The organism is Streptosporangium sp. H13245 (assembly GCF_055690525.1).
On record NZ_JBSZKT010000016.1, the window covers coordinates 1 to 57,671 of the forward strand.

The following is a 57,671-nucleotide window of genomic DNA, read 5'->3' on the forward strand; positions in this document are numbered from 1 at the left end:
TGACACCGGTGGAGCTGGTCCCCCTCGACCGCCACGAGATGACCGACTACCTGGCCGCGCTCGGCGGTACCGACGCCGGTGTGATGCGGAAGGTCATCGACCGGGCCGAGGGCAACCCGTTCTACGCCCAGGAGCTGCTGGACGCCGCCGCCGGGGGCTCATCGGTGCCCGACGGCCTGGCCAGCCTGCTGCTCTCCCGGGCGGAGCTGCTCTCCGACCCCGCGCAGCGGGTGCTCGGCGGCGCGGCCGTCGCGGGCCGCCGGGCCGACCACGACCTGCTCCAGCAGGCCTCCGGTCTCGACGACCTCGCCTTCGAGGAGGGCATGCGGGAGATCGTCTCGCGTGGCCTGCTCCGGCCCGACGGGGAGTACGGCTACGCCTTCCGGCATGCGCTCCTCCAGGAGGTCGTCTACAACGACCTGCTGCCCGGCGAGCGGACCAGGATGCATGCCGAGTTCGCCCGCCTGCTGACCATCCGAGGGGGGTCGGCGGCCGAGCTCGCCCACCACTACCTGGCGGGCCACGACCTGCCCGGGGCGCTGGCCGCGTCCGTGGAGGCCGGGCGGAGGGCCGAGCGGCTCGGGGCCCCCGCCGAGGCGCACCGCCACTTCGACCGGGCGCTCGGGCTCTGGGACCGCGTTCCCGACGCCGAGCGGCTGGCCGGGATCGGCCACGTCGCCCTCGCCGGGCGCAGCGCCGTCGCGGCGGCCGACAGCGGCGACAACCACCGGGCGATCTCCCAGCTGCGGAGCCTCCCGCCCTCCGCCGAGATCAACGAGCGGCTGTCGTACTACCTGATCGACGCCGAGGACGTCGAGGGCTCGATCGCCGCCGCGTACGCGGCCGTCGAGGCGGCGCCGGAGGGGCCGGTGCTCGCCCGCGCGCTCGCGACCTACGCCCGCTCGCTCTACTGGACCGAGCGGCACGACGAGGTCGAGGCCCTGGCCCGCCGCGCCCTGGAGACGGCCCGCGCGAGCGGCGCCGCCGACGCGGAGACCAGCGCGCTGATCACCCTCGCCGCCCTCGCCGCGCTCGCCGACGACATCTCCGGGGCCAAGGAGCTGCTCGCCTGCGCGAACTCCGAGAGCTCGGGCAACCTCGCCGTCGACCTGCGGGCCATCTTCACCTACGCTCGCGTCCAGTACGAGAGCGGCGACCTCGCCGAGGCGGCGGCCACCACCGACCGGGGGCTGCGGCTGGCGCACGAGAGCGGCCTCAACTGGAGCACCTACGGCACCGACCTGCGCTTCCTGCGCCTCCTGATCCACTACGTCGCGGGGGAGTGGGACCTGGCGGAGAAGGTCGCCGCCGGGTTCGCCGTCCGCGTCGGCACCCCGCCGGAGGCGGTCCTGTCGTCCTTCGCGCTCTTCGTCGAGGTGGCCAGGGGGCTGCCCGTCGTCGAGGACCGCCTGTCCTGGCTGAAGTCCTTCTGGAACGCCGACAGCACGATCATCGCCATGAGCCGAGGCCTGGCCGCCGAGCACGCCCTGTGGCACGGCGACCCCGAGACCGCGCTCGAACACGCCCGCGAGGGGCTCGACGCCCTGCCTCCCAACGACCCCGCCGCGATCCGGATCAGTACCACCGCCCTGTGGGCGCTGACGGACCTGGGACGCGCCGCAGAGGCCGACGCGTACCTGGAGCGGGCCAGGGTGCCCGCCACCGTCGGCCCCGGCTCCGTCCGGCGCGGCCCGCTCGGTCCCGAGGGGCTGGCCTGGCTCGCCAGGGCCGAGGCCGAATGGCACCGCGCGCACGGCCGCCTCGACGTCGCGGCGTGGCGAGCGGTGGTCGCGGCCTTCGACTTCGGATTCGTCTACGAGGTCGCGCGCTCGCGGTGGCGGCTGGCCGAGGCGCTGCTCGCCGAGGGCGACCGTGCCGACGCCCTGAAGGAGTGGAAGCTCGCCGTCGAGGCCGCCGAGTCACTGGGCGCCCGGCCGCTCGGCACGGCCCTGGCGGAGCTGGGGCGCAGGGCGCGCTTCACCTCCGCGCCGTCGGCCGTGCCCACCTCCGAGCCGTCGCCCGCCCTCACCGCCCGTGAGCAGGAGGTGCTCGCCCTGGTGGCCGAGGGCCTGCCCAACCGGGAGATCGGCGAGCGGCTGTTCATCGCGCAGAAGACGGTGAGCGTGCACGTCTCCAACATCCTGGGCAAACTAGGCGTCTCCTCCCGCACCCAGGCCGCCGCCGTAGCCCACCGGGACGGGCTGCTCTGAGCCGCTCCGGGGCGGCCTGCACTGGGACGCTTTGGGGCGGCTTGCACTGGGACACTCCGGGAGGGCCGCTCTGAGTTGCCTTGGGGTGTTGCACTAAGACGCTCGGGGACGGCCTGTACTGGGACGCTCGGGATGATCTGCTCTGAGCTGATTTGGGGCGGCTTGCACCGGAACGATTTGCACTGATGCACCCCGGGACGACCTGCTCTGAGCTGCTTTGGGGCGACTTGCTTCGGGACACTTTGGGACGGCCTGCACGGGGATGCCCTGAGAGGGCCTGCTCTGAGCCGCTCCGGGGCGGCCTGCACTGGGACGCTTGGCCGCACGGCCTCGTTGGAGCCTCTGATCCCCGCGAGAGTCACGGTTGACGATGTGGCCCGCCCCGACGGCAGGCTCCGATCGCCTCGTGGTCAGGCCTGGCTCCGGCCGCTGCGCGCGGTCAGGGCCAGCTCCCGGACGACCTGGATCAGCTCGGCCGGATCGAAGGGTTTCGTGAGATAGGCGTCGACCCCGATCCCCAGGCCCCGCCGCTTGTCGTCCTCCTGCGCCCGCGCGGTGATCAGGACCACCTTGATGTGGCTGGTCCCTTCGTCGTTGCGCAGCCTGGTGGCCGTCATCCAGCCGTCCAGCCGGGGCATCATGACGTCCAGCGTGATGACGTCGGGCATCACGTCCAGCACCCGGTCCAGGCAGTCCTGCCCGTCGGAGGCCGTATCCACCTGGAACCCCTCCAGGGTCAGGTTGACCGCGATGAGCTGCCGGATGACGTCGTCGTCATCCACTACCAACACCCTGCCCAGAACCTCTCCCACGGCGTGAGGCTAACTCCTCTCCCCCGCCCCCGCGCGGGTTTTCGAGGATGTGTACGCACAGCTATCCGGGGGCGACAGATGTTTCCCCGCTTACGCCCGGAATCCCGGGGCTCCGTGGACACGCCGCCGGACAGACGGGAAACAGCTGCCGAGCCTCTTACCGAGTGTGAGTACTCACGGTTGCCCCCAGGCTGGTGTCACCCGCCGTCCCCGGGATGATGCCATCCACTGTCCCCAGAGCGGTGTCACCTGCTGTCCCCCGGGGGCAGCCACTGTCCACAAGGCGGTGTCGTCCACGGAGTTATTCACAGAATCCGGTTCGGCTTGTTGGTGATCACCTCATCCCGCTGATCCTGGGGCCTCGATCCTTTATCGAGCCCAAGGAGGGCGTGCGTGATCACGACACTCGTCACCGTCACCATCCTCTCGGCGGCCCTCGCGGGAAGCTCCCCGTTCCCCGCGCCCCGCCTCTCCCCGGAAGCTTGCGACGCCTGGGCCCGCCTTCTCTCCCCCTCCCCGGCCGCCCCGCCGGACGAGACCCCTCACTGGCTGCCGAGGGAGATTCGCGCGGCCCTCGCCACCGCCTGCGAGCCGTGGTCCCTGTTCTCTCCGGACGCGGGCGGCGGCCGATCGACGTCCTCGCGGGACTCCTTCCCGTTCTCGGCTTCGCTCCCGGAGCCGATCCCGATCACCGAGCCGGTCCCGGAGCTGGTCGGCGAATGGCCGCCGGGGTTCCCGGAAGCGGGCGTTGGGCGGGAGTTCGACCCCTCCGGCCCGGAGGCGGGAAGGCCGGTGGATCCCTCGAACGCCCCGGATGTGTGGTTCAGCTCGCCCTCCACGGCGGAGCGGGGAGATCCCCGATCCTCCTCCGGGCCGAAGTCCTCGCGGGTGGGTGCCAATCGGTCGCAGCGCCCCTCCGAGGGGCGGAAAGCGCCCCTCAGCCCAAGGGCGGCGCCCTCCCGAGGGAAGGCCCCCTCCGGCGGGCGAGGGGCATCCTCACGGGGGAAGGCGGCGTCCTCGCGCGAAGGCCTCCTGGCCCTGCGGGGCCGGATCGCGGCCGCCACGGCACTCCGCCAGGTCGGCAGGCCGTACGTATGGGGTGGCGGTTCGAGTGCGGGCCCGACCGGCGGGGGCTTCGACTGCTCGGGGCTCGCCCTGCACGCCTGGGCCAAGGCCGGGACCAGCCTCACCCACTACACCGGCACCCAGTTCAGGCAGGGCCGGAGGGTGCCCTTCTCCCAACTTCGTCCGGGAGACCTGGTCTTCTTCGGCGGAAGCACCGGAGACCCCACCCACGTGGGCGTCTACGTCAAAGACGGTGTCATGGTCCACGCTCCCAAAACCGGCGACGTCGTCAGGACGACCGACTTCGCCACCTCGCCCTACTACCTCTCCCGCTACCGAGGCGCCGTCCGCCCCACCCCGCGCTGACTCGCCCCACTCCGTGGCTGACTCGCCCTACCCCCGCTGACCTGCCCCACTTCTCACCCCCCGCTAACCTGCTTCGCCCTCCCGGCTAAACCACCCCTCCCGGCTAAACCACCCCTCCCGGCTAAACCACCCCTCCCCGCTAAACCACCCCACCCCGCCTTAACTCGCCCGGCCCTCTGCCTCTGCTGATCTGCCCTACTCCACGCTGACTCGCCCTGAGGCCGCTAACCCACTCCACCCCGCTTTGGCTCGCCCGGTCCCCAGCTCCTGCTGACCTGTCCCCACCTCGCGCTGACTCGCGCTGCCCCGCTGCCCCACCCCGTCCCGCCTTGACCCGCTCTTGCACTTGTCCCTAGCCCTCGCTGGACTGCCCCATCCCGTCCCGTCTGGCCCTACCTCGTGCGGAGCCGCTCTACCCGCTGCCGTTTTGGTCACGTCCGGTGGCGTTTCGTCCCGCGCGGCGTGAGCCCGTGTGCCCCGCCAATGCCCGGCCGTCCCAACGGCCCCTTACCCTCGGCTTCCCCGCTGCCCTCGCCCCTGCTCTGGAGATCACTCGCTTCCCTAACCGAGTGTCGGTTTCCCTCAGGATGCTGGTAATGTAATCACGCGTTGGCCCCCTTAGCTCAGGGGATAGAGCACCGGCCTCCGGAGCCGGGAGCGCAAGTTCGAATCTTGCAGGGGGCACACTCGATCAGCATCGCAGGATGCGCTGGGACCCGCGGAAACGCGGGTCCTTCCGCGTTCCGGGCGTGCCACGCCACTCCGTGCGATCCCTGGTAGCCACGCCACCCCGTTCCGTCCTTGGTAAGGGTGTGTCTTCGCGCCACGGCATCCGACAACTCGTCGTTTCCCTCGGTGTGCTGGTAGCCGCCGCGTTCCTGTCTCTCCGGGGGTCTCCAAAACATTCTCGGGCAGTTCAGGATGCGCGGGGTCTCAGGGGCGACCGCAGGTGGTGAGGCAGAATTTGATCTCGGGATAGCGTGACGACGGCTTGTCCAGGAGGGGTTGTCGCCGTGACTTCAGGTGCTGGTCGAGGAAGGCCGCCACGTAGGTGCGGGTGAGCTCCGCGCCACGGGCCGCGGGCAGCATGCCGGGCAGCGGTTCGAGGCCGATGGCGTCCGCCACCAGCGGGATGTCGGTGAAGGATTGGTGTTCGGCGCCCGACAGCACGATCCAGCGCTTCCACCCGGTCAGCAGTTTCCAGTCGCGGTCCCACGAATTGTCGGGGCCGCCCGGGACGTGCTCTTGCGAACCCAGGAACATGAACGGCCGGGAGAGGCCGCTCTTGGGGATGCGGGCGTAGCCGGTGCCGTCCATGTCGACTCCGGCGCGGATGCGCGGGTCCCTGACCATGGCCGCTACGGCGGCGGCCCCGCCGATCGACTGGCCTACCATCGCGATCCTTTCGCGGTCGATCAGGGAGGAACGCTTCCATTCTGAGGTCAGCCGGTCGAGGACGAAGGAGACGTCGGCCGCCCGGCCCTGAACCAGCCCGGCGCCGAAACCGGGGTCGGTGTTGCTGTCGCAGGCGAGGCATTCGGCGATCCGGCCGTCGGCCAGGGTGGTGGCGTAGCTTTCGTGGGGGTGGTCGATTCCGGCCACGACGTAGCCTCGGCTGGCCAGGTCCTCGGCCAGGGAGGTGAGGGTGCTCATCGGCTTGGTGAAGCCGGGGGAGAGCACCACCAGCGGAAGCTTGCGCCCGGTGGGGTCGGCGTCCTCGACGGCGTTGGTTCGTGTCCTGCTCAGCGTGTCGTACGGCGCGGTCGAGATCCCGGAGCCTCTCAAGAGGAGTTCCGCTTCCTTGGCCGTCATGTAGGGCGCCCGCTGCCCGTCGCGCCGTTCGGTGGGATACCACAGGGTGACCTTGAGTTCTCTGGCGTCGATGTCGGGGTCCCAGGGATCGGGGCGGGAGGTGTCGGTCAGGTGCAGGGTGGTGGTGCCGACCGGGTGGGGGCCGGTGGGGGCGGGCAGGGTGATGGGGCCGGGCGTTTTGGCCCGCGGGGCGTCGGCTCTGGGGGGCTCGGGCGCGGAGCAGGCGGACGTGGCCAGGACGGCCATTCCCACAACGAGGATCAGAAGTCTTCTCATGGAGGTCCCTTCACCTGTGCAGCAAGGTCAGGGCCTTGGCCAGCGCGGGGTCGTGTCCGGTGGCCGCGTCCTCGGGGGTGAGGGGGACGTGGTGGTCGGGTGGTACGCCGATCTTGTCGATCACTTCCCGGCCGGGCCCCAGGTGGTGTTTGTCGGGGAAGCTCAGGAGGGTGTTGTTGGCGAGCAGGTAGGAGCCGGCCGGGCCGGAGATGATCCCGGCGGTTCTGGTGCCGACCAGCTGTCCGGCGTTCAGGTCTTTGATCGCGGAGCTGAAGTGCTCACACGCTGAGGCGCAGCCTCGGTCGGTGAGCACCATCAGCGGCAGGCTGACCAGTTCGACGGTGTCGTCGGTTCGCATGCTCTGGCAGGTGCCGTCGACGGTGCACTGGTAGGCGGTGTTCTTGCCGTGGACGAAGGCGCTCAGCAGCCGGATCGCCTCGGTGGGGCTGCCGCCGCCGTTGCCGCGCAGGTCCAGGACGACGCCAGACAGGGTTCGGCCCTTTCGTAGCCGGGTGATCGCTCGCAGGACTCGGTTGGCGGAGTCAGGGGCGAATTCGGCCATCCGCACATAGGCGACGTCGTCGTCCAGCAGCTCCGACCGCACCACCCGCAGGGAGGTCAGGTCGCGTTGGAACAGGCCGGGGGTGAGAGTGAGGCTCCAGGTGCGGCCGGTGGCCTGTCGCAGCAGCCGCAGCCGTACCGGGCGCGCGTCGGGATACTGCGGGTAGAGGGCGGCGATCGCGGGGGTGGGTTTTCCGTCGATGAAGGGCGCTGATCCGTTGACCGCTTCGATGACGTCACCGGGGCGTAGGCGGGCGGCCTCGGCGGCGCCGCCCTGGACGGTGGTGATGAACAGCGGGGGCAGGGCGGTACCGGGGTTGGTGTCGGCCTGCGGGCCGGTGACGTTCGCGGTCAGGCCCAGGCCGTAGCCGTCGCCGTCGTAGTGGTCGGGGTGGCGTTCGACGTTGTGCGTCCAGCGGGCGTGGTTGTCTTCGAGGGCGGCCACGATGGCTTCGAGGGTGACGGTGGCCAGCCGGTCGCGCAGGCCGGGGACCTGGTCGGTGACTTTCTCGTAGGTGGTTTCGAAGGCGTTCCAGTCGGTGGTGCGGTTGCCGGTCAGGGCGGGCATGGCCGCCTCGGGCAGGTCGTGGCCGTTGCGGTTGAGTTCTTGGGTCAGGGCGACGAATCCGGCGTGCAGCAGTGAACGGGCGTCCAGGGTGGCGCCGCTGTAGTAGGTACCCAGGATGCAGAGGTAGGCCTGTTCGATGACGTCGATCGTGGTGGCCGTCTCGGCCGCGGGTGGTCCTTGGGGGCGGGCGCAGACTGTCGCGTCGGCGGTGCCTGCCTGGATGCGTGGTGGTGTGGGCGCGGTGCAGGCCGTCGCCAGCAGGAGGGCGAGCCCGGCGGCGATGGCCTTGGTGGCGGTCATAACAGGGGTTGTCGGGGTGGAGCTGGTTCGGCCGGTCGTCGAGGACGGCGTCTTGGTAGCGGTCATAACAGGAGTTGTCGGAGACTTGGCCGCTGTCATGACAGGCGCCTTCGGACCCACCAGAAGCAGAACCAGGTGAGGGCGGCGGTGAGCAGGGCGTAGATGCCGGTCTCGATCCACTGGAAGGGCCAGAAGCGTTCCAGGGGCTGGTAGGTCGCCTGCTGCCGGTAACCGAGCCGGTTGACCTCGGCCATGCACCCTCCCGCGGGGAGTCCCTGCGGTGAGCAGGGGCCCGACGTCGTGGAGACCGGGACGGCCCGCACGATCGTCGACGACGGGCCCGAGCTTCCGTCTCCGCCGGAGAGCGTACGGCCGGACAGATCGACCAGCCTGCTGGACAGGACCCAGGCGCCCGGGTGGCCGGGAACGGCCGACGTCCTCAGGAAGATCTGCAGGGATCCGCCTCCCGGCGCGCCGAAGCCGTCGATGTTCTCCCGGCCGAGCTCGAAGGTCCCGGCGACCGGGGGCATCAGGTGGGGCCGGACGAGCAGCGGCATGGCGAGCTGGATCGCGACGAAGACGGCCAGGGTGAGGGCCATGGCGGCCAGGGTGCGGCGTACCAGCATGCCCACGGTCACCCCGAGGACGAAGGCGAAGGCCGCGTACCCCATGGGGGCGATGCCGCGCGCGCCGAACACCACGGGAGCCATCTGCGCCATTTCCGGTACGGCCGACCTGTCCAGGGGGTCGGACCACCAGGTCACCGCGAGTCCGCACACGCAGGCCGCGGCCACTGCCGCCAGGCCGGTGAGCCCCAGTTTGACCGCCAGCCAGCGGCCACGGGTGATGCTCTGGTTCCACACCAGCAGGTGCGTGCCCGCCTCCAGCTCCCGGGTGATCAGCGGCGCCCCCCAGAAGAGCCCGACCAGCGCCGGCAGGAGCAGCACGACGAGCGTGAGGGCCAGGAAGGGGATGTCGTACTCGCCGAAGAACCGGTCGAAGAAGTCGAGGCAGGTGTCGTCCGGGGTGCAGTCGGCGATTCCGGCGGCGTAGTCGGAGGCCAGATCCGGGCCGGTCAGGGCCAGGACGGTGGTGAGGACCACGAGGACGGCGGCCATCATCGCGGCCGAGCCGCGGAACTGGCGCCAGGTGAGCCAGATCATCGCCGCACCTCCACGGCGGCCTGCCGGTTCTCCGCGGGGCGGCTGTCCATGTAGGCCAGGACGAGGTCCTCCAGGCTGAGACGGCCGGCCGTCCAGCCGGGGGCGTGGATCGGGGCGTCGGTGCGGACCACGTACGTGCTCTGCCGGTCGGTGTGGCGGGCGGAGACGACGTGCTGGTCGGCGGGGAGGTGGCCGGGGTCATGGCGCGGGCCGGTGAGCCGGTGGTGGCCGGCCAGTAAGCGGTCGACCTTCCCGGCCGTCCGGACGCGGGAGTCGACGAGGACGATCAGGTAGTCGCAGACCTTTTCCAGGTCGGAGACCAGGTGGGAGGAGAGCACCACGCTCAGCCGATGCTCGTCGGCGGCCTCCGTCAGCCCCTGCAGGAAGTCGCGGCGGGCCAGCGGGTCGAGTGCGGCGACGGGCTCGTCCAGGATCAGCAGTTCGGGTCGTTTGGCCAGGCCCAGGGTGAGGGCGAGCTGGGCGCGCTGGCCGCCCGACAGCTTGCCCGCCCGCTGGGCGGGGTCGAGGCCGAGCCGTGCGACGCGTTCCCGTGCCATGGCGGCGTCCCAGCGCGGGTTGAGCCGGGCGCCCAGTCGCAGGTGCTCGGCGACGGTCAGCCCCGCGTAGACGGGGGTGTCCTGGGCGACGAACCCGACCTTGGCCAGCTGCGCGGGCGTGCCCCCGGGCCGCCCGCCCAGTACGGTGATGCCGCCCGCCGAGGGCTCCAGCTGGCCGCCGGCCAGTTTCAGCAGCGTGGTCTTGCCGGCCCCGTTGGGGCCCACCAGTCCCACGACGTGGCCCGCCGGGATGTCGACGGTGCATTCGCGCAGCGCCCAGCGCCTGCCGTACTTCCTGCCCAGTGCCCGGGCTTCCAGGACAGCGGTCACGCTATGTCCTCCTGAGGAGTGATCCGAAGGGTGGTCATGAACGGCGCCCCGACGCTTTGTCGAAGCCGAAGCCGAAGCCGAAGCCGAAGCCGAAGCCGAAGCCGAAGCCGAAGCCGAAGCCGAAGCTGAAGTCGAGGCGAGGGTCGAGGCGCCGGAGCGGGGTGATGGCGGGAACGAAACTAGGCACTGCCCCTGCCGGTGCGCGTCGGCCGTCCTGCCGAGATCGCGTACCTCCTGAGAACGAAGGGCCGCCACGTCATCCCCGCGATGTAGTCCCCGGGACCGTGAGCCCCCGTCACAACGGCCGATGCGGGACGGACGGGCAGGCGTGACAATGTGCCGGTGGAAACCGGTGAACGACCGCCGTGGTGGCGGCATGTGCTCGACCTGGTCAGCCGGTCGGATGAGGACCACCTGGACCGGCGCGGTGCCGGGAACACGCCGGGGCCGGGGAGCGACGGGCCCCCGAGGCCGTCTCGTGGAGCACTCGCCGCCGACGCGGTGATCGCGCTGGTCCTGACGGTCATCGCGGTGACCGTCTCGGTGAGGTATCCGGTGACCGGTCCTCTCATGGATCAGCCCGAGGTGATCGAGTACCTGCGGCTCCGGCCTGCCGACTCGTCTCTGCCGTCGATGCCGGACCTCCCTGATCGCCCGGACCTTCCGGATATGCCTGATCTCCCGGACAAGCCGGATTCCTCGCTCGGCCATCCACCTTCCGGTGCCCTGATCAACGGCCCGTTCCCGTCCTCCGGCACCCCGTCGGGCAACCTGCCGGGCAACCCCGCAGGCAATCCGTCCGCTTTCCTCGTGGCGCTGACGACGTTGCCGCTGGCGGTGCGGCGCCGGTACCCCCTCGTCACCTTCTGGGTGGTGCTGCTGGCGGCGCGGGCCACCCACGACGGTGCGACCTGGATCACCGTGCTGGCCTGCGCTGTCGCCGCGTACGGTGCCGTCGTCCACAGCCGTCACCGAATCCTGGCGATGGGGGGTCTCGTGTTCGCGGCCGGGCTCGCCGGTGGCGCCTTCCGGGACGTCGCGCCCGCGCCGCCGAACTGGATGGGGCCGTTCGTCGTCCTGCTGAGCGTCGGCGTCTTCGGGAGCTTCGTCCGTTTCTGGCGGCGACAGCTGGGAGCCAGCCGGCACCGGCTCGCCGAGCTGCAACAGGCGCAGGAGAACGCCATGCGCAGGGCCGTCGCGGAGGAACGCTCCCGGATCGCGGCCGAGCTCCACGACGTGGTGACCCACAATGTCAGCGTGATGGTGATTCAGGCCGGCGCGGCCCGCAAGGTCATGGACGCGGAGCCGGAGCAGTCGAAACAGGCCCTGCTCGCGATCGAGTCCGGCGGCCGGGCCGCCATGGCCGAACTGCGCAACGTCATGGGCCTGCTCGCCGGTCCGGGCGGCGAGCGTCTCGACGGGCCCTCCGACGGGCTGGAACCCCAACCCGGGCTCGACCAGCTCGACGCCCTGGTGGAACGGGTCCGCGCCGCCGGAGTGCCGGTGAGCGCCGAGGTGTCGCCGCCGGGGCCGCTGTCTCCCGGGGTCGACCTCGCCGCCTACCGCGTCGTGCAGGAGGCGCTCACCAACACGATCAAGCACGCGGCCGGGGCCGCCGCGTCCGTGACGATCGGTCATGACGGCGACTGGCTGGAGATCGAGGTGACCGACACCGGCGGGGCGCGGAGCGCCGGGCCGCGGACCGGCGACGGCAGGGGGCTGATCGGGTTGCGCGAGCGGCTCGCCGTCTACGGCGGGACCCTGGACGCCGGGCGGACGGCCGGGGGCGGATTCCGGATCGAGGCCCGCGTCCCGTGGAGGACGACATGACCGAGCGGTTGCGCGCCGTCATCGCCGACGACCAGGCACTGGTACGCACGGGATTCCGCATGATCCTCGCCGCCGACGGCATCGAGGTGGCGGCCGAGGCCGCCGACGGGGAGGAGGCCGTCGCGGCGGTCCGCCGCACGAGGCCCGACGTCGTGCTCATGGACATCCGGATGCCTCGGATGGACGGCCTCGAAGCCACCCGGCGGATCCTCGCGGGCGACGCCGGGCACACCCGCGTACTGATCCTGACCACCTACGACCTCGACCACTACGTGTACGCCGCGCTCGCCGCGGGGGCGAGCGGGTTCCTGCTCAAGGACGTCACCCCCGAGCACCTGGTGGCCGCGGTACGCCTGGTGCGCTCCGGCGACGCCCTGCTCGCGCCCACCATCACCCGTCGCCTGGTCGAACGTTTCGCCCGCCGCGACACCGTGAAGCCCGCCCTCCACCGTGATCTGTCCCAGCTGACACCCCGCGAACTGGACGTGCTGCGCCTGCTCGCCGCCGGACTGAGCAACGCCGAACTCGCCGACCGGCTGACCCTCAGCGTGGCCACGGTGAAGACCCACGTCGCGCGCATCCTGTCCAAGCTCGGCCTGCGCGACCGTGCCCAGGCCGTGGTGGTCGCCTACGAGACCGGCCTGATCTCTCCCGGCGGCACCGGCTGACGGAACGTCCTTCGGGCCGTCGCGTGACAGGCCGGACAGGTGGATACGGTTCCACCGGAACGGTATCGGGGACCGGTTCGTTACAGGGGGACCGGGCATCGGGCCGACGGGGCGGAGCGCGACGGGAGACGGGCGGGGTCTCGGCGGGATGACGGTGGGGGCGGTCGTCGCCCGGGGTGCGGTTCGCCTCGGTAGCGGTGAAACAGTGGTGCGGAGTTCCGGAAAGGTTGCTCGATGCGTGCTACCACGGACGCCGACGTGCGGCGGGTGTTCGACCGGATGGCTGATCGGTACGACGACCAGATGCGGATCTGGGAGCGGCGCCTGTTCCCGGGGAGCCGGGAGTGGGCCGTCGGGCAGGCGCGCGGCCGTACGGTGGAGATCGCGGTCGGTACCGGGCTCAACCTGCCGCTGTACGACGCCGACGTCGAGGTGATCGGGATCGAGCTGTCCGAGCGGATGCTGGAGCTGGCGCGGCGGCGGGTGGCGCGGGACGGCCTGGGGGAGCGGGTGGAGCTGCGGCAGGGCGATGTGCAGCGCCTGGAGCTGCCCGACGGCCTCGCGGACACCGTGCTGTCCACGTTCACGATGTGCACCATCCCGGACCCGGTGGCCGCGGCGCGCGAGGCGTACCGCGTGCTCAAGCCGGGCGGGCGGTTCGTGCTGGCCGAGCACGGGCCGTCGAGCAACCCGATCATCCGGGCCGGGATGCGGCTGGTGGAACCGGTGTTCGTGCGGTTCGAAGCCGACTATCTCACTCGCGACCCCCGGCCGTTCCTAGAGCAGGCCGGTTTCCGGATCGAGTCGGTGTCCCGGATGACGCGCGGTGTCAGCTTCCGGGTGCTGGCCGTCCGGCCGTGACCTGCCGCCGTCCATCCGTGGGCCGCGTACCGGAAGACCGTTCGGGGTTCGTGCCCGTCATGGATCGGGGGCCATGAGCCGGACATGCTCAAATATGGGATGTTACGAGGATAAACAGGCATTTATGGGAGGTGTGTGTGACGTACGTCCTGCGGGAGATCGCCAGCCAGCCCGCGTGCTGGCGGCAGGCGCTGGAGATCGGCGCGGCGAACCCGGCGGGCCTGCCGGAGGCGGGTGAGCGCGTCGCCGTGATCGGCTGCGGCACCTCGCTGTACATGGCGCAGGCGTACGCGGTCCTGCGTGAGCGGTCGGGGCAGGGGGAGACCGACGCGTTTCCCGCCTCCGAGCTGCCCGCGCGCCGCTACGACCGGCTGGTGGCGATCACCAGGTCCGGGACCACGACGGAGGTGCTGCGCGCCCTCGACGCGGCAGGTGACGTCCCGACGGTCGCCATCACCGCCGACCCCGCGACCCCGGTGACCGGCCTGGCCGGGACGGTGGTCGCGCTGGAGTTCGCCGACGAGCGCTCCGTGGTGCAGACCCGGTTCGCCACCAGCGGGCTCGCCCTGCTCCGCGCGCACCTCGGGGAGGCCCCCGCCGACCTGGCGGCCCAGGCCGAGACCGCGCTCACCACACCGCTCCCCGAAGGGGCGATCTCGCGGCGGCAGTTCACGTTCCTCGGTGACGGCTGGACCAACGGCCTGGCCCAGGAGGCGGCGCTGAAGCTCAGGGAGGCCGCGCTGGCCTGGTCGGAGGCGTACCCCGCGATGGAGTACCGGCACGGGCCGATCAGCATCGCCGACGAGAACAGCCTGGTGTGGTTCTTCGGCGGCCAGGAGGGACTGCTCGACGACGTCGCCCGCACCGGAGCCCTGACCACGGCCACCACCCTCGACCCGCTGGCCGACCTGATCCGGGCCCAGCGGCTCGCGGTGGAGCTGGCACGGTCGCGCGGCCTCGACCCGGACAGCCCGCGCAACCTGACCCGCTCGGTGATCCTCCAGTAGTCATGGCCGCCGCCGGCCCGCCGGACGCCCCGTTCGGTGCCGGTCAGTCGGGCGCGGTGTTCGGCGTCCGCCGGGCGTGGCGCTCGGTGGCCTGCCGGAACCCGTGGTCAGCGTCGCCGGACGGTGTTCAGGAGCCAGCGGCGGACCACGGCCAGCGCCAGCGGTACCGGCACCGTGCCCGCCCCGAGTCCCACGTCGACCAGCAGGTCGAACACCTCCTTACGGCGGGCGGCGGTGTCGATCGCGGCGTCGATGAAGCCGGGTGACTGGGAGGCGAGGGCGAGCACGTCGGTGGTACGCAGGTGCCGCCCGAGGGCCCTTCTCAGCCCGCGCCGGTACGCGGGCAGCGGGTCGCCCGCCGCCTGGACGGCCGCCTCCCCGGCGAGCCTGCCGGAGACCAGCGCGTAGAAGATGCCCTCGCCGGTGAGCGGGTTGATGAGACCGGCGGCGTCACCGGCGAGCATCACCCGCCCGGAACCCGGCCCCGGACGGCCGGGGGACAGGGGCAGGTGGTGGGCGCGCAGGTCGCGGGCGCTCACGTGGGGCAGCAGCTCGGCGAGCCGTCCGTGCAGCACCTCCTTTCCCGGCAGGCCGGTGGCGTGCAGCCGGGGCAGGAGCATGCCGTAGCCGACGTTGGCGGTACCGTCGCCGATCGGGAACGACCACGCGTACGCGGGCCACCCGTCCCGCTGCATGAAGATGGACTGGACGTCGTCGTCGGCGGGTACGTCGGCGTAGCCGCGCACGGCGATCGCGGTGTGCCTCTCGGGGGAGGGGGGGACGCCGATGAGGCGCCGCACGGTCGAGTTGGCCCCGTCCGCGGCGACCACGGCGCGGGCGGTGACGGTGCCGTCGAGGACCACGTGATCGTCGCGGACGGCGAGCGCGCGGACCTGGTGGCGGCGGACCTCGACGCCTCGGGCACGGGCGGCGTCGACGAGGCGGGCGTCGAAGACCCTGCGGGGGACGACGTGGTTGGGCCTGGCGGAGGTGGCGGAGACGCGCGCGCCACCGGGGGAGACCACCGCCAGGCGCTGCGTCGGCCGGTAGTCGGCGATGAGGTCGGGAACGCCCAGCAGGGCGAGCTCGTCGCGCCCGTGGGCGGCGATGCCGTCGCCACAGGCCTTGTCACGGGGAAAGTCGGCCCTGTCGAGCAGCAGGACCCGCGCCTCGGGCCTGAGCTGTCTCGCGCGCAGGGCAGCCGCCGCCCCCGCGGGCCCGCCGCCGACGACCACCAGATCCCACACGTCATCCACCCCGGTGAGCCTTCCCCGTACGCCCGGAGGGAACCGCTCGGTCGTATGCCCGGGGGGAACCGCCCGACCTCCCTGGCCGTCCCGGCCAGGGGTTGGCTTTCCCCGTACGCCAGGGGGAACCGTCGTGGTGGATCTCGTGGGTGCTGGGGGTTTACGGGCTGTTTTTTTGTTGGTTCTTTTATGAATCGCCTGTCTTCGATGACGCGGCACCCGCTTTTCGCGGGGCGTTCTTCTTTGGTGTGCCCTCCCCGCCCGGACCGTGGGGGTGTTCGGGGGTGGCGGAGGTGAGCGGGACCGCGGGGCCGCGGACCACGTCCAGCTGGACGGTCTGGCGGGGCACCAGGAGGTCCAGCAACCAGCTTCCGGCGATGCGCGCCCGGTTGCGCGGGATGGCGAACAGGTGGTAACCCCGGGTGACCGCCTTGGCGAGCAGGCCCGACAGCGGCACGCCCAGCGGGTCCGCGGCGGCGTCGGTCCCGCCCAGGTCGACGACGAACCCCAGGTCGTGGTGCCTGTACGGCTGGAGCTCCCCGTGGCCGTAGGAGGCGGCGATGTTGCGGGCGGCCCGCTTGCCCTGGCGTCCGGCGTGCTGGGCGGTCATCGCGGTGTACTCGCCCGGCCGGGTGAGGTCGGGGACGGCGGCCGCGTCGCCGCAGGAGAAGATCTCCGGGTGGCCGGGCACCCTCAGGTACTCGTCGACGAGCAGGCGTCCCTTCACGGTCGGCAGCCCCAGGGACTCCACCATCGGGTCGGGGCGCACGCCGACGCACCAGATCAGCGACCTGGTCGCCACGAACTCCCCGTCGGAGAGCTTGACCCCCTCCGCCGTCGCCTCGGCCACGCTCGTACCGGTGCGGATCTCCATGCCCCGTTCGGACAGCGTCCGGTGCGCGATCCGGGACAGGCGCTCGTCCAGCTCGGGAAGGATGCGCGGGGCGACGTCGGCGAGGATCCAGCGCATCGGCTGGTCGCGCAGCCCCGGCCGGTGTTTGCGGATGGCGAGCGTGAGCAGCTGGCCCTGCGCCGCCACCTCGGTCCCGGTGTATCCGGCGCCCACGACCACGAACGTGCACCTGGCCCGGCGCTCCTCGGGGTCGTCGGACGCGTCGGCGAGCTCGACCTGGCGGATCAGGTGGTCGCGCAGGTAGAGGGCCTCGGCGATGCTGCGGAAGCCGTGGGCGTACTCGGCGACCCCGGGGACGGGAAGCAGCTTGTTGACGCTGCCGACCGCGACCACCAGGCGGTCGTAGCCCAGCTCGCGGTGGTTGCCGTCGGCGTCGGTGCACTTCACGCGGCGCGCCTCGACGTCGACGGTGTCCACCGTGGCGAGCAGGTGCCGTACCCCGGGGTAGTCGCCCGCCAGCGAGACCGCCACCTTGCGCGGGTCGAGGATGCCCGCCGCGACCTCCGGCAGCAGCGGCAGGTAGAGGAAGTAGTCGGTCGGATTGATCAGGACGATCTCGACCGCGCCCTTCGCGATCCGGGAGAGGGTGCGGACCACGGTGAAACCCGCGAACCCTCCTCCGATCACGACGACTCGTTGTCGCTGGACCATGACGTCGCTCCTTTCGACACTCCGTTTCCGGACTTCGTCTCCAGCGGCGTGCCCTGTCTGCCCCCGGGTCAAGCGCGACGGGCCGTTCCAGGTTTGCCCGTACGGGCGCGTACGGGCCGTGATCCCGGGCGGTGTGGCGCGGGGTGGGAAGGCGGATAAGGGGGATTAATCGCCAGGTCATCGCGCGGACAAGATGGCGGGGCGGGCGAGTGGGAGCCGCTTTCCGGGGGGATGGCCGGGGGAAGGCGGTGGAATCCGGATGCCGCGCCGGTTCGGTTCGGTTCGAAAAGGATCCGGTTCGAAAAGGATCCGGTTCGAGGATGACTCGGTTGGTTCGAGGACGATTCGGTCCGTTTGAGGATCGGCCGGTTTCCGGAGCAGGCCGGTCCGGGAACGGGCCGGTTTCGGGGATGGGCCGGTTCGAGGGGGGTGGGTCGTGACGACCTTCGAGCAGTCACGCGAGGAGCCGCTGACCTCACCGCTGGCACCGCGCGGCAGGAAGCCGGGCTCGATCGTCGTACGCTGGCTCACGAGCACGGACCACAAGGTCATCGGCTACCTGTACCTGATGACCTCGTTCGTCTTCTTCCTGCTCGCCGGGCTGATGGCCATGATCATCAGGGCGGAGCTCTCCTATCCGGGGATGCAGGTGGTGAGCCAGGAGCAGTACAACCAGCTGTTCACCATGCACGGCACCCTCATGCTGCTGCTGTTCGCCACGCCGCTGTTCGCCGGGTTCGCCAACGTGGTCATGCCGCTGCAGATCGGGGCGCCCGACGTGGCGTTCCCCCGGCTCAACATGGTCAGCTACTGGCTCTTCCTGTTCGGCGGGATGATCGTGTTCTTCGGCTTCATCACCGAGGGGGGCGCCGCCGACTTCGGCTGGACGGGATACTCGCCGCTCTCCAGCGCGACCCACTCCCCGCAGCTCGGCGGCGACCTGTGGGTCGTGGGCCTGGTGATGTCCGGGCTCGGCACGATCCTCGGCTCGGTGAACTTCATCACCACGATCATCTGCATGCGGGCCCCGGGGATGACGATGTTCCGCATGCCGATCTTCACCTGGAACACGCTGCTGACCGGCGTCCTGGTGCTGATGGCCTTCCCGGTGCTGGCCGCCGCGCTGCTCGTCCTGCTGGCCGACCGCAGGTTCGGCGCCCACGTCTACGACCCGCTGAACGGGGGGCCGATCCTGTGGCAGCACCTGTTCTGGTTCTTCGGCCACCCGGAGGTCTACATCATCGCGCTGCCGTTCTTCGGCATCATCACCGAGGTGATCCCCGTCTTCAGCCGCAAGCCGGTCTTCGGCTACATCGGCCTGGTCGGCGCGACGATCGCCATCGCGGGCCTGTCGATGACGGTGTGGGCGCACCACATGTTCGCCACGGGCCGGGTGCTGCTGCCGTTCTTCTCGTTCATGTCGTTCCTGATCGCGATCCCGACCGGGGTGAAGTTCTTCAACTGGGTCGGCACCATGTGGCGGGGGCACATATCGCTCGCCACGCCGATGCTGTTCGCCGTGGGGTTCCTGGTGACGTTCCTGCTCGGCGGGCTGACCGGGGTCATCATGGCCTCTCCGCCGCTGGACTTCCACGTGACCGACTCGTACTTCGTGGTCGCGCACTTCCACTACGTGGTCTTCGGCACCGTGGTGTTCGCGATGTTCGCGGGCTTCTACTTCTGGTGGCCGAAGATGACCGGCAAGATGCTGAACGAGAAACTGGGCAAACTGCACTTCTGGACGCTGTTCATCGGCTTCCACGTCACCTTCTTCGTCCAGCATCTGCTGGGCGCGATGGGCATGCCGCGCCGCTACGCCGACTACAGCGAACTCGACGGGTTCACCGACTTCAACCTGCTCTCCTCGGCCGGCGCCTTCCTGCTCGGCGTCTCCACGCTGCCGTTCCTGTACAACCTCTGGCACACCGCGCGGCACGCTCCGCGCGTGACGGTGGACGACCCGTGGGGCTTCGGCAACTCGCTGGAGTGGGCCACCTCCTGCCCCCCGCCCCGGCACAACTTCACCTCGCTCCCGGCCATCCGCTCGGAGCGACCGGCCTTCGACCTGCACCACCCGAGGACGGCGATGCAGCCGCGCCAGCTCGACCCGGCGAACGGGCTCAACGAGGAGATCTGACCCCCGGACCGTACGAGAGCGGGATCAGCCGAAGAGGCCGGTCTCGCGGCCGTCCTCGCCGGGCGGGCCGGGCTCTCCCGCCAGCAGCGTGTAGTACTCCACGCCCAGCGCGGGCTGTCCCACGTGGTCGGAGAGCGCGAAGAACGAGCCGTCCACGCTCAGCTGGGTGCGGTGCGCGCGCAGCGCGGTGATCTTGGCGCCCAGGTGCGCCCTCGCGTCGATCCGGGTCGTCACCCGCTCGCCGGGGACGCCGAAGCCGAACTCCTCGACGGAGCCGACCCGCTTGAACGGCCCGGTGCCCACCGCGCGTTCCAGCTCGTCCAGCGGCATGGCGGTGACGTAGAACCGGGAGGGCCGCCACGGCTCGCCCGCGCCGAAGGACGGGTCGGACGCCTTCTCGAACGCCCGCCACGCCACCCGGTGGGCCTGGATGTGGTCGGGATGGCCGTAGTAGCCGTTGTCGTCGTAGGTGACGACGACCTGGGGCCTGACCTCCCTGATGATCCGGACCAGCTCCGTGGCGGCCTCGTCGAGGTCGGCGCGGAAGAAGCAGCCGGGGTGGTCGTTGGACGGCGAGCCCATCATGCCGGAGTCGCGCCAGCGTCCGGGCCCGCCGAGGAAGCGGTGGTCGGCCACGCCGAGGGCCGCGCACGCCACCGCCAGCTCGCCCTCGCGGTACGGGCCCAGCCGGTTCTCCCGTCCGGCGGCGAGGTGGCCCAGCTCGGGAGGGACCACGTCGCCCTCCTCGCCCAGGGTGCACGTCACCAGGCAGACGTACGCGCCCTCGGCGACGTACCTCGCCATCGTGGCGCCCGTCCCGATGGACTCGTCGTCGGGGTGGGCGTGGACGAGGAGAATGCGACGGTCGTACGGCATGGCTCCGCTCGGCCCTCTTTCTGTTTCCGTGGTCCTCCCGCCGGGGCTCCCGGTGACGGGAGCCCCGGCGGGGGTCACCGCGCGTCGACGTATCCGCTGGCGGCGGCCCGGATCCCGGCCTGGAACCGGCTCACCGCGCTCAGGTTCTGCAGCAGCGCGCCGATGTGGCGGCGGCAGGTGCGCACGGACATCCCCAGCCTGCGGGCGACGGCCTCGTCGGTGAAGCCCTCGGCCAGCAGGGTGACGATGGCGTGCTGTATCTCGTCCGTCGCGCCCTGGTAGCCCAGGTCGGAGGCGGAGTAGGGGATCGCGGAGTTCCACAGGTGCTCGAAGACCTCCGACAGGAACCCGACCACGGACAGGTCGCGTGCGGCGACCGCCCCCGGCGCCGCACCCGCCTCGCCCGGCCGGGACATGAAGGCGATCTCCCCATCGAAGATCACGAGATGGTTCGGGAGCTGTGGCGTGGTACGCACGCTGGCACCGGCCGCGATGAGCTTCTTGATGTGCCCCCTGGTGGGAAGGTCGGCGCGGGCGCTGTGCTGGTAGAGCATCCGCATCCGCACCCCCCGCTCCAGCATGGCGAGGTTGCGGGTCAGCGTGTCGTCGAGGTCGGCCCAGGAGGGCGCGTTCGGCTCGATGCTCAGCATCTCGCGCTCGCACGCCTCCGCCGCCATGTGCAGCGATCCGCGCACGGCCGCGCCGTCGGGCAGCGTCTCCACCGGGTTCGCCGGTTTCCTGGTGCGCTGCACCTCGTCGTATCCGTGCATCAGGGAGTGCATCTGCGTACGGATTCCGGTGATCAGGTCGCGCCGGTGGTGGATCTCCGTCTCCATCGGCGATATCAGCGAGGCGGCGGCGATCTCCGGGTTCACCGGTACGAGGTTGGTCAGATGTCCCGGCTCCGGGCGGAGCAGGTGCAGGCGGGTCAGCCGTTCTATCGCGTCCTCGACGGTGCGGGGGTCGAGGTCGAGCTCTTCGGCGACGTCGCGGGCCGTGCCGATGTGGCCCCTGTGAAGTGCCCTGAAGTAGACGGAGGCGGTGTCCTCGTCCAGGGCACGTAGTTGGTCAGATAGTCCACCCACAAGCCTTATCCCCCTTGCGGCTATTCTTGCCAGAGTGTGCCAGAAAATTGCACAACATTGCTAGATAGTTGTGAAGAACTGTCTGGATCGCTTTCCTTATCGGTATCAAAGGGGCTGGAGAGCTTGTGGAGGGCCTGTGGAGACGCCGGGCCTCTCCCGGGGGGCGCGAACGTAACCGCACACCAGGGCGCTGGCACCATCGGGGTGGCCAATTGTTGCCAATGTCCTGTGCCGTGACGCCCGCGTCAACCGGTTGACGACGCCGCGGGCGAGAGTGTCTGATCATTCACAGCTCGCGACCGGCGTGTCCCGCCGGATCGCGACGACCACCCCGGCCTCACGTGATCCCACGACGGCCGGGCACGACTTCCGGATTCCGTCCCGGGAGAACGGCGGGGGCGCCGCGTGCGGCGGCCGTGTCTCGCCGGGCTTCTCCACGCCCCCGCCGGGATCCTGTGACGGCGCGGTCGCCCGGGAGGCGGGACGGCTCGCGCCGCGCCGCCCGCGAATCCGGCACCGGTGCCGGGGTTCCGGTCACCGGAGATTCCCAGCCGCGGGAGCGGAGAACGACGCGTCCCGGGCGAATGCTCAAGCGGAGGTGAATGCCTGTGCCGCGACGCCTTCCCCCTCCCCGGAGGATTGCGACCGTCAGCGTCCTTACTTCCCCGTTCGCCCAGCCGGGCGGGGGCGACGCGGGGGGACTCAACGTCTACATCGTCGAGGTCGCCCGGCGGATGGCGGCGCTGGGCGTCGAGGTGGACATCTTCACGCGCGCCACCGCTCCCGGCGCGCCGCCGCTGGCCGAGCTCGCCCCCGGCGTGCTGGTCAGGCACCTGGCCGCGGGACCGCCCAGGGAACTCGACAAGAACGACCTGCCGGACACGCTCGGCCCGTTCACCGCCGAGATGCTGCGCGTGGCGGGCCGGTACGACCTCGTCCACGCCCACCACTGGCTGGCCGGGCGGGTGGGAGCGGTCGTCAAGGAGCGCTGGGGCGTTCCCCTGGTGCAGTCCATGCACTCGCTCGGCGCGGTCAAGAACGCGTCGCTCGCGGCGGGCGACGAGCCCGAGCCCGCCGGGCGCATCGCGGGGGAGACGGAGGTGGTGGCCGCCGCCGACCGGCTCGTCGCCAACACCGTGCAGGAGGCCGACCAACTGGTCACGCTGTACGGGGCCGACCCGGCCAGGGTGCGGACGGTCAATCCCGGCGTCGACCTGTCCCTGTTCCGCCCCGGCTCGCGGGCCATGGCCCGGCGCGCGCTCGGGCTTCCCCCGGACGCCGTCGTGCTGCTGTTCGCCGGGAGGGTGCAGCCGCTCAAGGCGCCGGACGTGCTGCTGCGGGCCGCGGCCAGGATGATCCGCCACGACCCGGGCCTCGCCGGGCGCCTGGTCGTGGCGGTCGTGGGCGGGCCCAGCGGAGCCGGTTGGGGCCGCCCCGACCACCTGGGCAAGCTCGCCGCCGCGCTCGGGGTCACCGGCCAGGTACGGCTGGAGCCGCCCTGCCCGCAGCCCAGGCTCGCCGACTGGTACCGGGCGGCGACCGTCGTCGTGGTGCCCTCCCACGCCGAGACGTTCGGCCTGGTGGCCGTCGAGGCCCAGGCGTGCGGTACCCCCGTGGTCGCCGCGGCCGTCGGCGGCCTCCGCACCGCGGTGCGGGACGGGATCTCCGGCGTGCTCGTGGACGGGCACGACCCGGCCGCGTACGCCCGCGTGCTCGGCGACCTCGTGGCCGCGCCCGGGCTGCTGCGGGCGCTCGGCGAGGGCGCGATCGCGCACGCGTCCCGGTTCGGCTGGGACCAGGCCGTCGGCAGGCTGACGGAGGTGTACGCCGACGCCGTCCAGGCTGCGGAACCGAGGGGCGGTGGCTCGCGGGTGGGCGGGTCAGCGGGCAGTTCGCCGGTGGTGGCGCCGCTCGGGTAGCGGGGACGGCGGATGGCGCCGTTCGGGGGATGGTCGCGCCGCTCAGGCGGTGGGGTCGACGAGGCGGGCGCGGGCGGCGGCCAGGTCGTCGTCGCCGAGCCCGGCCCCGCGAAGGTAGGACTCGACGTCGAGCGACTCCACCGTGGCCGTGATGACCTCGCGGGCCGTGGTGTTCGCGCGGGCGAGCGTCGCCCGGATCCTGGGGTCCTCGTCGGCCTCGCCGAGCTTGACGAAGAGAGGCCGCAGCCGCTCGGTGCTCAGCTCGTAGTCGGCGGCGATGTCGGCGGCCGACACACCCGCGAGGGCGAGCATCAGCAGGGTGACGAGCCCGGTGCGGTCGCGGCCCGCCATGCAGTGCACGACGACACCGCCCGGCTCGGCGCGGGCGATCGCCGACACGGCGGCGGCGCACCGCTCCGCCTTCCGCTCCAGGAAGGGCCGGTAGTACAGGGGCGTGCCGTACAGGCCCGCGACCGGCCCGGTCCAGAACTCGGTGTCGCCCCGGTCGTCCAGGGGGACGCGCACGGTGGTCAGACCGGCGGGACGGCTCACCACACCGCCCCGCCAGTCGCCGTCGTTGCGCAGGTCGACGACCGTACGGACGCCGTGGTCCGCGAGTGCCCGCCATCCGGCCGGGCTGAGGCGCTCGGGGGCGTCGGAGCGGACGAGGGCGCCCCAGCGCGTCTCGCGGCCGTCGGCGGTGCGCATGCCGCCCAGGTCGCGGACGTTGTGGCAGCCGTCCCAGTCGAGGTGCCGGTTTCGCGGGACGACGGCGCCCGCTCCTTCGCGCCCCCGGTCGTCCACGTCGTTCGTATCGCCTCTGTCGCCTGTGTCGCTCATGTGAGGTCCTTCCGGTGTCTCGTCGTGCCACCGTTGTCAGGTCGCCGAGATCGTGCCGCCGGGCGCCGGGGGGTCTCCCGCGCACTCCGACGCGGCCCAGGCCATCAGGTCCTCGATGTACAGGAGCATGTCCTCCGCGGTCTCCCCCCAGCCGGTCGCGTCACTCCACTGGAGGCTGAACACGGCGCCCGCGGGGCGGTGCAGGACGGTCATCATGTAGCGGGCGCCCAGCGGGCGAGGTGGTGAGAAGGTGACGATCCGGTCGTCCTCGTCGCCGGGGAACCCGTCGTCACCCGCGGGCCACAGCGTGTTGAGGTCGTCCGCGACCCCCTCGTCCATGTAGCTGAACCGGGGGTAGGCCACCCCGGTCTTGTACAGGCCGCCGAGGATCTCCTCGCACATCCGCTCCGTGGCGTACGGGTCGGCGTTGGCGAACCGGTGACCGGACAGCTGCTGGGCGGCGCAGTCCGCCAGCGCCCTCCGGTACGCGGCCCCCGGTGAGCCGGTGGACATGGCGGGCAGGAGCACGGGCATCGTCATGGTGGCCTTGCGCACCGATCGTCCCGCCCCGGCGGAGAAGCGGTTCGCCGAGATCGCGAAGATCCCGGCCCGCGACGACCGTTCCACCGCGCAGACGGCGGTACCGAAGGCGAGGAGGAAGGCGGCGGAGGGGGAGACGCCCGTCGCCCGCGCTATGGCGTCGGCCGCCCGCCCCGCGCGGCGGGACGCCAGCCAGCAGGAGCGGAACTCCCCCCGACCAGGCTCACCGGACCGTCCGAGGGGGGCTCGCGAGGGCGCGAAGGGCACGTGGCTGTCGAGCGCCTTGCCGATCTCGCCCAGCCGCCGCTCCCAGTAGCCCAGGGCCCGCCGCTGGTAGGCCAGCCCGGCGGGAGAGGATTCGGAGAGGGCGACGTCGATCGGCTGTTCCGCGGCGGGGCCGGGGAACGGCTCGCGGCCCGAGCCCCGCGCGCGGAGGGCGTGGTTCAGGTCGTCGCAGAGGACCCGCATCCCCCACGGGTCGATCGCGACGTGGTCGACGACGAGGTCGATCCGGCGCACGTGCCCGTCCGCCGCGTCCAGGACGGCCTTGACGGGCCACTGCTCGCCGATCCTGAAGCAGGTGCGCCGCCACGGGGTGTCGAAGCGCCGCCTGAAGGACACCTCGTCCTCCAGCACCTCGATCACGTCGTCCAGCCGGTCGTCGACCGGGCAGACGTACTGGCGGCTGTCCTCGCGGCCCGCGCGGCGGACCAGCGACCGCAGTCCCTCGTGCCGGGCCAGGACGTCGCGTACCGCCGTGACGACCTGGCCGACGGGCAGGCTCCGTCCCGGTACGGCGGCGCAGATGTTGTCCTCGTAGGAGGTGTCCGTGTCGGTGGGGATCCACTGGACCCACTCGTGCTGGGCCCAGGTGAGCGGCCCGTCGCGCACCACCCGCGCGTCCGGGTACCGGCCTGGTCCGGTCAACAAAGTCCCCGCCTTCGAATATCGGGAATCCCTCCCGGGGCCGGAAGCCGGAGACGATCCGGACGGAACGGCGAGCGGAGAGAGAACGTCGTGGGCGACCGTCCGGACCGTGTCCGGCGTGATTTCGCGAGCCGTGCGTTCCGCCCGCGCGGCCACTCGGAGGCGGCGTGGCGGTGGAACAGCGACCCGGGCGTCGCGAGCCCGCCCGCGAAGCCGCTCGCCGACAATGATCAGACACTCCCGGCGGCGGCGCGGTCAACCTCCCGCACCCCGCCTTCGCGGTGCGCGCACCGGCAACTAGTGTCAGGCAACATGATGTCAGCGGTACGTCCGGCGGCGGTGCGGACGGGCCGGAGCGAAGTCGGCGCGCCCCTCGGAGAAGTCATCGGTTACCCGAGACTAAATGTCAACTCCTTGCGGATTTATGTTTTTATCTGACAGTCTTTTGTCGTGATTATGAGGGATCTCCTTTCGGGTGCGCGATCTGCCAGTGGGGAGGCCGTTATGAGAACGGCTCCCGCGCTTCTCCGGTGGGAGGCATAGGAATGGACATGCTCGCGCGGGGGGACGCGCGGGACGGGATCACCCCCCGGCCCGACGGCGTCCGCGAGCTGCCGCTCTCGTTCGGCCAGGAGCGCATGTGGTTCCTGGACCGGCTGGAACGGACCGGCGGCGGCGCCGCCCACAACGTCTTCATCGCCGAACGGCTCAGGGGGCCGCTCGACCCGGACGCCCTGGAACGGGCGCTCGCCGAGATCGTGGCCAGGCACGAGATCCTGCGGACCCGCTTCCCGAGCAGGGACGGCACTCCCGTCCAGATCGTCGACGAGCCACGCCCGCCCGGCGCCCGGCCGTACGCCGACACGGCCGGGCCCCCGGACGCTGGGACCCGAGGAACGGCCGGGACGCGGGGCGAGACCGGGGCAGGGGACACGGCCGGGGTACGGGACGGGATCGGGACACAGCGGGACGGGATCGGGGCACAGGGGGAGATCGGGGCACGGGGTGGGTTCGGAGCGCGGGACGAGGCCGGTTCTGAGAACGAGGGGTACGAGGGGCACGACCGGCCGTACCTGAGGCTGCTGGACCTGTCGGATCTTCCCGAGGCGGAACGTGAGGCGCGGACCGCGCGGCTCGTCCGGGAGCAGATCGAGCGGCGGTTCGACCTGGCGGGCGAGCCGCCGCTCCGGGCGGGCCTGTTGCGCCTGTCCGAGCGGGAACACGCGATCTACGTCGTGTTCCACCACATCGCCGTGGACGGCTGGTCGGTCGGCGTGTTCGCCCGCGAGCTGGCCGCGTTCTACGGCGCGTTCCAGGCCGGTGAGCCGCCGTCGCGGGCGCCGCTGCCGATCCAGTACGCGGACTTCGCGCTGTGGCAGCGCGGACGTCCGGACGACCTGACGGACGAGCAGCTCGGCTACTGGCGGCGAAGGCTGGCCGACCCGCCGACGCTGGACCTCCCGACGGACCGGCCGCGTCCCGCGGTCAGGACCTCCGAGGGCGGCTGCGCCCTGCTCCGGCTCCCCGCCGAGCTGGCCGACGGCGTCGACGGTCTCGCCCGGCGCACGCGTACCACGCCGTTCATGGTGCTGCTCGCCGTGTACCTGGTCCTGCTGTCGCGCCGCTCCGGCCAGGAGGACACCTGCGTCGGCACGCCGATCGCCGGACGGGACAGGGACGAGCTGGAGCCGCTCATCGGGCTCTTCCTCAACACGCTGGTGATCCGCGGGGACCTGTCGGGCGACCCGACCTTCGGGGAACTGCTCGTCCGGGTCCGCCGCGCGGCCCTGCAGGCGTACACCAACGCGGCCCTGCCCTTCGACCGCCTGGTGAGCGAGCTGAACGTCCCCAGGGACCTCAGCCGCACGCCCCTGTTCCAGGCGCAGCTCGTCCCGCACGACTACAAGGGGACCGCCCTCACCCTGCCCGGCGTCACCGCGGAACCCGTCGACCTGGGCGACGCGCGGTCGGCGATGTTCGACCTGTCGCTGGAGTTCGGGCGGCGTGACGGCGACCTCGAACTCTCGCTCGTCTACAGCACGGCCCTGTTCGACCACGGCACGGCAGAACGCATGGCGGAGCACGTCGCGGCCATGCTGCGCAGGGCCGTCGAGGACCCCGGCACGCGGCTGTCCGAGCTGGGCCTCCCGCCGGAGGCGGAGCGCGAGCTGACCCTCACCGCGTGGAACGACACCGCCGCCCCGCGCCCGGAGACCACCCTCCACGACCTGGTCGCGGGCGAGCCCGGGGCGGTCGCGGCCACGTGCGGGGGGCGGAGCCTGACGTACGCGGAACTGGAGACGAACGTCAACCGGCTGGCCAACCGGCTGCGGCGCGAGGGCGTGCGGCCCGGGGCCGTCGTGGCCGTGTGTACCACCCGCTCGCTGGAGACGCTGGTCGCGCTGCTGGCCGTGATGCGGGCGGGCGGCGCCTACCTGCCCCTCGACCCGGACTACCCCGCCGAGCGCCTCGCCTTCGTCCTGCGCGACTCGGGCGCGGAGCTGCTCCTCACCGAGGAGCGCCTGCGCGGACGGCTTCCCGAGGGGGCCGCGAGGATTCTGCTTGTCGAGGATCCCCGGGCGTTCGCCGATGAACCCGGCACGCCCCCCGCGCCGCTCGCGACGCCGGACGACCTCGCGTACGTGATCTACACGTCGGGCTCGACGGGCCGCCCCAAGGGGGTCGCGATCGAGCACCGCGCCGTGGTCAACCTGCTGCTGGCCATGAGGGACCTGCTCGGCTCCGGGCCCGGCCACGTCTGGCTGGCGCTCACCTCCCTGTCGTTCGACATCTCCGTACTGGAGTTCTTCCTCCCGCTGGTCAGTGGCGGCCGGGTGGTCGTCGCGGGTGGCACGGAGGCGCCGGACGCGCTCGCGCTGGCGAGGCTCGCCGCCGCGCACGGCGTGACGCACGTCCAGGCGACGCCGTCGGGCTGGCGTGCGCTCCTCGACGCGGGATTCGACGGGCCGAGGGTGACCGCCCTCGCCGGGGGCGAGGCGCTGCCGCCCGCCCTCGCCCGCGCGCTGCGGGGACGCGTACGGGCGATGTGGAACGTGTACGGGCCCACCGAGACGACGATCTGGTCCACCCACGAGCCGGTGCCCGCCGGAGCCGGGGCGGTGGCGATCGGCAGGCCGCTGGCCAACACCCGGGTTCACGTGCTCGACGAGAGGCTCGACCCGGTACCCGTCGGGGTGGTCGGCGAGCTGTTCATCGCGGGGACGGGGCTGGCGCGGGGCTACCTGAACCGGCCGGGCCTGACCGCGGAGCGCTTCCTGCCCGACCCGTTCGGTCCCCCGGGCTCACGCCTGTACCGGACCGGCGACCGGGTGAGATGGCTGGCGGACGGGCGGCTGGAGTTCCTCGGCCGCGCTGACGGCCAGGTGAAGCTGCGGGGTCACCGCGTCGAGCTGGGCGAGGTCGAGGCCGCCCTGGAGACCCACCCCCGGGTCGCCCGCGCGGTCGCCGCGATCGTCGACGACACCCTGGTGGCGTACGTGGTCGGGTCCCCGGCCGCCGGGACCGCTGGAGCCGGGGTCGGGACCGGATCGGGTGCCGGTACCGCCGCGACCCTCGGGGAAGCGGATCTCGCGGGACTCCGGGAGCACGTCGCGCGGTCGCTGCCCGCGATCATGGTGCCCGCCGTCGTGGTGCCGCTGCCCGCGCTGCCCCTCACCCCGAACGGCAAGCTCGATCGCAAGTCGCTTCCCGCGCCGGGCAGGCCGTCCGCCGGGCACGGTCGCCCGCCGGAGAGCCACCTGGAACGACAGGTGGCCGGGATCTTCGCCGAGGTGCTGGGCGTGGCCGCCGACCGGCTCGGCGCCGACGACGACTTCTTCGGCCTGGGCGGGCACTCGCTGCTCGCGGTCAAGGTCACCGCGCGGGTCGCGGCGCTGCTCGGCGTGGAGGTTCCCGTCAGGGAGCTGTTCGTCCGGCCGACGGTCACCGGGTTCGCCGAGGTCGTCGGCGCCGCCGTACCCGACCCCGCGGACGACCGCGACGACCGGGACGACCGCGCGGTCCCGTTGCGTCCGCGCCCCGACGGTACGCCGCTCACGCTCTCGCCCGCGCAGGAACGGCTCTGGTTCCTGCACCGGCTCGATCCTGACGACGCGGCGTACAACATGTTCAACGTCTGGCGCCTGCGCGGCGATCTCGACACCGTCGCGCTGGGACATGCTCTCCGGGACCTGGCGGCGCGGCACGAGACCCTGCGTACCCGCTACCCGGAGGTGGACGGCGGGCCGGTCGCGATCACCGACCGCGCGACCGGTCCGCTGATCGAGCACATCGACCTCACCGGCGCGGAAGCGGCGAGCGATGTGCCGGGAGAACGGCTCACGAGGAGGACCGGCCCGGGAACAGCCGGAGGAGAGAGCGGCGAGGGGCTCGCGGGAAGTGGCTCCGGAAGCACTGAGGGGTTCGCGGGAAGTGGCTCTAGAAGCGCTGAGGAGTTCACGGGCAGGGGCGGCCCCGGAAGCGCTGAGGGGTTCGCGGGAAGTGGTTCCGGAAGCGCTGAGGAGTTCACGGGCAGGAACGGTTCCGGAAGCGGCGAGGGGCTTGCGGGGAGGGAGCGGGAGGCGCGGAGGCTGGTCGCGGAGCGGACCAACGCCCCCTTCGACCTCGCGGACGCGCCCCCGTTCCGGGTCAGCCTGCTGCGCCTGGCCGAGCACGACCACGTGCTCTGCGTCGTCCTCCACCACATCGCGGGCGACGGCTGGTCGCTCAACGTCCTGGCCGACGACCTGGCCGCCCTGTACGCCGCGCGAAGGAACGGGACCGAGCCCGATCTCGCCGTCCCGCCGGTGACGTACGGGGACATCGCGTTCTGGCAGCGGGGCCGCGACGACGGGGCGGCGCTCGGTTACTGGCGCGAACGGCTCGCCGACCCTCCCGTGCTGGACCTGCCGCTCGACCGTCCCCGCCCGTTGACCTCCTCCCATACGGGTGGATTCCACTCCTTCCGCCTGCCCGCCGACCTCGCCGCGCGGCTGGAGGAGGTGGCGCAGGAGTGCGGGGCGACCCTTTTCATGGTGCTGCTCGCCGCGTACCAGGTGCTGCTGGCCCGTCACACCGGGCAGGACGACATCATGGTCGGCTCTCCCTACGCGGGGCGGGACCGCGTCGAGCTGGAGCCGGTCGTCGGCTACCTCGCCAGCACCCTCGTCCTCCGGGGCGACCTGTCGGGGGACCCGTCCTTCACCGGTCTCGTGGGCCGTACCCGGACGACCGTGCTGGAGGCGATGGCGCACCAGGAGGTGCCGTTCGAGAAACTCCTGGCGGAGCTGGAGGTGGAGCGCGACCTGAGCCGTACGCCGCTCTTCCAGACCATGGCCATCCTGCACAGCCAGGACGACGGTGCCAGGGACTCCCTCGCCGACCTGGACCTGGAGTTCTTCGACGCGGGATACCGGCAGGCCAAGTTCGACCTCATGCTGGAGGCGTGGCGGGACGACGACGGGCTCTCCCTGGTGCTCGGCTACGACGCCGAGCTGTTCGAGGCCGAGACCGTCACCCGTCTCGCGGGCCGGTTCGCCGTCCTGTGCCGGGCGATCGCCGCCGACCCCGGCCGGGCCCTCTCCGCGCTGCCGCTGCGCACCGACGAGGACGACGCGCGGCTGCGCGTTCACGAGGCGACAACGGCCCCCGTTCCGGGCTCCCTCGTGCCGGACCTCATCGGGGAGGCGACCGCCCTGTACGCGGACGCGACCGCGGTGGGCCACGGTGACGAGACGCTGACCTACGCGGGCCTGGAGCTTCGCGTCGCCTCGCTGGCCGCCCTGCTCAGGCGCCACGGTGTCGTACGGGAGACGGTCGTCGCGGTCGTGGCGGACCGGTCGGTCGGTGTCGTCGCGGCACTGCTCGCCGTGTGGCGCGCCGGTGGCGCCTACCTGCCCGTCGACCCCGAACTCCCGGAGGAACGGGTCAGGACGCTCCTGTCCGGCAGCGGGGCCGCCCTCCTGGTGACGTCCCGCCCCCTCGACGGCCCGCCGCCGGGGGACATCCCGGTGCTGGTCCTGGACGACCTGGAGTTCGAGGAGCGTGAGGAGACCGCGCACCTCGTCGGCGGTGACGACGCCGCGTACGTGATCTACACCTCGGGGTCCACCGGGCAGCCCAAGGGCGTGGTGGTGGAGCACCGGGCCCTGGCCGAGCGGGTGGCCTGGATGAGGGAGGCGTACGGGCTGGGGCCGGGAGACCGGGTGGTCCAGTTCGCCGCGCTCGGCTTCGACGCGCATGCCGAGGAGATCTACCCCGCGCTGGCCTCGGGAGCGGCCCTCGAGCTCCTGCCGGACGGCGCGGTCACCCTTCCCGAGGTGCTCGCCGGGCCCCGGGGGCGCGAGGTGACCGTGCTGGACCTGCCGACCGCCTACTGGCACCGGCTGGTCGACCAGATCGGCGACGTGGCCTGGCCGGAACGGCTGCGGCTGGTCATCCTCGGCGGCGAGCAGGTGCACGCGGAGGCCGTGGCCCGCTGGCGGGAGAGGTTCGGCGACCGGGTCCGGCTGGTCAACACGTACGGGCCCACCGAGGCCACGATCATCGCCACCGCGGCCGATCTCGGCCCCGCCGACACCGGGGGACGCCCACCGATCGGACGGCCGATCGGTGGCACCCGGGCGATCGTCGTCGACCCCCGCGTACCGTCCGGCGCCCCCGGAGGACCTCCGCACGGTGCACCTGAACCTCCGCACGGTGCGTCCGGGTCTCCGCACCGCGCGCCTGAGCTTCCGCACCGCGCGCCCGGGTCTCCGCACGGTGAGCTTCCGCGTCGTGCGTCCGGGTCTCCGCATGGCGCGCCCGGGGCTCCGTACGGGGCCTCAGGGGGGTCCCTCCGCCGTGTGCCGCCCGGTGTCGCCGGGGAGTTGCTCCTCGGGGGAGCGGGGCTCGCCAGGGGGTACCTCGGCCGTCCGGATCTGACCGCCGAGCGGTTCCTCGACGACCCGGAGGTGGGGCGGCTCTACCGCACCGGGGACCTCGTCCGGTGGCGCGCGGACGGCCAGCTGGAGTTCCTGGGCCGCGTCGACGACCAGATGAAGGTCCGCGGGTTCAGGATCGAGCCCGCAGAGATCGAGGGACGCCTCCTCGCCCACCCCGGCGTACGGCAGGCGGCGGTGACCGCTCGCGAGGAGAGGCTGGTCGCCTACGTCGCGGGCCCCGCCGACCCGGCGGAGCTCCGGCGCGACCTCGCCGCGGCGCTTCCGCCGTACATGGTTCCCGACGTGTGGGTGACCCTGGACGAGCTGCCGGTGACCACCGGAGGGAAGATCGACCGCCGCGCGCTGCCCGCGCCCGGCCTCGACCCCGCCGGGGACCGGCCCTTCGTGGAGCCCAGGAACGACGCGGAGATCCTCGTGGCGGGCGTCTGGCAGGAGGTGCTGGGGGTCGGCAAGGTCGGCGCGCTCGACGACTTCTTCGCGCTGGGCGGCCACTCGCTGCTCGCCGTGCGCGTCGGCTCCCGCCTGCGCACGGCCGCCGGGATCGACGTTCCGGTCCGCGAGCTTTTCAGGAACCGTACGGTGGCCGATCTCGCGGTCGCGGTGGAGCGGATCCTGATGGAGGAGCTGTCCGCGCTGACGGACGAGGAGGTCGCCCGGATGCTCGGCACGGACGGCTCCTGAACACCGCCGTCTTTTCCCCTCGACTTTCCCACGACGACGGACGGGCCGGGGAGAACCCGGCCCCCTTCCCGGGCCGGACCCCGGGGTCTCCCACTGGAGGTATTCGATGAGTCACCAAGACGTCGCCGGTCAGGCCGGTCAGGTCGGCCCGGCTGGTTCGGCCGGTTTGTCCGACCCGGTGGAGCCCGCCGGTCCTGTCGTTCCCGCCGGTCGGACAGTGGTTGCCGAGCGGGCCGAGGCGACGGCGGGGGAGGGCGTGCCCCTCTCCGGCGACTCCCTCAGGCTGTGGCTGGCCGAAGCCCTGTCCACGGCATGCGACGGGGAACTCTCCGCCCGGGAGATCCTCGACTCCGACACCTCGTTCGTCGCCATGGGGATCACGTCGATCGCCACGATCCGCCTCGTCGACACCATCGAGGCGGAGCTGGACGTAATGATCGACTTCGGCGGCGACACCTGGTTCCTCCAGGACCTGGACGCCCTGACCGCCTACCTGACCGACCTCCCCCGTTCCTGAGGGAACCGCCGGTCCGGCTCAGTGCTGCCCCGCCGCGCGGCCGAGGGCGATCCTGGTGGTCTCCTCGGGGTACGGCGACAGGCGTACGGCGTCGGCGGGGGACAGTCGGCCCGCGGTCACCCCCTCGCACAGCCGGGCCAGGGCGGAGATCTCCGCGTGCTGCGCGACGACGAACGCACGACCGACCGGGTCGCCGTGCCCGGGAACGACCGTGCCACCAAGGCCGTGACCGTGACCGGGGGCAGGGGTGACCGGGTCGCCGTAACCCGGAACGGCCATGCCACCGGGGCCGGGGTTGTGACCGGGGGCGATCGGATCGCTGTGACCCAGAATGGCCATGCCATCGGGGCCGGGGCTGGGGGCAGGGCCGGGAGCGGCCGGGGCGTCGTGACCGGGGAGGACCGCGCCGCCGGGATCGTCGTCGAGCAGGTCGAGCAGCCCGGCGACCGTGGCGGGCCATTCGAGGGGGTAGGCGTCCTCGTAGGCGGGCGGCGCGCCGTTCTCCACGAGGTCCCCGGCGAAGACCACCCCGGCGTCCGGCACGTGGACGACCAGGTCGTTGCCGGAGTGCCCCCGGCCGAGGTGGGCCAGGACGACCGGGCGGCCCCCGACGACGAGCCGCGCCCGATCGGTCACGAGGTGGTCCGGTGGCACGATCTCGGTCCTCGCGATGTCGTCGGCGATGTCCGCGCGTCCCAGGTCTCGGTAGTAACGTGCCCACTCCTCCCTGGCCCGGCCGCCGTTCTCGACCAGGTCGGTACGGCAGCCCTCGTGCGCCCAGACGGGGCGGCCGAGGAACGACCGGGTGCCGAAGCTGTGGTCGAAGTGCGAGTGGGTGATCGCCACCGTCCACGGGTCGCGGGTGATCCGTCTCACCTCCGCGAGCAGCTCCGCCCCCTGCCGCTCGTCCCCCCGCGTGTCGACCACCAGGCAGCCGCCGTCACCCATGACCAGTCCCACCGACAGGTCCAGCTCGGCGTACCGCCGCACCAGCACCCGGTCCGCCACCTCGACCCATCGACCTTCCATGGGTCGTATTCTCCCTGACCGCCGGGACCGGCCGAGGCGACCGAGGGCACCCCCACCGCGCGCCCCTCGCTTTCCAGAGCCGCTCCCCGGAGACCGTTCACCCCCGCAGGTACGTCACCACCGCCAGTACCCGGCGATGGTCGTCCTCGGCCGGTGGCAGGTCGAGCTTGGTCAGGATGCTGCCGATGTGCTTGCCGATCGCGGCCTCCGAGACCACCAGGGCCCTGGCGATCGCCGCGTTGGAGCGGCCCTCGGCCATCAGGGCCAGCACCTCCCGCTCGCGGGGGGAGAGCCGCTCCAGCGGGTCGCGGCGGCGGCGCAGCAGTTGCCTCACCACCTCGGGGTCCACGATCGTCCCGCCGTCGGCCACGTCGCGCAGCGCGTCGACGAACTCCTCCACGTCGCCGACCCGGTCCTTGAGCAGGTAGCCGACCCCGGTGCCGTCGCCGGAGTCCAGCAGTTCGGCCGCGTAGGTCTGCTCGACGTACTGGCTCAGCACCAGCACGGGCAGGCGCGGGTCCGCCGCGCGGAGCGCGACCGCGGCCCTGAGGCCCTCGTCGCTGAAGCCGGGCGGCATCCGCACGTCGGTCACGACGATGTCGGGGGCGTGCTCGCGTACCGCCTCCACGAGCCCTACGGCGTCACCGGCCGTGGCCACCACCCGGTGCCCGAACCGGGCGAGCAGCTCGGCCAGTCCCGCGCGGAGCAGCACGCCGTCCTCGGCGATGACTACCTTGAGGGATCGATCGGGGTGCACGGGATCTCCACGCGTAGCAGGGTCGGCCCACCGGCCGGGCTGGAGAGTACCAGTCTGCCGTCGACGACCGAGACGCGGTCGGCCAGCCCGGCGAGCCCGCTCCCCTCCACGGCGTCGGCGCCGCCCACGCCGTCGTCGCCGATCTCCACGACGAGGCGGGCGCCGTCCATCCGGCCGGTGACCGTGGCCCGCCGGGCCCCGCTGTGCCGGGCCACGTTCGCCAGCGCCTCGCACACCACGAAGTACGCGGTGGCCTCCACCACCTCGGGCAGCCGCGCGGGGAGCGTCACGGCGACCTCCACGGGTACGGAGGAGCGGTCGGCGACGTCGGCCACGGCGGCGGGCAGCCCCCGGTCGGTGAGGATCTGCGGGTGGATGCCCCTGATCAGGTCGCGGATCTCGGCCAGCGCGAGTTTCGCCTGCTCGTGCGCCCTGCCGACCAGCTCGGCCGTCTCGTCCCCCCGGGTGAGCTTGGCCAGGCCGAGCGTCATGGTCAGTGAGACCAGCCGCTGCTGGGCGCCGTCGTGCAGGTCCCGTTCGATCCTGCGGCGTTCGGCCTCGAAGGCCGAGACCAGCCGGGACCTGGACCGGGTGAGCTCGACGACCCGCCTGGCCTCGTCGTTCTGCCGGGGAGCGAGCAGCGCGCGGGCCACCAGCCCGTGCAGCACCGCGAGCGCCGTCAGCGGGTACGCGAACAGCACGAGCAGGACGACCCCGAGCAGCGCCGCGAGGAACGCCTCGGGATAGCCGCTGATCAGCCAGAACTTGAGCAGCCGCACCTCCCCGTCCTCCTGGACGGCGAAGGGCGCGTACATGGCCAGCGCCGGACCGGCGACCCCGTACACCAGGGCGATCAGCTCCATCGGCCAGAGCACGGTGACCAGCAGGCCGGTGTAGGCCAGCTCCCGCCAGGTGGCCTGCTCACGGAAGCGCGTTTGCGCCCACGCGCGCAGCCCCGTCCGGTCGGGCTCGTGGTGGGGCGACTCCACCGGCTCCGAGTCGATGATCCGCAGACGGCGGCGTTCCAGCGCGGCGACCGGTATCCCGCAGAACCCCAGCGCCACGATGAACGGGATGCCCACCACCACCAGCGTCAGCACCGCGCCGACGGCCAGGCAGAGGATGACCACCACGAGCGCGACCGCGCCGACGAGGACACTCGTCAGCAGGTACGCCACCGAGCGCCACGGCCACCACGTGGCGAGCAGGCTCCACCGGGTGAGTGCCTGCCAGGCCGCCCGCGATCGCATCAACCGAGGGTACGGCCCGTGCGGGTGTGGCCTCTACCTGGCCTGACCTACCCCGGAGGTATGGCCAGGCATACCCGGAAGACTAGGCTCCGGCGCCCTGCGGGCCGCGCCCCCGCGGCGGTCTGATGGGAGTCATGAACAAGACGGCGGCACCCGCGGACCTGCGGACATTCATGGCGGCGGCGGTGCGCAGGCAGCGCGTGGTGGGCGCGATCGCCCCGAGTTCCCCGGCCCTGGGCAGGGCGCTCAGCGCGGTGGTCCCCGCGCTGGGCCCGTCGGTGGTCGTGGAACTGGGGGCCGGTACCGGTCCGGTCAGCGAGGCCATCCGGGCGCGGCTGGCCCCGGGATCCCGCCAGCTGGCCGTGGAGATCGACCCGGGCATGGCCGCGCACCTGCGCCGGACGAAACCCTGGATGGAGACGATCGAGGGCGACGCCGCCGACCTCGGCGCGCTCCTGGCCGCCGCCGGGGTCGACCGGGTGGACGCGGTCGTCAGCACGCTGCCCTGGTCGCTGTTCCCCGGGGAGCGACAGGAGCGGATCCTGGCCGGTGTCGGCCGGGCGCTCACGCCGTCCGGGGCGTTCACGACCGTCACCTACCTGTCCGCGCTGCCGCTCGCCGGGGCCAGGGCCCTGCGCCGGAGGTTGCGGTCGGCCTTCGACGAGGTGCTGACCACCGGTCCCGTCTGGCGGAACCTGCCCCCCGGGGTGGCGTACGTGTGCCGCAGGCCGATAATCCGCTAGCCTCCTCCGAACCCGTCCGACCCGCCGAGGCCCCTCGACCCCGCCCGGACCCGTACGGTCAGAGCCCCCCGGCCCCGCCCGGCGAGGTCAGGCGTCGGCGAACCAGGAGCCGTGGAAGCCCGCGGGCACCCGGCGCGGCAGCCGTACCGTCGCCACGGACTCCAGCGTTCCGGCGTCCAGCACCCACAGGGACGAGGCGTCCCCCGCCGTGACGATCGACATCAGCCAGCCGTCGTCCTCGGCGCGCGCGTCTCCCGAGGGGACGAACACCGCCTCGCCCGTCGCGCCGCCGGTCTCCCTGACGTCGCTCGCGCCGGTGTCCGCGTCGTACTTGACGATCGCGTTGTGGGCGACGGTGTACAGGTAACGGCTGGGCAGGCCGGTGCGCGCCTCGTTGACCGTGGGGAACTCGGTCGCGCGGTCGTCGAGGCGCTCCTCCTTCGCGAGACCGCTCTCCGGGTCGAGCGTCCACCGGTGCAGGCTCGCTCCCAGCTGGGGGTCCCCCGGCCCGGCGGGGCCGGGAGCCCCGCCCGTGCCGCCGCTGATCCTCTCCCACACGCTCTGGAAGCCCCGCGGCGTGTAGCGGATCGCGTCGAGGACCACTCTGCCCGCGGCGTCTTCGTGGGCGTTGCCGACGTGGAAGACGTAGCACGGGTCCACGTCGTACCAGCGCACCCGCCCGTCGGCCCGGCCCATGACGCCGAGCCTGGCGCCGTAGGCGTCGTCCCAGCGGTAGGGGAGGCCGCGACGCTCCAGGGCCGCCTCCATGTCGAAGACCGCCGGAAGGTCCAGCCAGACCACGTGGTTCTCGGTGATCGCGAAGTCGTGCATCATGGTCGGCCCGGGGACCTCGACCTGCCTGCTCTCGACCAGCTCGCCGGTGGCCGACAGGCGGTGGTAGGTGAGGTACGGAGGGGCGAAGCCGTAGCCGAAGAACAGAAGCTCCCCGGTGCGCGGGTCCTCCTTGGGGTGGGCGGTCATGGCCGTGGTGAGCCTGCCGCCGAAGTCGCAGGAGCCGATCGTGTCCAGCTCGGGGCCGATCTCGTACGGCAGGCCGCTCTCGACCAGTGCGAGGATCCGGTCGGCGTGCCGGATCACGCTGGTGTTGGCGGTGACGGCGGCCAGGTCGCGCCGCCCGTTGTCGATGAAGACGGCGTTGTCGGTGAACTTCGAAGTGCGCGTCCACCGGTTGCGGTACCACTCGGCGCGGCCGTCGCGCAGGCGGAGACCGTGGAGCATGCCGTGCCCGGCGAACCAGTGCCCCGGATCCTGGCCCGGCAGCGGGTTGGGGCCGTTGCGGAAGTAACGCCCGGTCAGCTCGGTGGGGAGAGCCCCCTCGACCGGGAGGTCGCGGGCGTCGGCCTCGTCGGGAACGGGTGCGAGGTCGCCCTGAAGGTAGGACGGGGTCATGATCCCTCCTTGATATTCCAGTAGTGACATGTCGAAAGTAGAACCTCCATAACTGACATGTCAATAGAGGAATGTAGGATGCCGTCATGAGCCTTCGACACGCGCTCCTGGGCCTGCTCTCCGAGGGACCAGCGAGCGGCTACGACCTGATGAAGCTGTTCGAGATCTCCCTGGACAACGTCTGGGCCGCCACCCAGAGCCAGCTCTACGGCGAGCTCGGCCGCCTCGCCGACGCCGGGCTGATCGAGGTCGTCGCCGAGGGGCCGCGAGGCCGCAAGGAGTACGCGCTGACGGAGTCCGGCCTGGCCGAGCTGCGCCACTGGCTGGTCGAGGTCGAGCCCGAGCGGGTACGCCGCAGCGACCTGCTGCTCCGGGTCTTCTTCCTGGGTGCGGTCGATCCCGCTCATGCCCGTGCCTACCTGGTCAAACAGGGCGCCGCCGCAGCCGAGCAGCACGAGCGGCTCGACCGGATCCGTCCGCTGACCGAGGGCTCGGAACAGATCTCCGTCTACGGGCGGCTCGCCCTGGAGTGGGGTCTGCGCGCCAGCGCCATGCAGCGGGAGTGGGCCGAGTGGGCCGCCCGCGAGATCGAGACCATCGCCTCCGCCGAGGACACCCGCGACACGCGGGCGACGGAGGCGACGGGAGACAAGCGGTCGGCGAAGACGATCGCCGACCGAGCCGACCGCTAGGAACCCGCGACGGCGATCCTGCCGGGGTCCGTGCGACTCATACGGCTCATGCGGTCCACCCAACGACGTTCAACGACACTCGACGACGCGTCGCCGGGTGTCGCGTGTCCCTCAGCCCAGGACCCGGCCGACCATCCGCGCGTACATCCGCCCCGGGCTCGGCACCGACGACGGGTGCAGGAAACCGGGAAGCATCGGCAGGTCCACCGCGAAGGGCTGCAGCCGCTCGTAGAGGACGTCGGCGCCCGGCGGACGGTTGTCGGGGTCCTTCTCCAGGAGCTCGGCGACCAGGCGGTTCAGCTCGTCCGGCACCCCGGGCACCTCCGGCGGGCGTTCCTTCACCTGGCGCTCGAACACGGCGTACTCGGTGGGGCCGGTGAACAGCTGGCGGCCCGTCAGCATCTCGTGGATCACGCACCCGAGGGCGTAGAGGTCGCTGCGGGGGCCGGACAGGCCACGCTGGATCTGCTCGGGGGCCATGTACGACGGGGTGCCGAGGATCTGGCCCACCCGGGTGAACTGGGTCGAGCCGGACTCGCGGAGCACGGCCAGGCCGAAGTCGAGGACCTTCACGCTCCCGTCGGGGCAGAGCATCAGGTTGGTGGGCTTCAGGTCGCGATGGTAGATGGACAGCGCGTGGGCGGCCGTCAGCACCGCGCAGGCCTGGGCGGCGATCGCCGCCGCCCACGGCACCGGGAGCGGGCCGTGCTCGCTGACCACGTCGGCCACGGTGACGCCCTCGATGAACTGCATCACCTGGAACAACCGCTGGTCGAAGGTGCCGAAGTCGTACAGGACCGGGGCGCCGGGGTGCTCCAGCCTGGCCAGGATGCGGGCCTCGCGCAGGAAACGCCGCTTCAGCTCCTCGTCGGGACCGGTGAGGAACTTCAGGAACTTGACGGCCACCCTGCGGTCGAGATGCTTGTCGTGGCCGCCGTAGACGGCCCCCATGCCTCCCTGGCCGAGCGGGAGGTCGTCGAGCACGTATCGGTCGCCGATGACCATCGACCCTCCCATGGACCTGCGGGCATCAAGCCCCTTGGTCGCACGGCCGGAGATGACCGTCGACCAGTCCGTCAAAGCCTAGCCGGATCAGCGTTTCCCCCAGCGTCCGCGTTTCGCGCAGTCTGTCCTCCAGCTCGAACAGCTCACGGAAGGCCGTACCGTACATCCGCTGGTCGGACAGGGGCAGCATGGGCACCCGCGCCCGTCGCACGTCGAGACGGCTGGAACTGGGATGGATCCTGGCAGCGTCGGCCGACCGCAGGAACCCGGCCAGGAACCCGGAGTCGAGCCGCTGCGGGTCGACCCGGTAGAGCGTGAGCTGCGGGCCGAGCGCCGCGCCACTCTGGGTGATCACCCTGACCGCGCCCAGTACGGTGGTCACCACGTCGCCCGGCCTGATCATGACCAGGGCCGGGTCGAGGGTGGTGCGGCCCGAGGGCGGCGTGCCCGCCGCGGTGTCGTCGGCGGTCAGCACCGGGAGCGGGCCCTCGTCGGCGGACATCCTCGCCGGTGCCTGAAGGATCGTGATCAGCCCCGCCTTGGCCAGCTCGCCGACCGTGGTGGTCGGCAGGTCCTGCCGTTCGGCGAGCATCTGGAGGGCGGGGGTGGCGTCCGGCAGCAGGGCCGAGGTCTCCTTGAACCTGGCCAGCGCGTCGGTGAAGTCGCGCAGGAGGTCGAGGCCGCCGTGCTGCGGGCGGTGCCTGGACGGGGCGAGGTCGACCTCGTCGTCGAGCAGGTCGATGATCCGCACCGTCCGGCTCTCGCCGGACAGCTCGGCCTCGGGGTTCTCCACGTACGCGCGCCAGGCGGGCTCCACGATCGACAGGTCGTCGCCCGCGTCCACCACCAGCAGCTGGGACGGGGGACGCCCGCCGTCGGGCCTGCGGAGCATCCACAGGTCGGGGCCGCCGGGCGCCAGCGTCACCACGGCCCGCAGCGCCCCCGCCCGGAGCAGGTTGCCGCGGATCCGCTTGCCGGGACGGCGGCTGGCGGCGGCGGTGGGCATCAGGATCGCCACCAGGCCGCCCGGCCTCACCCGGGCCAGGCAGTGCTGCACCCAGGCCAGCTCCGACTCCCCGCGCGGCGGTAGCCCGTACTCCCAGCGCGGGTCACCGGCGAGCTCCTCGTGTCCCCAGACCCGCTCGTTGAACGGCGGGTCGCAGACCACGGCGTCGGCGGGCTCACCGGCCAGGCGGTCCTCGCGCAGGGAGTCACCGGCGACGATCCGCGCCTCGGCCCCGCGCAGCAGCACCCGTACGGCGGTGAGCAGCGCGTTCGTCTCGTTGATCTCCTGCCCCACCAGGACGGTCTCGCGCCCGGCCCCGGTCTCCGTCTCCCGCCCCGTTTCGGTCTCCGTCTTCCGCGCCGCCTCGGTCTCCGTCTCCCGGTTCGTCGAGGTGTCTCCCCGCAGCCCGGCCTGGGAGCTCGCGCCCAGCAGCAGTGTCCCGACGCCGCACGCGGGGTCCAGGACGACGCCCCCGTCCCCGGCCGCCAGCCGGACCATGAGCGCGACCACGTCGTCCCTGGTGACCGAGAGCTGCCGGGAGTGGGCCTCGACGTAGCGCTCGAAGAGGAACTCGAAGACCTCAAGCGGGCCGCGTTCGGCGGCCAGCTCGGCGACCAGCCGGACGAGGGCCAGGTCGGTCAGGCGGAGGTCGGCGGAGCCGGGCAGATCCGTCGTCACCTCGGCCACGCGGGTGAGAGACTTCGTACCATGATCACGCCAGGCGGTGGGCTCGCGGCGCAGGAACAGCAGGAACGCGCCGACCCTGGCGACCAGCTCGCCCAGCCTGAGGTCGTCGACCGAGGTGCGCATCCGCTGCCAGACCAGGTCACCGAGCGAGACCTCGAACGACTTGCCGTTCGCGCGCAGCCACACGGCGATCTCGGGCAGGGAGAACAGCGGGCTGGAGGCCGTGCCGCCCACCGGCTGGGGGAAGTCCTCGTGGCGGCGGCGCCAGTTGCTCACCGCAGCCCTGCCGACCCCGGCGAGCCTGGCGATGTCGCCCGCGTTCACGGTGATCTCCTGGCTCTCCTCCATGATGGGCCACAGTAGTTGACTGTGCCGCAACGGTCTACAACGACTTTGCTTGTGAAGTGCTTCAACCAATGATTTACTGCCCTCATGGCACTGAACCAACCACTTGCACTGCGCTACGCGGCTCGCTCCGACGTGGGTGTCCGCCGTGAGGCGAACGAGGACTCGGGCTACGCGAGCGCGCGCCTGCTCGCCATAGCCGACGGCATGGGTGGTCACGCGGGTGGAGAGGTCGCCAGCTCACTTGCCGTCACAGCCATGGCGAAGCTGGACGAGACCCTGCCCGCCGACGGTGTCGACCTGCTCGCCGCGCTCAAGGGCGCCGCCAGGGACGTGAACCACACGCTGCGGGACATGAGCGAGCAGGACCCCACGCTGCGCGGCATGGGCACCACGTTGACCGCGATGCTCTGGGACGGCGCCACCTTCGCCCTGGCCCACGTCGGAGACTCCCGGGCCTACATGTTGCGCGACGGCGCCCTCTACCAGATCACCCACGACCACACCCTGGTCCAGTCGCTGGTGGACGAGGGGCGGATCACCCCGGAGCAGGCCGCCGAGCACCCGCGCCGGTCGATGGTGCTGCGGGTCCTCGAAGGCACCGGCGACGGCGAGCTGGACCTGTCGCTGCGCGAGGCCTACCCGGAGGACCGCTACCTGCTCTGCTCCGACGGCCTGACCGCCGTGGTCGGCCCGGAGACGCTGTTCAACACGCTGACCGAGATCTCCGACCCCGACGAGGCCGCCCGCTGGCTCATCGACCTGGCCAACCGGGGCGGCGGCCCCGACAACATCACCTGCATCGTGGCCGACTTCGGGGAGCCGACCGGCGCGGCCCAGCCGGGCCCGACCATCGTGGGCGCCGCGGTCGAGCGGAAACTCTCCCTCTGACCCGCGGTCCCGTAGGCCCTCGACCTCACCGACGCGGCCCGGACGATCCCGCAACCGATCCCGCAACCGATCCGTGGCCGATGTGGCACCAGCGGGCGGCGGCGGGAGGTCACACGTCTCCGGGACTCACCAGGTCCTGCCGGTGATGCGCTCGTACGCCTCGATGTAGCGCTCCCGGGTGACCTTCACGATCTCGGCGGGCACCTCGGGGGCGGGCTCCTTCTTGTCCCAGCCCGTGCCGGTCGCCCAGTCGCGCACGTACTGCTTGTCGAAGGAGAACTGCGCGTGGCCGGGCTCCCACCGGTCGGCGGGCCAGAAGCGGGAGGAGTCTGAGGTCAGCACCTCGTCGCCGAGCACGAGCGTGCCGTCGGCGGCCCGGCCCAGCTCGATCTTGGTGTCGGCGATGATGACGCCCCGCCCCGCGGCCAGCTCGGAGCCGCGCCGATAGACCTCCAGCGTGATCCGCCTGAACTCCTCGGCGGCCTCCGCGCCCTCCAGGGCGACGACGTCCTCGAAGGCGATGGGCTCGTCGTGCTGCCCGAGCGGCGCCTTGGTGCTCGGGGTGAAGATCGGCTCGGGAAGCCTGGAGCCGTCGACCAGTCCGGGCGGCAGCGGCACGCCCGACACCGACCCGTGCGCCAGATACTCCTTCAGCCCGCTGCCGGTCAGGTAGCCGCGCGCGATGCACTCGACCTGAACCATGTCCAGCCTCCGGCACCGTACCGCACGCCCCTCGAACTCGGCGGGCACGTCGGTCGCCGAGATCACGTGGTTGGGCACGATGTCGGCGAGCTGCTCGAACCACCACAGCGACAGCCGCGTGAGGATCTTCCCCTTGTCGGGGATCGGGGTGGGCAGGATCACGTCGTACACCGACACCCGGTCGGACGCCACGAGGACGATGTCCCCGCGATCCTCGTAGACGTCGCGGACCTTCCCGGAATGAAGAAGCTTCACTGCGTTCCTTGCTCTCGCTCGACCGGGCGGCCGTCTGCGGGCCACCGGTCGCTGACCGACACCCGCTCACCGTATTCGACACCCGGCGGCGACCCGCGCCCGCCCTGCCGGACGACCGGCTCCCGCCGCCGGTGAAGGACCCTCCGCGCCTCGGCGAACCGGCGGGTTCACGGCTCGGGGGACAGGCGGTCGGCGGCGTGTTCGATGGCGGTGCTCACCCGGTCGGCCAGCAGCCCGACCGCGCCGACCGCGCGGGTCACCGGGTCGTCCTCCGCGCCGCCGAGGGCCTGGGAACGCAGGTAGGCGGCCTTCACCTCGGCCCACCGCGCGGCCTGTACCGGGGTCATGGTGCCGCGCAGCTCGGCCAGTTTGAGCAGGTTGGCCTCCGCCCCGGAGGTGAGGGTCTGGGCCTCGCCGAGGTAGTGGTCGTCGATCACGGCCTCCAGCTCGGCGTCGTTCATCACCGGCACGACCCGGGCCGCGAGCTTGTTCATGTTCCGGTACGAGCCCTGGAGCTGGAACGGCGGCTCGGTCCGCGACGCGTCCGACTGGGCGGCCGAGGCGATGTAGGCCCGGTTGTTGGCCAGCACCACCCGCTGGATCCGCAGCAGCTTGCGCAGCACCGCGAGGACCTGCTCCAGCTCCACCGAGGAGTACGGGTGGGAGAGCTGGTCGGCCCGCACCCCCGAGTCGCCTCGCGCCAGCCGTACCAGGAGGCGGATGTCGCCCCGGTCGCGGGTGGAGAGCGGCGACAGGACCGGGTTGGAGGTGAGCGCGTTGTCGATGTAGCTCAGCGCGAACAGCTCGTCCCGCCCCGACAGCACGTCGCCGAGGTTCCACACGTCGGCGCGGTTGGCGAGCATGTCGGGGATGCGGAAGCGCCCGCCGGACTCGGTGTACGGGTTGCCCGCCATACAGACCGCGAAGCGCTTGCCCCGCAGGTCGTAGGTGCGGGCCTCGCCCTCCCAGACGCCCTCCATCCGGCGCTGGCCGTCGCACAGGGAGATGAACTTCTGCAGCAGCTCGGGGGAGGTGTGCTGGATGTCGTCCAGGTACAGCAGGACGTTGTTGCCCATCTCCAGCGCGAAGGAGATCTTCTCGATCTCCTGCCGCGCCGTCGCGTCGGGCGCCTGCCCCGGGTCCAGCGAGGTCACCAGGTGCCCCAGGGCCGGGCCGTTGACCTTGACGAAGATCAGCCCGAGCCGGTTGGCCACGTACTCCATCAGGGTGGTCTTGCCGTAGCCCGGCGGGGAGATGAGCAGCAGCATGCCCATCTGGTCGGTCCGCCTGGCGTCCCCGGCCGCGCCGAGCTGCTTGGCCAGGTTGTCGCCGATCAACGGCAGGTAGACCTCGTCGAGCAGCTGGTTGCGGACGAAGGCGGTCATCACCTTCGGTTGGAACTCCTCCAGCCTCAGCCGCTCGCGCTCGGCCGCGACCAGCTCGTCGCGCCGCCTCCGGTAGGCGCGGTACGCGGGGACGCGATGGTCGCGGAAGTGCCGGGTCCTGGCGAGGAACTCGTCCAGGCGCAGCTCCATCGCGCGCCCGGAGATCCGGGGGTGCGCGCCGAGCAGCCCCTCGACCTCGGTGGTCAACGCCGCCGAGGAGTCGCGCCTGGGCACCTCGCACAGCAGTACGGCCACCGCCTCCACCAGCTCCGCGGACCCGGCCCCCGTTCCCGAGCCCGAGCCCGAGCCGGAACCCGAGCCCGAGCCGGGGCCGGAGAGGGCCGGGGCCAGGCCGGAGCGCGGGGCCGAGGCGTCGAAGGCGGAGAGCCAGGCCCCGGCCAGGCGGTGGCGTGCGGCGAGGTCGCCGCCGAGCGCCCGCAGGTCCTCCTCGAACTCCCCGCGCGCCGGTCCCAGTGCCCGGTCGAACCGGTCGAGCAGCGACCGCGCCCCCGCGCTCGTCACGAACCCGAACGGCCTGCCCGGCAGCTCCTCGAAGAGATACTCCCCGGCCAGCTCGAAGACGCCCTCGTCCTCCGTCGCGCGGGCCGTGCCCGGCCCGTCTCCCGTACGGCCCTGAAGACCCTGACGGAGATCCCCGTGGAGACCTCCGTGGAGACCCCGATTGAGACCCCCGTTGAGACCTCCGTGAAGATCCCGGTGGAAGGAGGCGATCGCGGCGCCGAGGGCGGCTCGGGTCTCCTCCACCGCCTCCACCCCGCCGAACAGGGCCCGTGCCCGCGCGAGCGACGTCGCCCGGGTGGTCCACGTCGCCCGGGTGGCCTCGTCGGTGCCGAAGGCCCAGAAGAGCTGGGCGGCGGCCCTCGCGGCGGGCGGGTAGCGGAGCAGTCCCGCGTCCGCGCGCAGGCGGAGCGTGGCCTGGAGGATCGCGGCGGCGTCGTGGTCGTGGACGCCCCGCTCGTAGCCCTCGTCGTACCGGGTCTCCGCCACCCGGCGGACGATCTCCAGCAACTCCCCGCCGTCGCCCGCCGCGGCCTCGTACAGCGCCTCCAGGGAGACAGGGGCCCCGCCCGTGCCCGGCACGGCCGGGCGCGCCGGGTTCCCATCCCTGCCGGAAGAGACCGTGTTCCCGGCCGTTCCGGGAAAGACCGTGTTCCCGGCCGTGCCGAAGGAGACCGGGTTCCCGGACGTTCCGAGGGAGACCGGGTTCCCGCCTGTGCCGGGAAAGACCGGGTTTCCGGCCGTGCCGGGGGAGACCCCGGCCGCGAGTGGTGTTCCGGCCTCGGCGGCGGCCAGGATCGAGGCGGCCAGGTGCTCGCCCCGGTAGACCTCCGGCGACTCCGAGACCGTCAGCTGGTCCCAGAACGGCCGGGTGTCCTCGAAGGCCGCGTCGCGCACCGGGGAGCGGTAGTCGGTGCCGGTGACGGCGAACGCCATCCGGTCCTCGTGCGGGACCAGGGTGAGGTCGGTCGCCTGGGTGTTGACCGCGAACAGGTGGCGGCCGAGCCGGATGGTCTCCCCGCCGTCGGTGTAGAGGTCGAGCCGGTCGCGCAGGGCGCGGCCCGCCTCCTGGCGGGCGGCCTTGATCCGGCCCTCCAGCTCCTCCGCGCGCACCTGGTCGCCCAGCGCGCGCAGCTCCCCGGCCACGCCCTTCAGCTTGAGCACCATCGGGTCGGACCCGAAGTAGGTGTTGACCTCGTCCAGCGACGCCAGCCCGGCCACCCGGCGCCGTACGCTCGACAGGATGCGGGCCGCGGAGTCGGCCAGCCGGTCGGCGCGGCGGGCCCGCTCGTCGAGCAGCGCCTGGCGGCGCGAGGAGAACGCCTCGTAGACGTCCTCCCGCTTGGCGGCCAGCTGCCCTAGGAAGTCGTCGAACTCGGCGAAGCGCGACTCCAGGTTCTCCAGCTGGAGCATCAGGCGGCCCAGCTGCTCGTCGCAGCGCTCGGGGGTGCCGGACATCGCCAGCGCGCCGGTGATCGCCTGCCCCAGCAGGGCGTACTCGGCCGCGAAGGCCGCCCGCCCCTCACCGGCCAGCAGCTCCCCGCGCCGGGCGTCCAGCGTGGCGCGGGCGCGGTTGACCCCGCCGAGCACCTCGCCGACCCGTTCCAGGATGGCGGTCCGCACGGTGGCGTCGGCGATGTCGAGCGTGCCGACCACCTCGACCACGATCTCCAGGCCCCGCGCCTGCCGCTCCAGCCGCTCGCCGATCGGCCCGGCCTCGGCGACGGTCGCGATGGCGCCCGCGTCGGAGACCAGCCGCTCGACCTCGGCGTGGTATCCGGCGAAGGCGTCGTCGCCCCGCAGGAACTCCGCCGCGCGCCGCGCGGCGCCGCCCAGCTCGGCCGTCAGCTCCGCGTCGAGCGCGTCGATCCCGGCGGTGTCGACGTGGCGCAGCTCGCGCAGGCCCACCAGGCGCCCCTGCGACCGCCGCAGCTCCGACAACCGGTCGATCCAGCCCCGCGCGGACCCGGGCGCCTCGCCGCGCGTGTGCCGTACGAGCGCGGTGACCTCGGCGGCGGCGGCCTCCAGTGCCTCGGCGGCCTGCCGGGTGAGCGACTGGACCTTCTCGAACTCGTCCAGCACCTGCTCGGCGGTGGCCCGCACGTCGGCGAGCGGGCCGCGCAGCCGGTGCTCGCCCAGCCAGTGGTAGTGGTCGAAGACCCGGGCGCAGGAGGCGATCAGCGCCTCGAAGACCGGGACGGACGGCGCCATCTCCTCGACCATCCGCGCCACCGACAGGCAGTCGGAGATGCCCCGTACCAGCTCCGCGTTGCCGATCCGCTCCAGCGGCCCGGTGCCGACCGGGCGCCCGGCGGCGTGCAGGTCCGACTGGTACGCCGTCTGCCAGACCTGCATGGGGTGGACGCGGGTGGGCTCGTCGGAGGTGGCCCTGAAGACGACCAGCGTGCCGTCGTCGAACAGCGAGTACCCGTGGCAGGACAGCGGGGTCTCCACCCGCTTGCGGATCACGTTGTACGGCAGCAGCAGCGACCGCCCCTCGGCGCGGGCGTGGAAGACGTACAGCACGTCCTCGCCGTTGGGGGAGCGGATCACCCGCTCGAACTCCAGCTCGGACACGTCGGTGTCGAACGTCTTGCCGACCCCGGTGGACAGGTAGTAGCCGCCGGGGAAGATGATCCCCTGGTCCTCGGGCAGGCGCTGGCAGGACTGCCCGATGCCGTCCAGGCGGACCACGCCCTTGGTCCGGGTGTTGAACACCAGGTGCCGCCACTCCGGCTCCTTGTACGGCCGCACCCGCAGCAGGATCAGCGGGCCGATCCTGGCGTGCTGGACCTCCGCGTCGGCGAGGCTCTGCAGCGGCTCCGTGACGGGCTCGCGGTAGACGCCCTCCCCGGTCTCGGTGTTGTTCTCGACCTTGATGGTGAGGTCGCCGCCGACGGTCTCGACGAACACCTCGCCGCCGATCGAGATGTGCGGGTGGCGGCCCGTCACGTGGTCGTCGCGGGTGGCCGGGACCCACTCGAAGTCGTGCGAGGGCGGGAACGTGTGGTCGCGCTCCCCCCGGTCGTCGATGTACGAGAGTGTGCCGTCCGCCCCGACCTGCCAGCGCAGCACGCGCGTGTCCTGCGGGCCGGTCTGGAAGACGGCCAGCATCTTGCCCTCGACGCGGCGGAGCTGGAGCAGCCGGGTCTCCCGGTAGTACCGGTAGAGCTCGGCGAAGTCCCGTTCGAAGCGCGGGTCGCGGAACATCGGCGCGGGGTCGAACCGGAACGCGTTCTCCTCGTCTCCCGTTGCGTCCCGGACAAAGGTGTGTGCGGAGAAGACGTCCCCGACGGTCGTCTCCGGCTTCATCCCGATGAACACGTTGTAGCCGAAGAGCATGAGCCCGCCGACCGACACGATGTCGCGCGGCACGCAGTTGTTCTCGGTGCGTATCCGCTCGGTGCCGACCAGGCGCAGCTCGGCCCCGCCGAACACCGCCAGGCGCTCGGCGTTGAGCGCGTCGGACTGCCGGGCCAGCTCGGCGGCCTGCTCGGCGAGCCGGGCGCGGAGCACCTCGTAGGTTCCCGCGTCCAGCCCCGCCCCCTCGCCGGGGGCGCCGGTGACGGCCTCCGCCGTGGAGGACGTCACTGCTTGACGGAACCGGCGGAGTTACCGGCGGCGGTGCCGAGCGCGGCGACGGGGACCTCGGTCGTGGTGGCGGCCTGGGCCTCGCCCAGCAGGCCGCGCAGCCTGTCCGCGTCGGGGCCGCCCTCCTTGATCATTTTCATCAGCAGCGCGGACAGCGAGAGGTTCCGCACGTCGGCGGTGTCGATCGAGCCGATGGCCCTGCCCAGGTCGGCGGGGAGGCTCGCCGAGCCGTCCAGGTAGGGACCGGCCAGCGTGCGGGCGACGTCGGAGTGCTCCACGAAGCCGTCCACGGCCTTGCCCATGCTGATCGAGCCCATCAGCCGGTCGAAGAACACGGTGTCGCCGCCGACGATGTCGATGTTGGCCTTGGACAGCCCTGCCGACACCACGGAGGCCTGCGCCTCGGCGATCTTGAGCTGGGCGTTCACCCCGGCGAGACGGATCTCCTTCTCGGCCTCCAGCCGCAGGCGGTACTCCTCGTGGGAGCGGGTCGCGTCGGTGAGCGCGGCCATCGCCGCGGCCTTCTCGGTGAGACCCTCGGCCTCGGCCTTGAGCTTCTCGCCGACCGTCGCGGCGGCGGCCAGCGCCATCGCCTGCTCGCCCTCCGCCTCGGCCTTCAGCTTCTCGCGGACCGCGGTGGCCACGGCGTGGGCCCTGGCCTGCTCGCCCTCGGCGACCGCGAGCGCCTTCTCCCGCTCGACGGTGGCCTCGGCGCGGCCGACCTTCTCGATCGCCGCGGCGTCCCGTTCGCGTACCTGCACCTCGGCCAGGCCGATGGCGGCCATCTCGGCCTGGACGCCCTCGGCGAGGCGGATCTTGGCGCGGGCGTCGAGCTCGGCCGCCTGCTGCCGCGACTCGGCCAGCACCAGCGCCTCGCGCGCCCGGTGCTTGGACGCGGCCTCGGAGGCCTCGGCCGCCTTGATGTCCTTGACCAGGCTCTCCTGCGCCTCGGCCTCGGCTTGGATGATCACGGCCTGGCGGGTCCGCTCGGCCTCCTCGACCACGCGCAGGCGCTTGATGCTCTCCTCCTGCTCGGCGACCGTCTTCTCCACCACGATCCGCTCGCGGATCACCTCGGCGATGGAGCGCTTCTCGCCCTCCAGCTCCTTGTCCTTGGAGATGCGCGACAGCTCGGTCTCGCGCTCGCGGGCGATCACCTCAAGCAGGCGGTCCTTCTCGATGCGCTCGGTCTCGATGGCGAGGACCCGCTCGCGGTTCTTCGCCGCCACCGCGATCTCACGGGCCTGGTTCTCCTGCTGGACGCCGAGCTGCTCGTCGGTACGCAGGTGCGCGGCGTGCGCCTTGAGCCGCTCCTCGGCCTGGACCTTGGAGGTCTCCGCCTCCTCGCGGGCGCGCATGGTCTCGACCTCGCGCTTCTGCTTGGTCTCCGCGTCGGCCTGGCGGCGCTCCAGCTCCAGGATGGCCTCCCGCGCGTCCACGTTCTGGCGGGTGATCTCCTTCTCCTCGCGCCGCTGGAACTCGTTGGTCCGTACGTGCTCGATGGCGGTGAGCTCGGTGATCTTCCTGATGCCCTGCGCGTCGAGGATGTTGTTCTTGTCCAGGGAGAGCAGCGAGGTCTGCTCCAGGTAGTCGATGGCCGCGTCCTCAAGGCTGTAGCCGTTGAGGTCGGTGCCGATGACCTGGATGATCTGGTCGCGGAACTGGTCGCGCTGGGTGTAGAGGTCCACGAAGTCGAGCTGCTTGCCGACCGTCTTGAGCGCCTCGGAGAACTTGGCGTTGAACAGCTCCTGCAGCGTCTCCTGGTCGCTCGCGCGCGCGGTGCCGATGGCCTGGGCGACCTTCACCACGTCCTCGACGGTCTTGTTGACCCGGACGAAGAAGGTGATGCGGATGTCGGCGCGGATGTTGTCACGGCAGATCAGGCCCTCACGGCCGGTACGGGCGATCTCGATGGTCTTCACCGAGATGTCCATCAGCTCGGACTTGTGGAAGATGGGCAGCACGACGGCCCCGGTGAAGGTGACGTCGACCTTGTTGATCTTCGAGATGATCAGGGCCTTGCCCTGTTCCACCTTGTTGAACAACCGGCTGATCATGAAGAGCACGCCGATGACGACGAGGAGGACGACGGCGAGAAGAATGCCGAGCCCGGTGGAGATGACGTCCAATGTGGTCCCTCGGTTAAATAGGACGATCAGGGTCGAGTTCCGCGTCGTACGGCGTCACCCAGAAGAACTCGCCGGGGGAGTCGTAGGCGAATATCAGGGCGACGCTGCCGGAGGCGAAAACCTCGTCACCGGTCTGCCGTACTTGAACGAGAGCGGAGGAGCCGTCGGCGGCGGTGACCTCGGCCTGGCCGAAGTCGCGGCTGACGCGGCGCGTGCGGATGACGCACATGCGGCCCACGAAGTCGGCGCGGGAGGGGACGCGCTCCTTCGGGACGAGACGCCGCAGTGACAGGACGACGAGGCGCGTACACGCCCAGGCGCAGACCAGTGCCGCGACCAGTACGGCGACCAGGGCGGGGGTGCTCGTGAACAGCGTGCCGCCCACGAGGCTCGCGAACCACGCGACGACGACCAGCAGCGAGACGGCCACCGCGGCCGGGACTCCGCCGAGTCCCAGACCGCTCAGGAGGCCGGTGCCCCCTGTCACCTCGGACCCGTCGCCGTCGCCACCGTCACTTCCTTCACCGCCGAACCCGAACACCCCGGTCACGACGAGCACCCAGTACGCGATGATCACCAGGAGCAGGAACGTGAACAGGACGGTCGGAAAAGACAGTGCGGCATCGACAAACTGGCCCATCGGCGTGTGAAATCCCCCTGCTGGCATACCGGAACGCGCTCCCCCGAGCACGTGTAGGTGACTATATACATATAAAGATCTGTTAAAGGGAATAGTTCCCAAAGCGGAAAAACATCCGCATAGATGTCAGGGGTGCGGGGGTTACCGGCGCGCGGGGCGCGCGGAACTCACGAAGCGGGAAGGCCGCGAAAACGGGGGCGCGAAGAAGTGGAGGAGCGGGAACGGGGCCCGCGTCCTCGGCTCCGTCCCGGGAGGCCACCCCGGAAGGCCGTCCCGGGGAGCCTGTCGCGGGAGGTCAGGCGGGGCGAGTGATCATGTAGGCGAGACCGACGAGGATCACGACGGGAATGAGCCACACGATGGCCTCGATGGCGAACTCCTTGTACATGAGGAACATCCCTCCGGAGCGGTGATCGGCGAGGAGCGCGGATCTCCGACGATAGCCGCTGTTTTCGGCGACGACCAGAACCCGACCGCGCACCGGCCGCCCGCCCCTACGAGGAGCCCTACGAAGGACCGCCCGCCGCACAGGGGGCCGGTCGCCTCAGAAGGGACTGGCCGATCTACGAGGGGCCGCCCGCCTCACGAGGGGCCGGTCGACCCACGAGGCCGCCTCACAAGGGGCCCGACCTACGAGGGATCGGCCGCCTCACGAGGGACTGCCCGCCTCACGAGGGGTTGGCCGAGCCGACCACCACCGAGGTGTCCGAGGGTTCCCCCTCGACCACGTCGGCGACCACGCAGGTGATGTTGTCGGGCCCTCCCGCGTCGCAGGCGAGCGCGATCAGCTGGCGCGTCACCTCGTCGAGGTCGTCGACCTCGGCGAGCACCTGGCGGAGCCGTTCGGCGTCGACCACCCCGGACAGCCCGTCGGAACAGAGCAGGTAGCGGTCGCCGAGCTCGGCGTCGCGCAGGGAGAGGTCGAGCTCAAGGTTGTCGCCGCCGTCGAGGACCTGCAGCAGGATCGACCGGTGCGGGTGGCGGGCGGCCTCCTCCGCGGTGATCCGGCCGTCGTCCATCAGCGTCTGGACCAGGGTGTGGTCGTAGGTGATCTGGTACAGGTCGCCGTTGCGCAGCAGGTAGGCGCGGGAGTCGCCGATGTGGGCGAGGGCGACGCGCGAGCCGTTCCAGAGCATCAGGGTCAGGGTGGTGCCCATGCCGGTGAGCGACGGGTCCTCCTCGACCAGGTCGCGCAGGCGCTGGTTGGCCTTGCGGACCCCGGCCTCGGCGGCGGCGGCGAGGTCGCCGGGGCACTCCTGGTCCAGGGACGCGACGGTGGCGATCGCCGCCGAGCTGGCGACCTCCCCGCCCACGTGGCCGCCCATCCCGTCGGCGACGGCGAGAAGCCGGGCGCCCGCGTAGGCGGCGTCCTCGTTGCCTTGCCGGATCCGGCCGACGTCGGAACCTGCCGTATAGCGCAGCGTGATCATCTGCACATCACTAGATCGTCGAGTTGCACGAGCTGAGCCGCTTTCGGACAGTTGGGATGGGCATAGGGCGAACCGAGATGTTCCACGATCCACTTAACACCATGGTGGCGCAAGCGGCCTGGGGAAGTGTTGCCACATCTGTTGACACCTGTGGTGGCGCGTAAGCTTGTTTCAGTGTCACGCATGGGCCCCTCCAGTGCCCCCGCACTGTGCCCGGAGTACCCCACCTTACGCATCGCTAGGAGATCAGTAATGGCCGCGATCATTCAGGAGGCGGCTCGCCGCCGCACGTTCGCGGTGATCAGCCACCCCGACGCGGGTAAGTCGACCATGACCGAGGCGCTGGCGCTGCACGCCTCCGCGATCAGTCAGGCCGGTGCGGTGCACGGCAAGTCCGGGCGGCGCGGGGTCACCTCCGACTGGATGGAGATGGAGAAGGCCAGGGGCATCTCCATCACCTCCGCCGCGCTCAGGTTCGAGTACCGCGGCCACATGTTCAACCTGGTCGACACCCCGGGACACGCCGACTTCTCCGAGGACACCTACCGGGTGCTGGCCGCCGTCGACTGCGCGGTCATGCTGCTCGACGCGGCCAAGGGCATGGAGCCGCAGACCCTGAAGCTGTTCGAGGTCTGCAGGCACCGCCGCATCCCGGTGATCACGTTCGTCAACAAGTGGGACCGGCCGGGGCGTGAGGCGCTGGAGCTGCTGGACGAGATCGAGGAGCGTACCGGCCTGAAGCCCACCCCGATCACCTGGCCGATCGGCACCGGCGGCTTCTTCCACGGCGTGGCCGACCGCACCGCCGACCGGATCGTCCGCTACACCCGCACCCCCGGCGGTGCCACCAAGGCCATCGAGACCGATCTGAGCGCCGAGCAGGCCCTGGCGGAGCTGGGCGGCGACTGGGAGCGGGCCAAGGACGAGATCGACCTGCTCTCCGCGATCGGCGCGGACCACAACCAGAAGACCTTCGAGGCGCACGAGTCGACCCCGGTGCTGTTCGGGGCCGCGCTGTCCAACTTCGGCGTCGGCCGCCTGCTGGACGCCATGGTCGACATCGCCCCCGCCCCCACGCCCCGCCCGGACGTCGCCGAGGACCCGCGCCCGCTGGAGGAGCCGTTCTCCGGCCTGGTCTTCAAGGTGCAGGCCAACATGGACCCCTCGCACCGCGACCGCATCGCCTTCGTCCGGGTCTGCTCGGGCAGATTCGAGCGCGGCATGGTGCTCATCCACGCGGCCACCGCCCGCCCGTTCGCGACCAAGTACGCCCAGTCGGTCTTCGGCCAGGAGCGCGCCACGATCGACGAGGCGTACCCCGGTGACGTGGTCGGCCTGGTCAACGCCAGCGCCCTGCGTCCCGGCGACACGCTCTACGACGGCCCGCCCGTCGAGTTCCCGAGGATCCCGAGCTTCGCCCCCGAGCACTTCTCCACCGCCAGGGTCCGCGACTCCAGCCGGTCCAAGCAGTTCCGCAAGGGCATCGAGCAGCTCGACGCCGAGGGCGTGGTCCAGGTGCTCCGCTCCGACGTCCGCGGCGACCAGTCGCCGGTGCTCGCGGCGGTGGGCCCGATGCAGTTCGACGTGGTCAAGCACCGGATGGCCGCCGAGTTCAACACCGAGATCCTGATGGACCGGCTCGACTTCGGTATCGCGAGGCTCACCGACGCCGAGTCGGCGCCGCTCCTGGCCCGCCAGCGCGGGGTGGAGGTCTTCGTCCGCTCGCTCGACGGGGCCCTGCTGGCGCTGTTCACCGACGAGTGGCGCATGCGCGGCGTGATGCGCGACCACCCCGACCTGGTGCTGAACGCCCTGCTCGCCGACACGCGCGGCTGACGTCCTCCCGGGGTGCGGGTCGGATGAGGTGAGACGGGAGGCCCGGGGTGCCGGGGGTCTCCCTCTCAGGCGCTCGTGGTGAGATATGTCGTTATGAGCGCGATTAAGTGGGGAATTCTGGCGACCGGCGGCATCGCCGCGACCTTCACCGAGGACCTGAGGCTCCTGCCGGACGCCGAGGTGGTCGCGGTCGGATCACGGTCGGAGGAGTCCGCACGGGCCTTCGCCGACCGGCACGGCATCCCGAGGGCCCACGGGAGCTGGGCCGAGCTGGCCGCCGACCCCGACGTGGACATCGTCTACGTCGCCAACACCCAGAACGCCCACTACGACGCCGTACGGACCTGCCTCGAAGGGGGCAAGGCCGTGCTGTGCGAGAAGGCGTTCACCCTCAACCGGGCCGAGGCCGCGAAGCTGGTCGACCTCGCGCGGGAGCGGGGCCTGTTCCTGATGGAGGCCATGTGGACGCGCTGCATCCCGGCCATCCGCAAGATCATGGAGCTGGTCGAGGGAGGCGCCGTCGGCCCGGTCAACACCGTCCACGCCGACTTCGGCTTCTCCGTCTCCGTCCCGCCCGAGCACCGGCTCCGCAACCCGAAGCTCGGCGGCGGCGCCCTGCTCGACGTGGGTGTCTACCCGATCTCCTTCGCGCACATGCTGCTCGGCGCCCCCGCCGGGGTACGGTCCTGGGCGCGGCTGACCCCCGAGGGGGTGGACGACAACACCGGTGTGCTGCTCGGCTACGACAGCGGCGCGGTCGCCCTGCTGTCCTGCGGCATCGCCACGGACAGCCCGGTCACCGCGTCCATCTCCGGCCCGCTCGGCCGGATCGAGCTGCCGACCCTGTTCTTCCGCCCCGACACCTTCACCCTGCACCGTACGGAGGGTGAGCCGGAGACCTTCCACGTCCCCTTCGAGGGGAAGGGCATGCTGCACGAGGCGGCCGAGGCCATGCGCTGCCTGCGCGAGGGCCTGCTGGAGAGCCCGCTGATGCCCTGGCAGGCGACCCTCGACGTGATGGGCGTCATGGACGAGGTCCGTTCGCAGGTGGGAGTCCGTTTTCCCGGCGAATGACCGATCTGGCGCGCATGCCGGGGGGACGAGTGCCCGCCGGTCGCGCCTCGACCGCCGACGGCGGGATCCATGCGGAACGGACCCGCGGGCACCTCGTGCGGTGTCCGCGGGTCCGCTCGCTCTACGTCAGCTCGCTCTACGTCAGAAGGTGGCGACGTTGAGCAGCTTCTCCTTGATGCCGTCGGTGTCGTCGACGTTGTTCCAGTTGGTGGTGCCCGCGGTCTGGAGCGCGGACTTCACCGCCGCGGGCGTCGCGCCCGGGTTGACGGCCTTGTAGAGGGCCGCTCCACCGGCGACGTGCGGGCTGGCCATCGAGGTGCCCGAGATGGTGCTGGTACCGCTGCCCGTCCAGGTGGACAGGATGCACACGCCCGGCGCGATGAGGTCCACGTCGGCGCCGTCGTTGGAGAAGTTGGCGAGCGTGTCGTCGACGTCGCTGTAGCAGGTGGGCGCCGCCCCGCCGCCGGGAAGCCCGTTGTAGTCGGCGAGGGCGCTGACCGTGATGACCTCGTCGTACGACGCGGGCACGGAGCCGGAGGAGTTGGCGTTGTTGTTGCCGGCCGCGACCACGAAGGTCACGCCCGCCGCGACGGCGGCGCAGATCGCCCGGTGCATGGCGTCGTTGTTGGTGTTGC

Annotated in this window: 39 protein-coding genes and 1 tRNA gene (1 of these 40 running past the window's edge); 16 read left to right on the forward strand and 24 right to left on the reverse strand. The window is 71.9% G+C overall.

Features of this window, described 5'->3' with window-relative positions:
* Positions 1-2,210: helix-turn-helix transcriptional regulator (locus ACW9TB_RS22720; protein WP_472750056.1), on the forward strand; the 2,210-nt coding region annotated here is incomplete at its 5' end.
* Positions 2,211-2,620: 410 nt separating this feature from the next.
* Here ACW9TB_RS22720 and ACW9TB_RS22725 read toward each other — a convergent pair.
* Positions 2,621-3,001 carry a response regulator transcription factor gene (locus ACW9TB_RS22725; protein WP_472750143.1) on the reverse strand — a complete coding sequence of 127 codons (381 nt, stop codon included), beginning with the start codon at positions 2,999-3,001 and terminating at the stop codon, positions 2,621-2,623.
* Positions 3,002-3,415: 414 nt separating this feature from the next.
* Between ACW9TB_RS22725 and ACW9TB_RS22730 the strand changes: the two genes are divergently transcribed.
* The gene (locus ACW9TB_RS22730; protein WP_472750057.1) at positions 3,416-4,453 is read left to right on the forward strand and encodes a C40 family peptidase; all 1,038 of its coding nucleotides are present in this window, start codon (positions 3,416-3,418) and stop codon (positions 4,451-4,453) included.
* 612 nt (positions 4,454-5,065) lie between these two features.
* Positions 5,066-5,137, forward strand: a tRNA-Arg gene (locus ACW9TB_RS22735).
* A 249-nt stretch (positions 5,138-5,386) separates the two neighbouring features.
* Here ACW9TB_RS22735 and ACW9TB_RS22740 read toward each other — a convergent pair.
* From ACW9TB_RS22740 to ACW9TB_RS22760, 5 genes are all read right to left on the reverse strand, one after another.
* On the reverse strand, positions 5,387-6,541 hold the full coding sequence (locus tag ACW9TB_RS22740; protein WP_472750058.1) for an alpha/beta hydrolase family protein: 1,155 nt from the start codon (positions 6,539-6,541) through the stop codon (positions 5,387-5,389).
* Positions 6,542-6,551: 10 nt separating this feature from the next.
* Entirely contained in the window at positions 6,552-7,970 is a 1,419-nt protein-coding gene (locus ACW9TB_RS22745; protein ID WP_472750059.1) for a S41 family peptidase, read from the reverse strand.
* A gap of 95 nt (positions 7,971-8,065) precedes the next feature.
* Entirely contained in the window at positions 8,066-9,133 is a 1,068-nt protein-coding gene (locus ACW9TB_RS22750; RefSeq protein WP_472750060.1) for an ABC transporter permease, read from the reverse strand.
* Positions 9,130-10,020 (reverse strand): ABC transporter ATP-binding protein, encoded by an 891-nt coding sequence (locus ACW9TB_RS22755; protein ID WP_472750061.1) that lies wholly within the window; start codon positions 10,018-10,020, stop codon positions 9,130-9,132. Before ACW9TB_RS22755 ends, ACW9TB_RS22750 begins: the two co-directional genes overlap by 4 nt.
* Before the next feature lie 34 nt (positions 10,021-10,054).
* Positions 10,055-10,207 (reverse strand): hypothetical protein, encoded by a 153-nt coding sequence (locus ACW9TB_RS22760; RefSeq protein WP_472750062.1) that lies wholly within the window; start codon positions 10,205-10,207, stop codon positions 10,055-10,057.
* A gap of 155 nt (positions 10,208-10,362) precedes the next feature.
* On the opposite strand from ACW9TB_RS22760, the gene ACW9TB_RS22765 reads away from it, so the two are divergent.
* The 4 genes from ACW9TB_RS22765 to ACW9TB_RS22780 all read left to right on the forward strand — a co-directional run bounded on the left by ACW9TB_RS22765 (position 10,363) and on the right by ACW9TB_RS22780 (position 14,386).
* Complete coding sequence (locus tag ACW9TB_RS22765; protein WP_472750063.1) at positions 10,363-11,850, forward strand: sensor histidine kinase; 1,488 nt, start codon at positions 10,363-10,365, stop codon at positions 11,848-11,850.
* Entirely contained in the window at positions 11,847-12,518 is a 672-nt protein-coding gene (locus tag ACW9TB_RS22770) for a response regulator (protein ID WP_472750064.1), read from the forward strand. The genes ACW9TB_RS22765 and ACW9TB_RS22770 overlap by 4 nt, the downstream gene beginning before the upstream one ends.
* Before the next feature lie 234 nt (positions 12,519-12,752).
* On the forward strand, positions 12,753-13,379 hold the full coding sequence (locus tag ACW9TB_RS22775; RefSeq protein ID WP_472750065.1) for a class I SAM-dependent methyltransferase: 627 nt from the start codon (positions 12,753-12,755) through the stop codon (positions 13,377-13,379).
* Positions 13,380-13,516: 137 nt separating this feature from the next.
* Entirely contained in the window at positions 13,517-14,386 is an 870-nt protein-coding gene (locus tag ACW9TB_RS22780) for an SIS domain-containing protein (RefSeq protein WP_472750066.1), read from the forward strand.
* A gap of 107 nt (positions 14,387-14,493) precedes the next feature.
* Here ACW9TB_RS22780 and ACW9TB_RS22785 read toward each other — a convergent pair whose 3' ends face one another.
* Both ACW9TB_RS22785 and ACW9TB_RS22790 read right to left on the reverse strand, forming a co-directional pair.
* Positions 14,494-15,642: an NAD(P)/FAD-dependent oxidoreductase gene (locus tag ACW9TB_RS22785; protein ID WP_472750067.1), complete on the reverse strand. Its 1,149-nt coding sequence runs from the start codon at positions 15,640-15,642 to the stop codon at positions 14,494-14,496.
* A 178-nt stretch (positions 15,643-15,820) separates the two neighbouring features.
* Positions 15,821-17,197 (reverse strand): NAD(P)/FAD-dependent oxidoreductase, encoded by a 1,377-nt coding sequence (locus ACW9TB_RS22790; RefSeq protein WP_472750068.1) that lies wholly within the window; start codon positions 17,195-17,197, stop codon positions 15,821-15,823.
* A gap of 436 nt (positions 17,198-17,633) precedes the next feature.
* Here ACW9TB_RS22790 and ctaD point away from each other — a divergent pair, with 436 nt between their 5' ends.
* Positions 17,634-19,334 carry an aa3-type cytochrome oxidase subunit I gene (gene ctaD, locus ACW9TB_RS22795; protein WP_472750069.1) on the forward strand — a complete coding sequence of 567 codons (1,701 nt, stop codon included), beginning with the start codon at positions 17,634-17,636 and terminating at the stop codon, positions 19,332-19,334.
* Between the two features lie 24 nt (positions 19,335-19,358).
* Here ctaD and mshB read toward each other — a convergent pair whose 3' ends face one another.
* Positions 19,359-20,210, reverse strand: coding sequence for an N-acetyl-1-D-myo-inositol-2-amino-2-deoxy-alpha-D-glucopyranoside deacetylase (mshB, locus tag ACW9TB_RS22800; protein WP_472750070.1), 852 nt, complete (start codon positions 20,208-20,210; stop codon positions 19,359-19,361).
* Positions 20,211-20,284: 74 nt separating this feature from the next.
* Positions 20,285-21,295: a hypothetical protein gene (locus ACW9TB_RS22805; protein WP_472750071.1), complete on the reverse strand. Its 1,011-nt coding sequence runs from the start codon at positions 21,293-21,295 to the stop codon at positions 20,285-20,287.
* Positions 21,296-21,897: 602 nt separating this feature from the next.
* Between ACW9TB_RS22805 and mshA the strand changes: the two genes are divergently transcribed.
* Positions 21,898-23,214 (forward strand): D-inositol-3-phosphate glycosyltransferase, encoded by a 1,317-nt coding sequence (mshA, locus tag ACW9TB_RS22810; protein ID WP_472750072.1) that lies wholly within the window; start codon positions 21,898-21,900, stop codon positions 23,212-23,214.
* A gap of 42 nt (positions 23,215-23,256) precedes the next feature.
* Here mshA and ACW9TB_RS22815 read toward each other — a convergent pair whose 3' ends face one another.
* Positions 23,257-24,054, reverse strand: coding sequence for a tyrosine-protein phosphatase (locus ACW9TB_RS22815; RefSeq protein WP_472750073.1), 798 nt, complete (start codon positions 24,052-24,054; stop codon positions 23,257-23,259).
* A gap of 36 nt (positions 24,055-24,090) precedes the next feature.
* Positions 24,091-25,524 (reverse strand): condensation domain-containing protein, encoded by a 1,434-nt coding sequence (locus tag ACW9TB_RS22820; protein WP_472750074.1) that lies wholly within the window; start codon positions 25,522-25,524, stop codon positions 24,091-24,093.
* Positions 25,525-26,066: 542 nt separating this feature from the next.
* Here ACW9TB_RS22820 and ACW9TB_RS22825 point away from each other — a divergent pair.
* Both ACW9TB_RS22825 and ACW9TB_RS22830 read left to right on the forward strand, forming a co-directional pair.
* Entirely contained in the window at positions 26,067-33,143 is a 7,077-nt protein-coding gene (locus tag ACW9TB_RS22825; protein ID WP_472750075.1) for an amino acid adenylation domain-containing protein, read from the forward strand.
* A 106-nt stretch (positions 33,144-33,249) separates the two neighbouring features.
* Complete coding sequence (locus ACW9TB_RS22830; RefSeq protein ID WP_472750076.1) at positions 33,250-33,660, forward strand: acyl carrier protein; 411 nt, start codon at positions 33,250-33,252, stop codon at positions 33,658-33,660.
* A gap of 18 nt (positions 33,661-33,678) precedes the next feature.
* Here ACW9TB_RS22830 and ACW9TB_RS22835 read toward each other — a convergent pair whose 3' ends face one another.
* From ACW9TB_RS22835 to ACW9TB_RS22845, 3 genes are all read right to left on the reverse strand, one after another.
* Complete coding sequence (locus ACW9TB_RS22835) at positions 33,679-34,689, reverse strand: MBL fold metallo-hydrolase (RefSeq protein ID WP_472750077.1); 1,011 nt, start codon at positions 34,687-34,689, stop codon at positions 33,679-33,681.
* A gap of 97 nt (positions 34,690-34,786) precedes the next feature.
* On the reverse strand, positions 34,787-35,446 hold the full coding sequence (locus ACW9TB_RS22840; protein WP_472750078.1) for a response regulator transcription factor: 660 nt from the start codon (positions 35,444-35,446) through the stop codon (positions 34,787-34,789).
* On the reverse strand, positions 35,419-36,696 hold the full coding sequence (locus tag ACW9TB_RS22845; RefSeq protein ID WP_472750079.1) for a sensor histidine kinase: 1,278 nt from the start codon (positions 36,694-36,696) through the stop codon (positions 35,419-35,421). The genes ACW9TB_RS22840 and ACW9TB_RS22845 overlap by 28 nt, the downstream gene beginning before the upstream one ends.
* Before the next feature lie 134 nt (positions 36,697-36,830).
* Here ACW9TB_RS22845 and ACW9TB_RS22850 point away from each other — a divergent pair, with 134 nt between their 5' ends.
* Complete coding sequence (locus ACW9TB_RS22850) at positions 36,831-37,439, forward strand: class I SAM-dependent methyltransferase (RefSeq protein ID WP_472750080.1); 609 nt, start codon at positions 36,831-36,833, stop codon at positions 37,437-37,439.
* 87 nt (positions 37,440-37,526) lie between these two features.
* On the opposite strand, the gene ACW9TB_RS22855 is transcribed toward ACW9TB_RS22850, so the two are convergent.
* Positions 37,527-38,849: a carotenoid oxygenase family protein gene (locus ACW9TB_RS22855; protein ID WP_472750081.1), complete on the reverse strand. Its 1,323-nt coding sequence runs from the start codon at positions 38,847-38,849 to the stop codon at positions 37,527-37,529.
* Between the two features lie 86 nt (positions 38,850-38,935).
* Between ACW9TB_RS22855 and ACW9TB_RS22860 the strand changes: the two genes are divergently transcribed.
* Positions 38,936-39,541, forward strand: coding sequence for a PadR family transcriptional regulator (locus tag ACW9TB_RS22860; protein WP_472750082.1), 606 nt, complete (start codon positions 38,936-38,938; stop codon positions 39,539-39,541).
* 111 nt (positions 39,542-39,652) lie between these two features.
* Here the strand turns inward: ACW9TB_RS22860 and ACW9TB_RS22865 are convergent, their stop codons facing one another.
* Together ACW9TB_RS22865 and ACW9TB_RS22870 are read right to left on the reverse strand one after the other, a co-directional pair.
* Entirely contained in the window at positions 39,653-40,546 is an 894-nt protein-coding gene (locus tag ACW9TB_RS22865; RefSeq protein ID WP_472750083.1) for a serine/threonine-protein kinase, read from the reverse strand.
* Between the two features lie 25 nt (positions 40,547-40,571).
* Positions 40,572-42,587 (reverse strand): N-6 DNA methylase, encoded by a 2,016-nt coding sequence (locus tag ACW9TB_RS22870; RefSeq protein WP_472750084.1) that lies wholly within the window; start codon positions 42,585-42,587, stop codon positions 40,572-40,574.
* Positions 42,588-42,671: 84 nt separating this feature from the next.
* Here ACW9TB_RS22870 and ACW9TB_RS22875 point away from each other — a divergent pair, with 84 nt between their 5' ends.
* Entirely contained in the window at positions 42,672-43,475 is an 804-nt protein-coding gene (locus ACW9TB_RS22875; protein WP_472750085.1) for a PP2C family protein-serine/threonine phosphatase, read from the forward strand.
* Positions 43,476-43,601: 126 nt separating this feature from the next.
* Here the strand turns inward: ACW9TB_RS22875 and ACW9TB_RS22880 are convergent, their stop codons facing one another.
* The 5 genes from ACW9TB_RS22880 to ACW9TB_RS22900 all read right to left on the reverse strand — a co-directional run bounded on the left by ACW9TB_RS22880 (position 43,602) and on the right by ACW9TB_RS22900 (position 54,126).
* Entirely contained in the window at positions 43,602-44,432 is an 831-nt protein-coding gene (locus ACW9TB_RS22880; RefSeq protein WP_472750086.1) for a phosphoribosylaminoimidazolesuccinocarboxamide synthase, read from the reverse strand.
* Positions 44,433-44,599: 167 nt separating this feature from the next.
* Positions 44,600-49,927, reverse strand: coding sequence for a DNA repair ATPase (locus tag ACW9TB_RS22885; RefSeq protein ID WP_472750087.1), 5,328 nt, complete (start codon positions 49,925-49,927; stop codon positions 44,600-44,602).
* Positions 49,924-52,056 (reverse strand): SPFH domain-containing protein, encoded by a 2,133-nt coding sequence (locus ACW9TB_RS22890; RefSeq protein WP_472750088.1) that lies wholly within the window; start codon positions 52,054-52,056, stop codon positions 49,924-49,926. Before ACW9TB_RS22890 ends, ACW9TB_RS22885 begins: the two co-directional genes overlap by 4 nt.
* 13 nt (positions 52,057-52,069) lie before the next feature.
* Positions 52,070-52,696 (reverse strand): hypothetical protein, encoded by a 627-nt coding sequence (locus ACW9TB_RS22895; protein WP_472750089.1) that lies wholly within the window; start codon positions 52,694-52,696, stop codon positions 52,070-52,072.
* A 668-nt stretch (positions 52,697-53,364) separates the two neighbouring features.
* Complete coding sequence (locus tag ACW9TB_RS22900) at positions 53,365-54,126, reverse strand: PP2C family protein-serine/threonine phosphatase (RefSeq protein ID WP_472750144.1); 762 nt, start codon at positions 54,124-54,126, stop codon at positions 53,365-53,367.
* A gap of 252 nt (positions 54,127-54,378) precedes the next feature.
* Between ACW9TB_RS22900 and ACW9TB_RS22905 the strand changes: the two genes are divergently transcribed.
* On the forward strand, positions 54,379-55,962 hold the full coding sequence (locus tag ACW9TB_RS22905; protein ID WP_472750090.1) for a peptide chain release factor 3: 1,584 nt from the start codon (positions 54,379-54,381) through the stop codon (positions 55,960-55,962).
* A 93-nt stretch (positions 55,963-56,055) separates the two neighbouring features.
* Positions 56,056-57,036, forward strand: coding sequence for a Gfo/Idh/MocA family protein (locus ACW9TB_RS22910; RefSeq protein WP_472750091.1), 981 nt, complete (start codon positions 56,056-56,058; stop codon positions 57,034-57,036).
* Between the two features lie 141 nt (positions 57,037-57,177).
* Here the strand turns inward: ACW9TB_RS22910 and ACW9TB_RS22915 are convergent, their stop codons facing one another.
* Positions 57,178-57,671: the final stretch of a S8 family serine peptidase gene (locus ACW9TB_RS22915; RefSeq protein WP_472750092.1), read on the reverse strand. 727 nt of this gene lie beyond the right edge of the window; the window shows 494 of its 1,221 coding nt (coding positions 728-1,221); its start codon lies beyond the right edge, outside the window; its stop codon occupies positions 57,178-57,180.

What these genes read in the sequence shown, in the direction of transcription:
- ACW9TB_RS22775 (WP_472750065.1), top strand. Translation starts at nt 12,753, where the DNA reads ATGCGTGCTACCACGGACGCCGACGTGCGGCGGGTGTTCGACCGGATG.
- ACW9TB_RS22740 (WP_472750058.1), bottom strand. Translation starts at nt 6,541, where the DNA reads ATGAGAAGACTTCTGATCCTCGTTGTGGGAATGGCCGTCCTGGCCACG.
- ACW9TB_RS22845 (WP_472750079.1), bottom strand. Translation starts at nt 36,696, where the DNA reads ATGCGATCGCGGGCGGCCTGGCAGGCACTCACCCGGTGGAGCCTGCTC.
- ACW9TB_RS22905 (WP_472750090.1), top strand. Translation starts at nt 54,379, where the DNA reads ATGGCCGCGATCATTCAGGAGGCGGCTCGCCGCCGCACGTTCGCGGTG.
- ACW9TB_RS22835 (WP_472750077.1), bottom strand. Translation starts at nt 34,689, where the DNA reads ATGGAAGGTCGATGGGTCGAGGTGGCGGACCGGGTGCTGGTGCGGCGG.
- ACW9TB_RS22870 (WP_472750084.1), bottom strand. Translation starts at nt 42,587, where the DNA reads ATGGAGGAGAGCCAGGAGATCACCGTGAACGCGGGCGACATCGCCAGG.
- ACW9TB_RS22750 (WP_472750060.1), bottom strand. Translation starts at nt 9,133, where the DNA reads ATGATCTGGCTCACCTGGCGCCAGTTCCGCGGCTCGGCCGCGATGATG.
- ACW9TB_RS22825 (WP_472750075.1), top strand. Translation starts at nt 26,067, where the DNA reads ATGGACATGCTCGCGCGGGGGGACGCGCGGGACGGGATCACCCCCCGG.
- ACW9TB_RS22770 (WP_472750064.1), top strand. Translation starts at nt 11,847, where the DNA reads ATGACCGAGCGGTTGCGCGCCGTCATCGCCGACGACCAGGCACTGGTA.
- ACW9TB_RS22745 (WP_472750059.1), bottom strand. Translation starts at nt 7,970, where the DNA reads ATGACCGCCACCAAGGCCATCGCCGCCGGGCTCGCCCTCCTGCTGGCG.
- ACW9TB_RS22875 (WP_472750085.1), top strand. Translation starts at nt 42,672, where the DNA reads ATGGCACTGAACCAACCACTTGCACTGCGCTACGCGGCTCGCTCCGAC.
- mshA (WP_472750072.1), top strand. Translation starts at nt 21,898, where the DNA reads ATGCCTGTGCCGCGACGCCTTCCCCCTCCCCGGAGGATTGCGACCGTC.
- ACW9TB_RS22855 (WP_472750081.1), bottom strand. Translation starts at nt 38,849, where the DNA reads ATGACCCCGTCCTACCTTCAGGGCGACCTCGCACCCGTTCCCGACGAG.
- ACW9TB_RS22850 (WP_472750080.1), top strand. Translation starts at nt 36,831, where the DNA reads ATGAACAAGACGGCGGCACCCGCGGACCTGCGGACATTCATGGCGGCG.
- ACW9TB_RS22815 (WP_472750073.1), bottom strand. Translation starts at nt 24,054, where the DNA reads ATGAGCGACACAGGCGACAGAGGCGATACGAACGACGTGGACGACCGG.
- ACW9TB_RS22830 (WP_472750076.1), top strand. Translation starts at nt 33,250, where the DNA reads ATGAGTCACCAAGACGTCGCCGGTCAGGCCGGTCAGGTCGGCCCGGCT.
- ACW9TB_RS22860 (WP_472750082.1), top strand. Translation starts at nt 38,936, where the DNA reads ATGAGCCTTCGACACGCGCTCCTGGGCCTGCTCTCCGAGGGACCAGCG.
- ACW9TB_RS22895 (WP_472750089.1), bottom strand. Translation starts at nt 52,696, where the DNA reads ATGGGCCAGTTTGTCGATGCCGCACTGTCTTTTCCGACCGTCCTGTTC.
- ACW9TB_RS22865 (WP_472750083.1), bottom strand. Translation starts at nt 40,546, where the DNA reads ATGGTCATCGGCGACCGATACGTGCTCGACGACCTCCCGCTCGGCCAG.
- ACW9TB_RS22790 (WP_472750068.1), bottom strand. Translation starts at nt 17,197, where the DNA reads ATGGTCCAGCGACAACGAGTCGTCGTGATCGGAGGAGGGTTCGCGGGT.
- ACW9TB_RS22900 (WP_472750144.1), bottom strand. Translation starts at nt 54,126, where the DNA reads ATGATCACGCTGCGCTATACGGCAGGTTCCGACGTCGGCCGGATCCGG.
- ACW9TB_RS22910 (WP_472750091.1), top strand. Translation starts at nt 56,056, where the DNA reads ATGAGCGCGATTAAGTGGGGAATTCTGGCGACCGGCGGCATCGCCGCG.
- mshB (WP_472750070.1), bottom strand. Translation starts at nt 20,210, where the DNA reads ATGCCGTACGACCGTCGCATTCTCCTCGTCCACGCCCACCCCGACGAC.